Here is a 57,671-nt window from a genome sequence, read left to right on the forward strand (position 1 = left end):
GTCGGGACGTTCAATCAGACCAACCTCGGTCGCGGGCCACCGCTGGAAAACGTGGGGGCCGCCACCCCCCCAAAAGCCGGCATACCGAGGGTTTGCCACGGGTCCGGGATTTGCCCAGTTGGGGGCAAGGTAATTTTTATAAAATTAAAAAAAATAGCTTAGCTACCTAAAATTAGTTTAGGTAAATTTTCATTAAACCATTTATATTTATTAATAATAGCAATATGAGTGCCATTTTTAATCACGATGCATTTTTTAATATTTTTAATAGGAAAAACAGAATCTTTATCACCATGAATATGAATGATATCTGAACGGAAATCTAATTGATTCCAACAAACCATTTCTTTAATAGCCCAACTTAAATATTTACTATCATTAACCGACAAATACTTTTTATAAAGCTCTAAACGCTTAGTAATGGTTGCACCAAAAGCATATTTTTCTAAAACATCTATTTTACTTGCTAGCTGGGTTGGAACTAATGTGTAAGCCTTTGTTGTTTTAGCCAATAGCATCTTTTTTGGCAATTCATTCATCGATTTCACACTAGATACAATTATGAGTTTTCTAACATTAATTTGTTTACTAATTTCTTGTACTAGCACTCCACCAAATGATACACCTAACAATACAATATCTTTGTGTTTTATATTATTAGAAAGCCTATAAGCATAATCACTTAAACCTTCATTACTTAAAGGAATAATCCATTCTAATAAATGAATTTTAAATTGACTTTCTGGTAATTTAATATATTCAAAAATTTTAGGACTCGCAGCCATTCCTGGCATTAAATATACATGTATTATCTCTTGATCCATAAGGCATTAACCTTAGTTTTACTTTATTCTAACAATTATTTTTCGTATTTTTGCACAAAGTTAGAGAAATAGTACTCACTATTTTTAATTTCCTTAGAATTAAAACAAAATAACATGGTTGAAGCTGCAGAATTAATTGACAACGATTTTTTACGTCAATTTGAAATTAAGGTTGAAAATGACTTAGCAATTATTGAATACTCATTACAAGAAAGAAAGATTTTTTTAACCAAACTAATTATTCCAGAAAGTGTTACTGATGAAAATTTCAAGAAAGAATTTTTAGCACTTGTTTTTGAAGAAATTGGCTCTCGTAACTTAAGTGTTATGCCTACTTCTCCAGAAATAGCAAGATTTGTTAGAAGCAATAGAAAGTATAAACGAATGCTTCCAGTTGGTGTAAGAATTTAGTTTTTATATAACTAAAATAAAAAAGCCTAAACTATATAGTTTAGGCTTTTTTATTTTTAAATATTACTTTATTACAATTTATCATAAACTAAAGTCAAATCTTTAGTTTCGATAATTTGAGTTAAATCTTCATTATATATTTTAATTCTATCTTCAAAAATTAAAATTATTTGGCCATTTTTAATCTGGGCCTCACTTTCTCCAATCATTATAATTGAATCATTTAGTGTATATGATGTTGCCAAACTTATAATACCCTCTGTATCGCATGCTACATTAAAACGGTATTCACTTGCCTCTTCATTTAATAAAGTTATATCTAAATCGGGATTGAATGTTGTATTTAAAGAAACAATACCTTTATCATCAAAAAACAAGGTTTCATTTCGAGGGCAATCAATTTCATTTAAAAGATTGGTATTAACTACTCCATCGTTATTAATATCAAATCCTTGATCTACGTTCCAAGCTGTTAATTTCCACACACCTATTATCGCGGTACTGTTTTTGTCTTGTGCATCATCAGAAGAGCAACTAGTAAAAAAAACTAGTATGCATGCAAAGCAAAGGTTTAAAAGTAATTTATTCATATTGGGGCATGATTAATTACTAGTAAAAATAAATATGTAAATCTATTACACACAATAAACAAGTTAAATGACTATAATTATGGTTTATTAGCTATATATCAGAAGAAACTATATTGATAAAACATTTAAAAACTCAATTCTTACTAAGCCATCATCATCAATTTTAGTTAATTCCACTTCATGTATGGTATTTACCAATTCTGGATTCCAAGGTGTTTTTACTTTTACATAATTTTCAGTAAAACCATGTATGTAGCCTTCTTTATTTTCACTTTCAAAAAGTACGAAACGTTTAGATGTAATTTGACTTTCGTAAAATGCACGACGCTTTTTTACAGATAACCCTCTTAACATTTTACTTCGCTTACTTCTTACATTTTTTGATACAACACCATCCATTTTGGCAGCTTCTGTATTATCACGCTCAGAGTAGGTAAATACATGTAAATACGAAATATCTAACTCTGTTAAAAAGTTATAAGTTTCTAAAAAACAATCATCTGTTTCTCCAGGAAAACCTACAATAACATCTACACCAATACATGCATGAGGCATTACTTCTTTTATCTTTGCTACTCTATCTACATACAATTCGCGCATGTAACGACGTTTCATTTTTTTAAGAATCTCGTTACTTCCAGATTGCAAAGGGATATGAAAATGTGGTACAAATGCTCTAGATTTAGATACTAAATCTATTGTATCATTTTTAAGCAAATTAGGTTCAATTGATGAGATTCGCAAACGCTCAATACCTTTAACCTTATCTAGTTCTGAAACCAAATCTAAAAACGTGTGTTCATGCTTTTTATTACCAAACTCCCCTTTGCCATAGTCGCCAATATTAACGCCAGTTAAAACTATTTCTTTAATATTTTGTTCTGAAATAGCTTTAGCATTTTTCAAAACATTTTCCATGGTATCACTTCTGGAAATACCTCGTGCTAAAGGAATTGTGCAATAGGTACATTTATAATCACAACCGTCTTGAACTTTTAAAAAAGCACGGGTTCTATCACCAATGGAATAGCTACCTACATAAAAATCGGCATCTTCAATTTCACATGAATGTACTTCGCCAAAATCATTTTTTGTTAGGTCATTTAAATAATCTGTTATCTTAAACTTCTCAGTTGCTCCTAAGACTAAATCTACACCATTAACATCTGCTAATTCTTGAGGTTTTAATTGTGCATAACAACCAACGGCAGCAACAAAAGCTTCAGGATTTGTTTTTTGTGTTTGTTTTACAATGGTTTTAAAACGCTTATCTGCATTTTCGGTAACCGAGCAGGTATTAATTACGTATATATCTGCCTTTTCAGAAAAATCAACTCTATCAAAACCTTCATCATTAAAATTTCTGGCTATAGTCGATGTTTCTGAAAAATTCAGTTTACAACCTAAAGTATAAAATGCGACTTTTTTATTCATTGTATTTTCATTTCCGTGAAGACAGAAATCTCGTTATATTTACCTTCTTTGATTAAAAGATTGCAAATTTACAACTAATAAGTTACATGATAAAACCAATTTTAAGACAAATAACCACCTACCTGTCAATTAGTTGTATGTTTTTTTTGTTTTTTTCTTGTAAAAAACAATCAATTACAAACAAAGACCATCTTGTTTTTCGTTATAACGAATATGCCAATATAAATACTTTAGACCCAGCTTTTTCAAGAACTTTACAAGACACATGGGTTTGTAATCAGCTTTTTAATGGCTTAGTACAGTTAGATAGCGATTTAAACATTTTACCGTCTATTGCTAAAAATTGGACTATTTCTGAAGATGGAATAAAATATACTTTTAATTTACGAAACGATGTTTACTTCCATAAACATAAATTATTTGGTAAAGACTCTACTAGAACAGTTGTAGCCAATGATTTCACTTATAGTTTAAATCGATTAAAGGATGAAAAGATTGCTGCTCCAGGTAGTTGGGTTTTAAACAAAGTTGACACTTTTAAAGCAATTAATGACACCATTTTCCAGATTACTTTAAAACAGCCATTCCCTGCATTTATAGGCTTATTAAGCATGAAATATTGCTCTGTAGTTCCTAAAGAAATTACTGAACATTATGGTACAGAATTTAGAGCTAACCCAATTGGTACAGGACCATTTAAATTTAAACGCTGGGAAGAAAATATTAAACTTGTTTTTAGAAAAAACAACCAATATTTTGAGAAAGATGAAACTGGAAAATCACTACCTTATTTAGAAGCCGTAGCTATTACATTTTTACCCGATAAACAAAGTGAATTTTTACAATTTGCCCAAGGAAATATAGATTTTTTAAATAGCTTAGATGCCTCATATAAAGATGAGTTATTAACTGCTGATGGCAAATTAAGAGCTAAGTATGCTAATAGTGTTGACATGATTAGGGGCCCATATTTAAATTCTGAATATCTAGGTTTTTATTTAGATTCTAAAACACCAGAAATACAATCTCCATTAATTAGAAAAGCAATTAATTATGGTTTCAACAGAAAGAAAATGATGATTTATTTAAGAAATGGTATTGGCAACCCTGCTAACGGCGGTTTTATTCCAAAAGGACTACCAGGGCACAATCCATCAATTGGATTTAGTTATAAACCAGAAAAAGCTAAACAGCTGGTTGAACAATTTAAAAAAGAAAGTGGTATTAACAATCCTGAAATCACTTTAGTAACATCAAGTAATTATTTAAGTTTTTGTGAATTTATACAACGTGAATTGGAAAAAACGGGGTTAATTATTAATGTTGATGTTATGCCTGAAGCCACATTAAGATCTGCAAGATCTAACGGAAAAGTTGATATGTTTAGAAGCTCTTGGATAGCTGACTATTTAGATGCAGAAAACTACTTATCTATTTTTTACAGCAAAAATTTTGCTCCAGATGGTTCTAATTATTTTCATTTTAAAAACAATACTGTTGATAGTTTATATAACAAATCATTTACTATAACCGATATTGAAAAACGTAAACACCTTTATAAAGCCATAGATTCTTTGGCTATGGAGAACGCCATTATGGTGCCTTTATACTACGATGAAGTGGTTCGATTTACTCAAAAAAATGTAAAAGGTTTAGGAACCAACCCTATTAATTTATTAGATTTAAGATATGTAAGAAAGGATTAAAACTCTTCTGTATTTCTACCTATATCCTCAATTTCGTCTTTTATTACTAGAATTGATTTTTTCCATTTACTTTCAAGAAACATATAAAATCCCCAAACTATTAGTAAACCAACTGGTAAGCCTAATAAATTAACGCCCCAATTATTATCCCAATCTATTCCCCAATCGAATATATAAATATCAAGTAAAGCTATAACAATCCCAAACACAAATCCAGCAGCGTAATATATCACAACACTTAATATAGAATACAACCATTTATTTTGTTGGTATTCTACAGAGAGATCGTAAAACCGTTTTCCAATAAAATAAATTAATAAAATCCCTAACATATATCTTAAATTAATTAATAATCACTTTTTTACGTTTGTTACATGCCGTTTCTTTTAAAACCCCTAATACTATAAAAAGTTGCGATACCCCATAAAACAACATAACAGTAGATTCTTGGTAAGGTATAGCAGCATTACTATAAAAAGAAGACAAGGCCGCTATACTATCAGCAAAAAGAGATAAGAATACCCCTATTAAAACCAAGTAAAAACTCCTATTATTTACTAAGCCTCTTCTTAAAAAGGCAAATATAACAAACATGGTTACTGTAAATAAATACACTAACGTAGGAAAGAAATAATTGTTTAAGTTATCATTAATTAAGTAGAGCATTATGAACATTAATGTAAAGCAAAAAAATACAACTGGTAATAATTTACCTAATTTAAATTCTTTTTGATTTGAAAACTTAAAGACGTAAAATACTTTTCCTAGAGAAAAAAATATAATTCCCAAAATATAATATAACTCTACCTCATACAGAATAAAGAAAATATCCCCTATTAAAAAAAAAGACAAAGCAGTAATCATAAAATATTTTTTGATTTCAAATGCTTCTTTTTGATTGATAATATAAAATGAAATCAATAAAACGGGTAAGGATATTTTGGAAATAAACCTATAAAAACTTACATCTAAAGTATTCTTAACAATAATGTCTATGACAAGAATTATTAAAAAAACTAATGAAAAAACGCCTCTGCTTTTAAAAATATCTGCACGCATTATTGTTGTTAAATGTTTAAAATACCCATGTAGATTTTTTTTAAAAAAAATCACCTACAATATATTTTAATGCCTAAGCACTAATCTCGTCTATATTGTTTAGTTTCTTCAAAAACATGCTCTAAAATGGCTTTATCTTGGTCTGAAAACTCGACTTTACGTCTTGCCATAACCACTTTAGCAACCTCGAAAGCTTTTTTTGTAAGATATGTAGTAAAGCCACTATTACCACCCCAACTAAAACTTGGAATAAAATTACGAGGAAAACCACTACCATAAATGTTAGCGCTTACGCCAACAACAGTACCTGTATTAAACATAGTATTTATACCACATTTACTATGGTCACCCATCATGAGACCACAAAACTGCAAGCCTGTTTTTGCAAAACCTCCCGTTTGATAATCCCACAAGCGTACTTCTGCATAATTATTTTTTAAATTTGAATTATTAGTGTCTGCACCTAAATTACACCATTCTCCTAATACAGAATTACCTAAAAAGCCATCATGCCCTTTGTTAGAATAACCAAAAATAACCGAGTTATTAACCTCTCCACCAACTTTGCTATGAGGACCTACTGTTGTTGGTCCATAGATTTTGGCTCCTAATTTTATACCAGCACCTTCACAAAGCGCTAATGGTCCTCGAATAATAGCGCCTTCCATAATTTCGGCATTCTTTCCTATGTAAATTGGACCACTACTTGCATTAAGCGTCGTGAATTCTAATTTAGCTCCTTCTTCAAGAAAAATATTTTCTGGAGCTATTATATTATTACTTGCTGGAATAGCTTGAGATACTTTCTCTTTTGTTATTACTAAAAAATCTTCTTGAATCGCTTCTCCGTTTTTAGAAAAAATATCCCAAGTGTTTTCTATTTTTATTATATCATCTGCAAACTCAATGGCTTCGTAATCATCAAAATTAATATCATCTTGTGCCTCTAAAGTATAGAATGCTATAACATCATCACCTTTAAAAATAGCTTGATTTTCTTTTAGATTACTTATCATTTCAACCAACTCTAAATTTGGGAGGTAGGATGCGTTTATCATGACGTTTTCATCCATTTCCACCATTGGATATTTATCAGATAAATAATCCTCGGTAACTGTAGTTGTTGTGGTTTTTAAATAGGTTTCCCACTTTTCTCTTATGGTTAATATACCAACTCGAATATCGGCAACTGGTCTTGTAAAAGTAAAGGGTAACAAATTGTTACGAGAAGGTCCATCAAAAAGAATGTAATTCATAAGAAAGCTTGAATTTAGCAGCTTTAAGTTTAAAGTACTATTACTTTAATCTTGAAACTCAATATTTAATAAAATTGATTCTTGTAAAAATAAAAAAGCCTTTCTATAGTAGAAAGGCTTTTTATAAATATATTTTGGCTAAAATTATTTTTTAAATTTAGCGTATTTGTTTTTGAACTTGTCAATACGTCCGGCAGTATCTACTAATTTAGATTTACCTGTGTAAAATGGATGAGATGTTCTAGAAATCTCCATTTTTATTAATGGATATTCAACACCATCAACTTCAAGAGTTTCGTTAGTATCTGCTGCAGACTTAGTTAAAAATACATCGTCGTTAGACATATCTTTAAATGCTACAATTCTATAATTTTCTGGATGTATACCTTTTCTCATCGCTAAATGCTTTTTATTACTTTCAATTTTGGAAGTGCAAATTTAAGTATTTTTTATAAATGCACAATACTTTTTATAATTTTTTATTTACAAACTTCTATTTTAATTAATTAACCAATAACCTTACCTTATTATTTATTGTAAAATCTTAATTTAAAAACTTTTAATTAACTACAAATGTAACGTTTTGTTATCTTTGAATACTAACTAGACAACTAACAACTTAATTAAAATATCATGGAAAAATCTTTAAAATCTATTGCCACTAACTATGGCCTTTATTTAGGTATTACTTTAGCTTTAATAACTGTTTTTGCCTATGCTGTAAATCTAGATTTATATACAAAAATATGGTTTGGACTATGCTTATTGGCACTAATAATCATTTTTGGTATTATATCAGTTGTCAATTCAAAAAAAGCGAATAATGGTTTTTTAAGTTTTAAAAACGCATTTACGTCCTATTTTATAACAGTTTTAATTGGCATAGTAATTAGTACTTTAATTAGCATTATAATTTTTAATTTTATAGATCCTGAAGCTGCTGCAGAACTTCAAGAAAAAGTAATTAACTCTCAAATAGAAAGATTAGAAGCTTATAATGTGCCATCTGAAGTTATTGATGAAACTATGGAAAAAATGGAAGCTCAAGGAAATATGTTTGCCATAGGAAATGTAATTCAGTCTTTAATTTTTCAATTAATAGGATTTAGTGTAGTTGGGTTAATTGTAGCTGCAGTAATGAAAAAAAATAACCCAGAAGAAGCATAATTTCAGTATTTTTGAATATTATCATGAAATTATTATAAATGCATATATCTGTAGTTATACCACTACTCAACGAAGAAGAATCTTTAACCGAATTACATGATTGGATTGCAAAAGTGATGCAAACCAATCATTTCTCTTATGAAATCATTTTTATTGATGATGGTAGTACAGATAATTCATGGGGTATTATATCAAAACTATCAAACTATAATGAATTTGTAAAAGGCATTCGTTTTTTACGGAATTTTGGCAAATCCCAAGCCTTACATGCTGGTTTTGAAAAAGCCCAAGGTGATGTAGTTATTACAATGGATGCCGATTTACAAGATAGTCCTGATGAAATCCCTCAACTTTATAATATGATTATAAAAGATGGTTACGATTTAATATCTGGTTGGAAGAAGAAACGATACGATTCAGTTATTAGTAAAAACCTACCTTCAAAGTTATTTAATTGGGCTGCAAGAAAAACTTCTGGTGTTAAACTTCATGATTTTAACTGCGGACTTAAAGCCTATAAATTAAGTGTGGTAAAAAACATTGATGTAAATGGAGAAATGCACCGATATATACCTGTTTTATCAAAAAATGCTGGCTTTACTAAAATAGGCGAAAAAATAGTAAAACACCAAGCTAGAAAATATGGCGAAACTAAGTTTGGTATGAATAGGTTTATTCACGGTTTTTTAGATTTAATCACTATTTGGTTTTTATCGCACTTTGGCAAACGCCCCATGCACTTATTTGGAGCTTTAGGGTTTATTATGTTTGCGATTGGATTTGCATTTGCTGTATATTTAGGTATTGATAAACTGTTTTTAAACCCTTCTGGCAGACTCATTACTCAAAGACCACAATTTTACATTGCACTTTCAACAATGATAATAGGAACACAATTTTTTGTTGCTGGATTTTTAGGAGAACTTATATCAAGAAATAGAACAGATAAAAAAAGATATACTATTAAAGAAGAATTAAATTTGAAACACGCACCCATAAAAATAACCTAAATACAATCTTTAACAAGTAATGAATTTCTTATTTTTGTTTATTTAAAACTAACTATATGATACACATAGAACCAAAAATTTTAGACAGAATAAATGCATGGTTAACTCCGGCTTTTGATGAAGATACGCAAACAACTATAAAAAACAGTATAGCCAATAACCCCAAAGATATTCAAGAAAGTTTTTATAAAGACTTAGAATTTGGAACAGGTGGAATGAGAGGTATCATGGGCGTTGGAACCAATCGTATAAACAAATATACATTAGGAAAAAGCACACAAGGTTTAAGTGATTATTTACATAAACAATTCCCTAATGAAACTCCTAAAGCTGTAATTGCTTTTGATTGTAGACATAATAGTAAATCGCTTGCTAAAGTAGTTGCAGATGTATTTTCTGCAAACGGTATTGAAGTGTATTTATTTGAAGATTTGCGTGCAACTCCAGAATTATCATTTGCCGTAAAACATTTAAATTGTCATTGTGGTATTGTATTAACAGCATCTCATAATCCACCAGAATATAATGGTTATAAAGTCTATTGGAAAGATGGTGGACAATTAGTACCACCACATGATGCAGCAGTAATTAACCTAATAAACAACATTGATTACGCAAAAATAAAATTTGAAGCAAACAACAATCTAATTCATTACATTGGAAAAGATGTCGATGATGTATTTATAAATGCTTCTGTAGAAAATGGTAGTGTTGGCGCTACTCAACAAGCAAAAGACAACTTAAAAATAGTTTTTACTTCGCTTCACGGAACATCTATAACGGCAGTACCTGAAACATTAAAACGTGCTGGTTACAAAAACGTATCGATTGTAAAAGAACAAGAAGTTCCAGATGGTGGTTTTCCAACGGTTAAATCGCCAAACCCAGAAGAGCCAGCTGCTTTAAAAATGGCATTAGAACTTGCAGAAAAAGAAGGTGCTGATATTGTTATTGGTACAGACCCTGATTGTGATAGATTAGGTGTTGCAGTTCGTAATTCTGATGGTAACTTACAACTACTTAACGGTAACCAAACCATGGTTATGATGGTAGATTTCTTATTAAAAAAATGGAATTCCGAAGGAAAGATAAAAGGCAAAGAGTTTATTGCAACAACAATTGTATCTACTCCAATGCTAACCGAGCTTGCTAAATCATATAGCGTTGAGAATAAAATTGTTTTAACTGGCTTTAAATGGATTGCAAAACTTATTGTAGATTTTCCTGAATTAAATTTTATTGGTGGTGGTGAAGAAAGTTTCGGATTTATGGTAGGCGATTTTGTAAGAGATAAAGATGCGGTAACCTCTACCCTGTTAGCTTGTGAAATTGCAGCCATAGCTAAATCAAACGGCAGTTCATTTTTTGACGAACTTGTAAAACTATATGTTGAACATGGTTTCTATAAAGAAAAATTAGTATCATTAACTAAAAAAGGGATTGAAGGTGCTGAAGAAATTAAACAAATGATGGTTGATGCCCGAGAAAACCCTCTGAAAGTCGTAAACGGATCTAAAGTTTTAAAAATTGAAGATTACGATTTATCAATTTCAAAAAACATGATTACTAGCGAGGAAACAAAAATTGATGTTCCAAAATCAAATGTTATAATTTATTATACCGAAGATGGAAGTCAAGTAGCTTTAAGACCTAGTGGTACTGAACCAAAAATAAAATTTTATGTTAGTGTTAACGCACCACTAAACTCTGTAAGTAATTTTAAAGAAACAGAGTCTATGCTTGATGCTAAGGCTGATGCCATTTTAAAAGACATGAATTTAATTTAGAACATGTATCTTTGTAAAACATTCACATGCTTTTATGGTAACATAAAAGCATGTTTTATAAACAGACCTATTTTATTTAATGAGTCATTTTACTAATATATTAAGGTATGCTAAACCTTATAAAAAATATGCTATCGGACACATTATTTCAAATGTGTTTTATGCTTTATTTAGCACGCTTTCTTTTATAGCATTAATGCCTATGCTCGATGTTATATTTGACAATGCTAAACAACCTCCTAAATCTATTCCAGAATTTACAGGCCTAAATAATATCAAGGGGTTTGCAGAAGACTTTCTATCCTTCAAAATGAATGAATTTACAGGAGGAGATAAAGCTAAATCTCTCATTTTTGTAATTATCTTAATAGTTGTCATGTTTTTACTTAAAAACATTGCTGGATATTTAGCAAATTACTTTATGGTCTTCTTACGTAATGGCGTTATTAGAGATATAAGAAATAAGGTTTACAAAAAAACTGTTGAGTTACCACTTTCATTCTTTTCAGAACAAAAAAAAGGAGACATTATAGCCAGAGTAACTGGCGATGTTAATGATTTACAATACTCTTTCCTGCCTGTCTTAGAACTTATTATTAGAGAGCCATTAACAATATTATTCACCCTAGCTACAATGCTTTTAATAAGTCCGCAACTAACTTTATTTGTTTTTATTTTTATACCAATAATGAGTTTTGTTATTTCAAGAATTGGAAAAAGTTTAAAACGTAAATCAGGTCGGGTACAAAAAGAACAGGGTGTGTTTTTATCAACTTTAGAAGAAACTTTAACAGGTTTACGAATAATAAAAGGTTTCAATGCTGAAGGTCTTTTTAATTCTAGGTTTCAAGAATCGACTAATAGATTTTATAATTTTTCAAATAAACTTTTAAACCGCCAGAACTTAGCATCACCTACTAGTGAAATTCTAGGTATTATTATGGTCTCAGGAATTCTTTGGTATGGTGGTAACTTAGTACTTAGTGGCAACCCAGGTACCGCTCTAGATGGGAGTGCTTTTTTAGTTTACATGACACTTTCTTATCAAATACTAACACCAGCAAAAGCAATTACTCGTGGCATTTACAATATTAAAAAAGGAGGAGCTGCAGCAGAACGTATTCAAGAGATTATAGACTCGCCAAACCCTATAAAAGATAAACCAAATGCTATTGAATTAAAAGGCTTTAATAGCGAAATAGAATTTAAAAACATTTCTTTTAAATATCAAGACGAATATGTTTTAAAAGACTTTACCTTAAAAATTCCTAAAGGACAAACAGTTGCATTAGTTGGGCAGTCTGGAAGTGGAAAATCAACAATTGCAAATCTAATAACAAGATTTTATCATGTTAATAAAGGTGATATTTTAATTGATAATTTCAATATTAACGACTTAACTACCAGATCTTTAAGAAAACAATTAGGTATAGTAACTCAAGACGCTATTTTATTTAACGATAGTATATCTAATAATTTAAAATTAGGCAAACTAGACGCTACAGATAATGATGTTATAGAGGCCTTAAAAATTGCCAATGCTTGGGAGTTTGTAAAGAATTTACCAGAAGGCATACATACTAACATTGGAGATGCTGGGGGCAAACTTTCTGGTGGACAAAAACAACGACTAAGTATAGCTAGAGCAGTTCTTAAAAGCCCTCCAATAATGATCTTAGATGAAGCAACCTCAGCACTAGATACCGAAAGTGAACGCGTTGTTCAAGTTGCTTTAGAGAATATGATGAAAAACAGAACATCTATAGTTATTGCTCACAGACTTTCCACTATTCAAAATGCAGATAATATTGTAGTTTTAAATAAAGGAGAAATTGTAGAACAAGGAAAACATGATGAACTTATAACCAAAAAAGGTGTTTACAAGAAATTAGTAGATATGCAAAGCTTTGAATAAAGAAGCAAAAAAACGTTTATAAATATAAAAAAGGATAGAGATTTGGGGGCTTCTATCCTTTTTTCGTTTTTGTTAGACTTGGGGACGACTAACAACATAAGTAGGTTTCTGGTACAAACATAAAACATAAATCCTTATCCTACAAGAAAAAATACACTTTATCGTTGTTAACATACACTTTATCGATATTTATTTCTATATGTAACTGATTATCAATCACCTAAGTTTTTTAAGTAATTTAAAAAAAATTTCTTTTAAACTTTTACTATATTTATTAGTCTAAAGTGTAAACAATTGTTTGTGATTGACGAAACACAACTATTACAACAGCTAAAATCTAGAAACCATAAAAACCAAGCTTTTAAAGCGCTATTAGAGCTTTATAAGGAACGTTTGTATTGGCACATACGTAATATCGTAAAATCTCATGATGATACAGATGATGTATTACAAAACACATTTATAAAGGTTTTTAAAAACATAGATAACTTTAAAGGAGATAGTAAATTATTTTCTTGGATGTACCGAATAGCCACTAATGAATCAATAACATTCATTAATAAAAAAGCAAAACAATTACAAGTAAGTAATGAAGAAGTAAAAGAACTTGCAATTAATAATTTAACATCCGATGTTTATTTTGAAGGTGATACTATTCAATTAAAATTACAAAAAGCTATAGCAACACTACCAGAAAAACAACAATTAGTTTTTAATATGAAATATTTTGAAGATTTAAAATATAAAGACATGTCTGAAATATTAAAAACAAGTGAAGGCGCATTAAAAGCATCATATCATATTGCAGTAAAAAAAATTGAAGCCTATTTAACTAATAATTAAACCTTTCCATTTATTTTTAGTCAAATAAGTAGTAAAAAGAAAAATGAAGAATAAAAAATTACATAACATTAATTCATCTGGTTTTAAAGTACCTAATGATTATTTTGAGTCTTTTGATGAAAAAATTTTAAGTCAATTAAATACCAATAGTCAATTAGATTCAATTAAAGGAACTGGATTTAAGGTGCCTGACAATTATTTTGAATCTTTAAACAATACAATTCTAAATAATAATATAGCTACAAAAGAAACAAAAGTAATTCCGCTATTTAACAAAAGAAATTTAGTTTACATATCTAGTATAGCAGCTGTAATACTTTTATTATTCAATCTTTCTCTTTTTGAAAATAAACCAACTTTTGATAATTTAGATATTGATATAGTTGAAGGTTTTATAGAATATGAAGATATAAACACTTATGAAATTGCAGCATTATTTACAAATGAGCAAATTGTAGAAAATATAACAATAGATTATACTGTTAATGATGAACACATTGAAGAATACCTTTTAAATAATGCTGATTTAGAAGACTTAATGTTAGAATAAAAAAAATTAAAATGAAAAAAATAATTCCAATAATCCTACTGTTATTTTCTTTAAACATAACAGCTCAACATAAAAACAGAGAACATTTTAAAGCGCTTAAAGTATCTTTTATTACTGAAAAACTGGATTTATCTGAAAAAGAAGCCCAAAAATTTTGGCCTATTTATAATGCTTTTGAAAAAGAAACCTCTGAAATTAAATTTAATGAGTTTAAAGCCATAAAGAAAGAAATAAAAGATAATTTAGACTCATTAACCGATGAAAAAGCTAATGAACTATTAAAAAGATTAAATAACGCAGAAGTTAAAATGCACAAAGCTAAAATTGACTTTATTAAAAACCTTTCTGGTATTTTACCACCTAAAAAAATAATACTTATCAAAATAGCTGAAGATGATTTTAAGAAGAAAATGTTTGAGGAATACAAGAAAAGAAAAAGAGAGAAAAATTAATTCTCTCTCTTTTTACTCAAAATAATTCTTAATAATTACTCTTTAATTATTTTTTTGGTGATTGATGCACCATTATCTAGTAAAATATTTACAATATAAATACCTTTTGATAAAGATGCTACATTTAATGTTTTATTTGTTGTTGATATAACTTTACTCCCTAAGGTATTATACACTTCTACATTTTTAATAATACCAGAAGTATCAATTGTTACAAAATCACTTGAAGGAATAGGGTAAATTTTAAGTTTAATTTGGTTATTTAAAACCTCATCATCTACACTTAGTGATATACTATTATTATAGTTGTAGGTTAACCTAAAAGTACCATCAGCAGAATTTAAAGAAGTTATTTTGTTTACATATGGGTTATCTTGATATATATACTGTAATCCATTATAATCTTCAAAGGGGTTTGCATAACTACTCATCATTGCCGTCATGTCATAACTATAATTAATAATTTCTGTTCCGCCTGTATAAACTTCTGTTTGAGATGTTCGGTTACCATTACCATCAATGGTATAGGTTACTAAATTATCTTGAACCCATGAAGTAGCATCCCAATCATAATAAGTAGCTGTATTTATTTTTTTATTACTGTAATAAGTAAACACCGTTTTTTCATCTAACACCCAAACATCAGGATCTGCATCGGTATCCCACTCTTCATCAATAATTTCAGAAATTGTTCCATCTGTGTTATATGATATAGTTGTTTTAAAAGAGTTTACCCATTCGGTTCCTATATACTCTTCAGAAAAACCACCTGTAATAACTGTACCAGAATAATTAATGGTCGATCTAGACTCATTAACCCACTGCGTGGAATCCCATTCAAAATCATCAATATTAGTAACATTTCCATTGGAATCATAGGTATATATACTCTTATAATCATTTTCCAACATATTTGTTATATAACTATAATATTTCTCAACTTCTTCTTCTACCTTATTATTAGTATTATAAGAATAAATTGTCATTTCTGATTCGTTCCATGAACTACCATTCCAGAATAAAACCGATTTAGTTTTTAAGTTATTATTACTATCGTATTCATAATTATAACCTAGACTATTTTGCCAAGTAGTCCCATCAAAAGTTTCAACTATTCCAGATAGTAATTGTGATTGACCATAAGTAATAATTGTAAATAGCAAAAAAGATAAGTGTGTAATTTTTTTCATGAGGGTAAAATTTAAATTCAACGATTAACTGAATTATAAATATAAGAAAAACGCATCACAAAACACCTTAAATAGTTTATTATTAGATACTTAAAAATATATATTTACTCTTTAAAAATTAATTTAGAAACTCTACCAGCACCAGCTGCATACGCAACAGAATCATTTAAAAAACGAATAGTATAGAACCCCTCATCACTTAAATGTCTCCAAGTATTACCAGAATCATTACTATAATCAATTCCTTTAAAACCTACAGCAACAAGTTCTTTTCCTTTTTTATTTGGAATGTATTGAACACAACTTCTATACCCAGGATTTAGGTTTTGAGCAACTAATTGCCAAGTTTTACCTCCATCTTGAGTTCGTATCTTATTAGATGCATTATTATCTGGATTAGTATAATCACCTCCAATACCAAAACCGTTTAAGGCATCATAAAAATTGATAGAATATATACCTTCTGTATCTTTATCTTTAATTATAGGTGTATCAAACACTACCCAGCTATTTCCTTTATTAGAAGAATAATAAATACGCCCAGAAGTTGTAGCAACCCAAGTATTATCTCCAACAATAGCAATATTAGTATCACTAGCTGCAAAAGCACCTTCATTTTCAGTTCCTTTTGGCAAATCGTTACAAGAAATTTTATTCCAAGTATTTCCTCCATCTCTGGTGATTATTATACTTAAACATCCATCTGTAGAATCACCAATAGCAATCCCTTCACTATCATTCCAAAATTCCATCGAATCATAGAATACTTTGGGGTGGTTTTCTTGGTAAACAATTACTTTTTCATCATTCTTAATTTTATACAATCTAGCAGGATTACCAATTGAAAGTCCAAATCCATTTTTATTTGTTGCAGCAAAAGATCTAAAATTATTTTTTACACTATCATGCGCCATTGGAATTGGATACAAAACCTTTGTTGCTTTATCATACTCGCTATAAAAAACGCTACCTCCATTACCATTAGATGTTAGAAAAAAAACATTGTTGTTATTTACAATTTCTAAAGCTCGAATACTCATTGTTGAGTCCAATACGTGCGTAATAACTTCTAATTTTTTAAAATTATTGGATTTTAATGTTTCCTTTTGTTTTCCGCAGGAAACTAAAAAAACTAATATTAAGAATACTGGATTATATGGCCTCATAAATTTCAATTTTTTATAAAAGTAAAAAAGCTTCGCGAATATATCACGAAGCCTTCCCTCAAAAAACTATCAATCAAATAGTCAACTCTCTTCTTTCAATGCATTTACATCAATAATCAATTGATTAATAGATGCTCTATTCAATCCATTATAAATCCCTCTTATGTGTTTATTCTTATCTATAAGCAAGAAATTTTCGGTATGCAAAAAATCGTTTATGCTTTTGATTTCTCCTAAATCATTTTCTACAAAATAATAATCTCGCCCAAGGTCATAAATTTCTTTTTTATCTCCAGTTACCAAATGCCATTTACCATTTATAACATTATAATTTTTAGCGTATGCGTTTAAAACTGAAACAGAATCTGTTGCTGGCATTACAGAGTGAGATAACAACAATATCTCGTCATCATTAATAAACTCTTCTTGTATTTTTAACATATTACCCGTCATTTTAGGACAAATCCCTGGGCAGGTAGTAAAAAAGAAATCTGTGATATATATTTTATTTTCAAACGTGTTTTGAGAAATAGTCTCTCCTAATTGATTTAAAAAATTAAAATCAGGAATTTTATGAAACACTTTTTCTTCTTTACTTCCCGGCACTAACCAATGTGGAGTAAAAGAGTCATCATTATAATATGGCAAATAATCTACTCGGCTTGTTTCAAGAACTTTAATGTTTTCCTTTTTAATTGAATCTTTACACCCAACAAAAGTCAACAATATAAGAAATAAACTACTTTTGTATATTTTATTTTGTAATAACAACTTCATCTTCTAATTTATAACATGAATTAGCACGTCTCATTCCAAAAATTCTCCCATTTTTAGCTTCGTAGTTTACGTATATTTTACCGTTTTTAAGCCAAGCTTGCTGTAACCCCTTTTCCATACCGTTATCTAAATTTCTTAGTTTTGCTAACTCTCCACTTTTGTACCACTTTTTCTCGATACCTTGCAATTTTCCATCCTCATATGTAGCTTTTGATGCTATGGAGCCATTATCCCACCATGCCTTGTAACTTCCTACTAACTTGTTTTTATTATAATGCGATTCAATTTTAAGAACTCCGTTTGAAAACCAAACTTTTGCTACACCTTGTTTCTTTCCATTATAAAACCCAACCTTTTGCATAAAAGTTCCGTTTTCATGATATTTTACTGCATATCCATTAAATAAAGAATCATTTAAATACCAATTACCTTCATTACCATTAAGTTTTAATTTGCTTTTTAATACATCTTTATTAGCAATTGTAAATTCAACTACAATAGCATCAATATTCTTATTAGTCAAATTTTTACAACTTAAAATTCCAATAGAAAAAATTAGCAAAAATAATTTTACACCTTTCATTTTAATAACCTTGGTATGGCCCAGCAAAAGCAATATAAGACCCCGTTGTTGAATATAATTCGTTAATAATATGATAATGATATTCTTCTACACCATTAGTATATTGAGTATTTGTGGTATGTCCGCCAGAAGTATCTAAATCTGTTGGATACGTTCCTATAGCGTTACATTTTCTTCCGTAAAGAAATACTCCATCTAACAATACACCAACTAATTTATCATCATCATCTGTGAATGCTTTTGGCTCTAAATGATAATGGTAAACACCAGGGCCAATATGAGCACCTGTCCAATCAAGACTTGCCGCAGCTTGATCTAGAGCGCCATTCCCTTCTTGATCATTGAATATTGAAGCTCCACTTACCGCTATTCCAATTGTATTTAATTGAGTTTGCACAGTACTTCCCGTTAAATCTGGTGTAGCATCAACAGTAATCGTTACTTGATTGTTATTACTTGACATAATTGAAGGTGTGGTAGCAACACCTGGCTCATCTATATATAACGAATTTCCTTCTCCCCAATAAACTGTTTCATGATTTGGTAAACCCGTACTTTCAATTGTAACAGTTGCCCCTCCATTAGACAAATAAATATCTGTTTCTTCAGTATCAAAAGCCGCATATGCTGCATGTAACTCTGTCAAGACTTCTTCTTCCTCATCAGAAGAATCAGTACTATCGCTTGAGCAAGCCATAAAACCAGTAATTAAAACAAGAGAGAATAATGTTACTTTGAATACCTTTATCATGTTATTTATTTTTTATTGTTTAAATTTTAGATGAGTTTTCTAAAAAAAACTTGCGTTTAATTTTAATAATATATTTTTTCTAGTTTTTTGTTTATTAAATATAGCTCTTTTCTCTAATTTAACTAGCCCAAAAAGACTAGATAAAAACTCTAATATAAACTGAATTACTAAAAAGGATTAGCTTTAATTTTAACTTATTTTAAAAAAAAAGCTCTGATAAGTCACTATCGGAGCTTTTTAAAAAATAAAACTAACTAAAACTCATTTTTTATATTAATTGTTTAAATAATTGCTTACCGCAGAGTTGCGACTTGAAACATGTGCGTTAAGTGTTGATATAGCAGAATAAAAATCGCTACTACTATTTAAAAAAGTATATCCTGAAACTTCTGAAATAGCATATTGTTCTACTAATGATGAATAAGAAGTATATAAAGCCTGCATAGTACTTGTATTAAAAGCCCCATCTATTACTTCTTGGAGATAGGCATCATATTTAGCCTTATACACCTCATCTTGATACATATAACCTATTAGTGGCCATTGTGAAGCATTTAAATTTGAAAAATCTAAGGCCAAAGCCCCTCCTCTTTTACCATTTTGCAATGCTTCATTATTATCCCAAGGAATCCATGTTAATTTACTTGTCTCTGGATTATTGTATAAGAAATAATTATGTGTCATAATACCATAAGTATCCCAATTTTGAATAACTGTATTCACAGCTAAATATTTTAAAAACACATCGGTATCAAAAACAGTTTCTAGATTTGCTCTCCAAGTTGCTGCATCGGTAGTTCTTGTACCATCATTTATTGCTGATAATAAACCTTGAACATCACTAAAATCAGCTTCATCTTCATTTGTTTTCTTTACATATTCATCTTCATCAAAAGTTCCATTTGCAAAACTTGCTGCATCACCATCTGGTTTGTATAAATTCCCATCATCATCAGAGAATTGTTCATCAATAACTGTATCATCAACTTCTTCAACTAATGTGTAAAGTCCAAAATATTTAGGACCATCGCCATAATCTACATATAAAGTATAAAAAGCAGTATGAGAACCTACTAAACCTGCGTTTCTAAAAACATCTCCTGCTACTTTTTCACGCAACATAGATTGATCATCATAGTTGTTTTTAAGACTTAACTTTTTAAACCCATAAAAACGTTGGTTGTCAATTTGCGGATAATCGTCTTCAAATTCATCAAAATCTAATTTAAATGATAATTTTAAAATCCCGTTTTGCCAGCTAGTTTGTAAACTTGAATTACCTTTAAAACGAACTCCTACACGATACCATTCTTTATCTTGATAAAAAACTTCTGCAGGTACAAAAATTGGATCTTCATCTGAATCTAGGAGTCCTCCTCTACCACCAGAACCAAAAGTTCCATAGATTTCTGTCATATTATCCAACATACTCTGCCAACGTGATTCTGTAATTACAATATCTAATCGTTTTACTGTATCGTCTTGAAAAACTTCATCAAAATTTGGGTCGGCACTTTTACTATGTGTTGCGTCTGTCCAATCTACAGCTTCAAAATCTGTATCATCTATAACAACTTCAATCACTTCTTCGTCTTGCTCAATTTCATTTTCTGAAGTATCATTACTACTACAAGCTATTAAGCACATTATTCCTAATAAAAAGAATGTTATTATTGAATATTTCTTCATTTTAATTTTTATTTAATTATTATTCAGTTTTATTTATTTAATCGTGTAAGTATATTTTAAACCTATAATTCTTTTAATTTCAGGCAAGTCAACATTTAACTGTTTTTCAAAATGATAGAAAAGCCCTATTTCCCCAAAATTCTTTATAGTATAATCTGTACTAAATGTTAAACGATATTTATTAAAACCATTATTATCATTATCTTCTTGAAAACGGTTAAAAATTTCTGCTGAAACCTTTGGGTCTAACTTCCAATCTCTTAAATTATATTTAAAAGAAGTTTTTAAACGTATATTTTGATTTGCATAATCGCCTTCATCATGAGAAATTCCTATTTCGTTTTTGTTTTGATAGCGTAATCTGTATGCTAAAGAAAATTTATCTATATTATGCTTATAAATAGCATCAAATTGAAAACGAAAATGATTCTCATAACCTTGAATATTACCTTGATTATCATTTTCTCTTAAATAACGCAATCCACCAACAAGTGCAAAATTTTTAAAGATTTTATACTTGGCTTCAAACTGTGTAAAATATTCATCAATTTCTGAAATATCTTCTTTTAAACGCAAATGCTGCTCTAAACTAAAAGCCCATTTTTTGTTCAATTTATATTTTAAACCAATGGAGTTCCAGCTATATAAATCATTTAAATCTTCTGTTTGAGAATAACCATTAGTACCCTTAGCTAAAAACACACAAACAACTAATAAGTATAAAGATCTGTTTATCTTAAATTTCATAAAAATTTGTTTAAGAATTGAAGTAAAAGATAGTCACTTTGGCTGTATCTCTCAAAAAATCAACTTCACCTATAGTTACTTTATTAATATTTAAACCTGTTCTTTCTTCTAAATCACTTTTTAATGTTTCGTAATTTTCTGGTTTAATATTATTTATGTTTTCATATACTATTGCTTTAGATTCTTCTTGTTTTAAAGCCCAATGCCTTTCTATAGATACTAATACAAGAATTATTAGAGCGTTTGCTCCTAAAATCTCTGCATAACTCATTTTTTTATTTGCCAAGGAGTTAATTACAGATACTCCAATAACCACAAATAAATATGTCATTTCCTTGATATCTATAGGATCGGTTCGATAACGAATAATACCGAATATGGCAAACAAGCCTAGCGCCATACCAATATCTAATTCATACTTTTTTAAAGTAAAACATAAGAAAAAAACGATTACGCTTATAAGGTAATATGTGAAAACATAGTTTTTACGCTTTGAATAAGGATAGTATATAAAACGAATTATTATTGTTAAAAATGTAATGTTGATTATAAATCGAAACATCATTTTATAAAAATCGTCATCAAAAAGTGGGATATCTAAAAATTCCATAAATTAAGAAGCTATTATTTTATTTATTTTAATTAGTTTTTTCTTGAAAACATTATACTTCAATTCATTATAAAGGCTTATCATTCCTAAACAATACTTACTAATACTATACGGATTTTGCTGTAACGATTTTAAGGCTTTAACAATTTCTGAACTTCTGTTAAAACGTTCTTGTTTAACCTCAATAACCACTAAATTGTCATAGCTTTTTTGTGTATCCTTTATTTTATAAGTAAGGTTTAAATCGATAGTAACCCGTTCTTTATTTTTAATGTTCACCAAAGTAACACGGTTAAATGCATTCCATAAACTAGGTGATAAATCGTATTTTTTAGTGGTTGTTTGTGAAACAAATGCATTGGAATCTTTGGATAAATTTAACTCAAAATCACTAACAGGAATTCTTTTTTTATTGGTTTCTCCTTTACCGTTTTTTTGTTTAACCTCAAGAAAACAAAGATTAGATTCTATGTATTTACGCTGTCTAACCTTGGTTCTATTATTTTTTCCGTTATGGTGATCATTATAAAATTTTTTATCTGGTGTGTCAAAATAAAGTGAAGAATAACTCATAACCCTTTCATTCTCTATTTCTAAAACTTTATAATGATTATCTAAAATCTTTAATACCGACACCAATTGTGTTGTGTTAATAACAAACTTAACATCTGTACGCTTCATCAATGCAACACTATTCATTTCATCTAATGAGATGGAAGAAAACTTACTTATAATATGTTTTATATCGTATTGCATATTAAAATGAATATTATTTATTTGGTTTATTATCTTCTTTTTGGTTTTGGTGCTTTCTCTAACTCTTCTTTAGAGATAAAACCATCTTCGTCTGTATCTACCTTTTCAAAATTTTCTTTTAATCGTCCTTTTACTTCTTCCATACTTAGTTTTCCATCCTCATTTTCATCCATCCTCTTAATTAACTCATCGGTATTAGGTTGCCCTTTTTGCGAATCTCCTTTTAGCTTTCCTTGAGCTTCTCCCTGTTGTTTTTGCCTACGTTTTCCACTAAGTTTTGGTGCATTACCCAACTCTTCCTTGTTTAAAAACCCATCTTCATCTGTATCAATTTTTGAAAAAAGGTTTTTTAAAGGTCCTTTAACTTCTTTTTTAGATAATTTTCCATCCTCATTAGCATCCATCATATTTAATAATTCCGCAGTTGTTGGTGGTTGCCTATTCAGACTTCTATTAGATGACTGAGCATTAACATTAATAGAAAATAAGCTAGCAATTGCTATTGATAAGATGCCAACTTTTATAGTATTAAGTTTCATAATTTTTATTTGTATGTGTTATGGTTTTTTAGATGCTTTATCTTTTTTAAACTTGTGGTTCATATTGTTAAAAAAATCACAAAAAAAAAGACCTTCATTATTTTGAAGGTCTTAAAGTTTCTTAATTATTAGTTCATTGGAGGAGGTCTATTACCATCTCTTTCTCCTGGTGGCGGAGGTCTATTACCCTCTCTACCTCCAGGAGGTAGTTGTCTATCTCCCTCTTGTCTCCCATTTGGAGGCGGAGGCCCTTGATTTCTGTTTGCACCTCTTAGTGCGTCATCAATTATTTTACTAAATATTTCTTTTTGCTTTTCATTACATAACTCCTGTACATTATTAAAATAATGATAGACTTCTAAATCTTTGGCAGCTTCCTTTCTTCCTATTAATAATGCAATAGAATCTATATTAACATCTTTTAAAGAAGTATCAGATAAACTCTTAAAAAACTCATCTTTTAAACCTCTTAAATCTTCTGAAATAATACGCATATTTAGATGATGGTTCTTTTCTAAACTATTAAACTGCTCTTGCTGAGACTTATCAAAACCAAGTTCTTCTATCAAAAAAGCACCAGCTTTTTCTGGTCTATTTTGTTCTTTATTCCCCCCTTGTCCTAAATAATTAAAGAGAAAAAAAGCATTAACAATTATTAAAAAGAAAAGTAATATATATAGAAGTAAATTTTTTTTCATGTTAATTAATTTAATAATGAATCATCATAATTTGTAGATAAACCATAAGACTCTGCAAACTCACTAATGTTTTCATCGTAAGAAGAATTATCCACTAATTTTGTAAATGCAATTACGTTTAAAACTACCACACAAATTAAAGTTGCCAATTGTAGTTTTGGCGTAAACCATAACCATGAAGATTGCTTTTCTTCTTTTTCTGAAAATAAAGCATTCATTGTTTTTTCCTTAAAAAAAGGAGAAACATTTACGGGCTCAATAGCGTCAATAACATCAAAAGTGTTATTAATTTTATGCTGTATATTATTATTTGTTTCCATTAAACTCTATTATAAATATTTAGATGCAATAACTTATAAAAACTTGCGTTACAAATCATTCTTATAAAAATTTTCTAAAAGATTTTGTAAATTCTTCTTTGCTCGAAACATCAAAGACTCTACAGACGATAAGCTTTTATCAATAATATCACTAATCTCTTGGTAACTCTTACCATCTACTTTATGCAATGTAAACACAACCCTTTGTGCTTCAGGCAACTGGTTTATAGCAAGAAACAAAGTTTCACTTTTCTCCTTGTTTTCTAGAATAATCCCTGGGTGATTCATCTCTGTAAAATAACTCGTCTTATCCAATGGGATATCATTTCCTGTAATAGTTTGTAAAAAAGCAAATCGTTTTTTTGTATTGCGTTTCCTAATAAATTGTAAACATTTATTAGTAGTAATTTTATAAATCCATGTCGATAATTTAGATTCCATTTTAAATTTTCCAATAGAATTAAACACCTCAACAAAAACCTCTTGTGCTATATCCTCAGCATCCTCTTTATTGGGCACAAACGAAATACATGTAGCAAACACTTTTTGTTGAAAATCATCCAACAGCTTTCCATATGCATTCGCATTATGGTTTCTTAATCCCTCTATAAATTCGTTTTCAGTCAAAAAATAAATTAAACTTATTCAAGTTTAGATGCTTAAAAAATTAAAAACTTGCGCACAAATACTTATTTTCAAAAAAACTAGGTCCTTTGCTAAGTAATTTCTATTGTGTAAAATTCTGCAGAATAAGTTCATTAAAACCTAAACAATATGGCCATTAGACACACATAAGCAATTTAAAAAATTAAATTGGAAAAAATCAAAAATCAATCTCCCTAATTCCAAAAGTTTAGATATCATTAATTTATAGAAATAATGAACAAAATCAATTAAACAATTTAGCATTTTAAGCGTACCTTTGCACCCTCAATAAAATACCATGCGATTACACAGAAACCTCTGCTTTGCAGTTATAGATGGCTTAACCTTAATTTTTAATGAAGGTAAGTACGCCGACAAAGTGATACAACAACTACTAAAACGCGATAAACGCTGGGGCTCGCGCGATCGTGGTTTTGTTGCAGAAACCACATATGATATAGTTAGATGGAAACGCCTGTATGCTGAAATAGCAGAAGTTAAAGAACCTTTTGACCGTGACAATTTATGGCGTATGTTCGCTGTTTGGGCTACTTTAAAAGGCATAAAGCTACCAGACTGGAAATATTTTGAAAACACACCTATAAGAAGAATTAAAGGTCGTTTTGACGAGCTATCTCAAGTTAGAAAACTTAGAGAATCTATTCCTGACTGGATGGATGAAGTTGGTTTAGCTGAGTTAGGTGAAGCCAATTGGTCTAAAGAAATAGCAATGCAAAACGCACAAGCAGATGTTATTTTAAGAACAAATACGCTTAAAACAACAAAAGAAAACTTACAGAATATTTTAGCAGATGCTGGAATAGAAACAGAATTTATAAAAGGTTATGACTCTGCATTAAAACTTACAGAACGAGCAAATGTATTTGTTACAGATGCATTTCAAAATGGTTTTTTTGAGGTACAAGACGCTTCATCACAATTGGTGGCCGATTTTCTAGATGTAGCACCTGGCATGAAAGTAGTAGATACTTGCGCTGGAGCTGGCGGAAAAACTTTGCATATTGCTTCTCTCATGGAAAACAAAGGACAAATTGTAGCCATGGATATCTATGAAAGTAAACTTAAAAAATTAAAAGTAAGAGCTAGACGTAATGGTGTACATAATGTAGATTTAAAAGTTATTGATTCTACAAAACCAATTAAAAAATTATATAATAAAGCAGATCGTGTGCTTATTGATGCGCCTTGTTCTGGTTTGGGTGTTTTACGTAGAAACCCAGATGCTAAATGGAAACTAGAACCTGAGTTTTTAGATAGAATTAGAGTTACTCAACAAGAAGTTTTACAACAATATTCTAAAATGGTAAAAGATGGTGGCAAATTGGTTTATGCCACTTGTTCGGTTTTACCATCAGAAAATCAAAATCAAGTAGAAGCCTTTTTAAAGTCTGAAGGAGGCGCAGATTTCACTTTAATAAAAGACAAAAAAATATTTGCACATATCTCTGGCTTTGATGGGTTTTATATGGCATTATTAGAAAAGAAAAAATAAAAAAAAAGAATTCATTTTTAAAAAGCGACTATATATGGTCGCTTTTTTTATGTTTAAAACTCGTGTATAACTCAAAATTTTCAATCCCTAATTTAGATGAAATTACACTTAAAAAAAGTAAATTTGCACTTTCTTTAAACACACACAAATCAAGACCTAATGATTCATTTCTTTGGAAACACAACCAGTAAAGTATTTGCTGTTCAAACAACAAAAGAATTATCGACTGAAACTATTTCGAAATTAACATGGCTTTTTGGCAACCAACCTAAAATAGAACAAGCATCTTTAGATGCTTTTTTTGTTGGACCTCGAGCTGCAATGATTACACCTTGGAGTACCAATGCTGTTGAGATTACTCAAAACATGGGAATTTCTGATATTATTAGAATTGAAGAATTCCAAGCAGTTGAAGAAAATTTCAATGAGTTTGATCCAATGATTTCTGAAAAATTTAGCAGTTTAAATCAACACTCTTTTACTATAGATATTCAGCCAGAACCTATTCTAAACATTGAAGATATTGCCGCTTATAACCAACAAGAAGGTTTATCGCTTAGTGATGAAGAAGTAAAGTATCTAGATGGGGTTGCTAAAAAAATTGGTCGCCCTTTAACCGATTCAGAAGTATTTGGGTTTTCACAAGTAAATTCTGAACATTGTCGACATAAAATTTTTAATGGCACATTTGTAATAGATGGAGAAGAAAAACCAACCTCTCTTTTTAAATTAATTAAAGAAACATCTAAACAACATCCAAACGATATTGTTTCGGCATATAAAGATAATGTGGCTTTTATAAAAGGCCCAAAAGTGGAACAATTCGCTCCTGAACGTGCTGATATTCCAGACTATTATACTACTAAAGATTTTGATTCTGTAATTTCACTAAAAGCAGAAACGCATAACTTCCCTACAACGGTTGAGCCCTTTAATGGAGCTGCAACTGGTGCTGGGGGTGAAATTAGAGATAGACTTGCAGGAGGAAAAGGATCTTTACCATTAGCCGGAACTGCAGTTTATATGACTTCGTATTCTAGACTAGAGGAAAACAGACCTTGGGAACAAAAGTTTGAAGCCAGAAAGTGGCTATACCAAACACCAATGGATATTTTAATAAAAGCATCAAACGGTGCTTCAGATTTTGGAAACAAATTTGGCCAACCATTAATTGTGGGTTCTGTTTTAACTTTTGAGCATAATGAAAATGCCTCTTCAAGTGATGCTAATGCAAGACGATTAGGATTCGATAAAGTAATTATGCAAGCTGGAGGTATTGGATACGGAAAAGCAGAACAAGCCTTAAAAGACACTCCTAAAGAAGGCGATAAAATCGTTATTCTTGGTGGCGAAAATTATAGAATTGGAATGGGTGGTGCTGCGGTATCATCAGCAGATACTGGTGCTTTTGCTTCGGGTATCGAATTAAATGCGGTACAACGTTCTAATCCAGAAATGCAAAAGCGTGCTGCGAATGCAGTACGTGGTATGGTAGAAAGCGATGAAAATTTTATTGTTTCTATTCATGATCATGGTGCTGGTGGACATTTAAACTGCCTATCGGAATTAGTTGAAGATACCGGCGGAAAAATAGATTTAGATGCTTTGCCTGTTGGCGACCCTACCCTATCGGATAAAGAAATTATCGGCAATGAATCTCAAGAGCGTATGGGCTTAGTGATTTCAGAAAAACATATAGAAACTTTAAACAAAATAGCAGAGCGTGAGCGTTCGCCAATGTATACCGTTGGTGATGTTACAGGCGATAACCGTTTTACCTTTCAATCTAAAACCAAAGGCAACAAACCTATGGATTTAGCTATGGAAGATATGTTTGGAAGTTCTCCTAAAACCATTATGACCGATAAAACGGTTTCTAGAAATTATAAAAACCCACGATATAAAACTAAAAATTTACAAATCTATCTTGAGCAAGTATTACAGCTCGAAGCTGTAGCCTGTAAAGATTGGTTAACAAACAAAGTAGACCGTTGTGTTGGTGGTAAAGTTGCCAAACAACAATGTGTTGGTCCTTTACAAATTCCTTTAAATAACGTAGGGGTTATGGCTCTAGATTTTAAAGGTAAAGAAGGTGTTGCAACCTCTATTGGCCACTCGCCTATTTCAGGATTAATTAATCCGGTTGCAGGAAGTAGAAATTCAATAACCGAAGCTTTAACAAACATAGTTTGGGCGCCATTAAAAGATGGTTTAAAATCGGTTTCATTATCTGCAAACTGGATGTGGCCTTGTAAAAACGAAGGTGAAGATGCTCGTTTATACGAAGCTGTAAAAGCTGTTTCAGAGTTTTCTATAGATTTAGGAATTAATGTTCCAACAGGTAAAGATTCGCTTTCAATGAAGCAAAAATATCCTGATGGCGATGTTATTTCTCCAGGTACCGTTATTATTTCGGCTGGTGCTAACTGTCATGATATTACCAAAGTTGTAGAGCCTGTTTTTAAACTAAACGGCGGAAATGTATATTATATTAATATTTCTCAAGATAATTTTAAATTAGGTGGTAGTTCATTTAACCAAGTACTAAATACTATTGGTAACGATGCGCCAAATGTAAAAGATGCGGCTTATGTTAAAACTGTATTTAACACAGTACAATCATTAATTGTTAGCGATAAAATTGCAGCAGGACACGATGTTGCTTCTGGTGGATTAATTACAACGTTATTAGAACTTTGTTTTGCAGATGTTAATTTAGGAGCAGATTTAGACCTTACTAAATTAAATGAAGAAGATTCTATAAAAGTATTATTTGCTGAAAACTCCGGACTTGTTTTACAAGCTGATGCTTCAGTTGAAAGTATACTTACAGATAACAACATTGAGTTTTTCAACCTAGGACATGTAAATAATTCTGGTACGTTAAGCATTAAAAATAACGACGATAATTTCAGTTTCGATATCACTCATAACAGAGATGTTTGGTACAAAACGTCTTTCTTATTAGACCAGAAACAAACCGCTAACGGTTTAGCTCAGGATCGTTATGATAATTATAAAAAACAACCGCTACAATATACATTCCCAGAACATTTTACTGGAAAGTTACCAGTAATTGGCAAATCAAGACCAAAAGCAGCAATTTTACGTGAAAAAGGATCAAACTCTGAACGTGAAATGGCAAACGCTATGTATTTAGCAGGTTTTGATGTTAAAGATGTACACATGACCGATTTAATTTCTGGTCGCGAAACCCTAGAGGATATTCAGTTTTTAGGAGCTGTAGGAGGTTTTAGTAATTCTGATGTTTTAGGTTCTGCTAAAGGTTGGGCTGGCGCCATTAAATACAATGAAAAAGCAAATAAAGCTATTCAAAATTTCTTTAACAGAGAAGATACACTATCCGTTGGGATTTGTAATGGGTGTCAATTATTTATGGAATTAGAAGAAATAAATCCTGACCATGAAGTTCATGGTAAAATGGGTCATAACGATTCTCATAAACATGAAAGTTCTTTTACTTCAGTTAAAATACAAGAGAATAATTCTGTAATGCTATCAACGCTTGCAGGAACTACTTTAGGCGTTTGGATTTCACATGGTGAGGGAAAATTTAATTTACCTTACACCGAAGACAAATATCAAATTGTAGCAAAATATGGTTATGAAGGATATCCGCATAATCCTAATGGCTCAGATTTTAATACTGCTATGATGAGTGATAAAACGGGTCGCCATTTAGTAACAATGCCTCATATTGAACGCTCAACATTCCAATGGAATTGGGCAAATTATCCTAACGGACGTAAAGACGAGGTTTCTCCTTGGCTTGAAGCCTTTGTGAATGCTAGACTTTGGATTGAAAAGAACTAATAATCCAAATTAATAAATTAAAAGCCTCGAAACATTAAATGTTTCGAGGCTTTTTTAGTTTACAATTAATTATAAAACTGCTTTTATAGCCGCCTGAGCAGTTACTAATCTTGCAATTGGCACACGATAAGGAGAACAACTTACATAATCCATACCTACATTGTAACAAAATTCAACTGAGCTTGGTTCACCTCCATGCTCACCACAAATACCCACTTTTAAATTAGGTTTTGTACTTCTACCACGTTGCGTACCAATTTTAATTAATTGCCCAACGCCTTCTTGATCTAACACTTCAAAAGGGTCCACTTTTAAAATACCTTTCTCAATATAAATTGGTAAAAACTTACCAGCATCATCACGCGAATAACCAAAAGTCATTTGCGTTAAATCGTTTGTTCCAAAAGAGAAAAAATCTGCTTTTTCGGCAATTTTATCTGCCATTAAAGCTGCTCTAGGAATTTCTATCATAGTTCCAACTAAATATTCAACTTTATCATTTCTTTCTTTAAAAATGATATTAGCAGTAGTTCTAATAATTTCTTCCTGAGCTTCAAACTCTTTTACTGTACCAATTAATGGCACCATAATTTCTGGTTTACAAATAATACCTCTTTCTTTTAAATTTAAAGCAGCCTCAATAATAGCTCGTGTTTGCATTTCTGTAATTTCAGGATAGGTGTTACCCAATCTACAACCTCTATGGCCTAACATTGGATTAAACTCCTCTAGTTCGGCTACTTTATTTTTTACGGCTTGTAAAGAAATATGCATTTCTTCTGCAAGGTCTTTTTGTGTTGCTAATTGATGAGGCACAAACTCATGCAAAGGTGGATCTAACAAACGAATGGTAACAGCTAATCCTTCCATAGCTTCAAAAATGCCTTCAAAATCTGCACGTTGCATTGGTAATAAATCTGTAAGTGCGGCTTTCCTACCTTTAATAGTATCTGCAAGAATCATTTCACGCATGGCTTTAATTCTATCTAACTCAAAGAACATATGTTCTGTTCGTGTGAGTCCTATACCTTGTGCTCCAAAACTACGTGCTATTCTAGCATCTTTAGGGCTATCTGCATTAGTACGCACTTTCATTTGTGCATATTTATCAGATAGTTTCATAATTTCAGCAAACTCGCCACTTAATTCTGGCTCAATAGTAGCTACTTTCCCTTCGATAATATTTCCTGTAGAACCATTTAGTGAAATCCAGTCACCTTCATGATATTTATGGTCACCAACTGTTAATGTTCTACTCTTATAATTAATTTTTAATGCACCAGCACCAGAAATACAACATTTACCCATACCACGAGCTACAACAGCCGCATGCGAAGTCATACCTCCTCGTGCTGTTAAAATACCTTTAGCAATATTCATCCCTTCCAAATCTTCGGGAGAAGTTTCTATACGAACAAGAATACTGTTTTTAAACTTATTAGCTTCATCTGCAAAAAATACAATCTTACCTGTTGCAGCACCAGGAGACGCAGGTAATCCTTGTGCAATTACATCAGCTTCTTTTAGAGCTTTGGGATCAAAAACTGGATGCAATAACTCATCTAATTTATTAGGCTCTACAAGCAACAAAGCCTCTTGTTCATTAATCATGCCTTCTTTTAATAAGTCCATAGCAATTTTAACCATGGCAGCACCTGTACGTTTTCCATTTCGGGTTTGCAAAATCCACAATTTCCCATCTTGAATAGTAAATTCCATATCCTGCATATCTCGATAATGCTTTTCAAGCTTATCTTGATAATCATTTAGCTCGTTAAAAATAGTGGGCATTAATTCTTCTAAAGAAGGATAATTTTCTAATCTATCTTGCTCATCAATTTTTGCTAATTCCGCCCAACGTTGAGAACCTAATTTAGTGATTTGCTGAGGTGTTCTTACCCCTGCAACAACATCTTCACCTTGTGCATTAATTAAATATTCTCCGTTAAAAACATTCTCACCGGTGCCTGCATCTCGTGTAAAACAAACACCTGTTCCAGAATTTTCACCCATATTACCATAAACCATTGCCTGTACGTTTACAGCTGTTCCCCAATCTGAAGGATAACCGTGCATGTTTCGATAATAAATGGCTCTATCACCATTCCAACTATTAAATACAGCTATTACAGCACCCCATAATTGATCCCAAGGGTTTGTTGGAAAATCATGACCTGTTCTCTTTTTTACTGCATCTTTAAAATCATAAACCAAATCTTTTAAATCTTGAACCGTAAACTCTGTATCTAGCTTAATACCTCTTTTTTCTTTAAGATGCTCCATGATTTCTTCAAAAGGATCAATATCTTCTTTAGAAGCTGGTTTCATTCCTAAAACTACACCTCCATACATTTGGATAAAACGACGGTAAGAATCCCACGCGAATATCTCATTATTAGTTTTTTTTGCTAAACCGATTACCACATGATCATTCATACCTAAATTAAGAACAGTATCCATCATACCTGGCATAGAAACTCTTGCTCCAGAACGAACTGATATTAGCAATGGATTTTCTTTATCGCCAAAAGTTGTACCCATTTGAGCCTCAATATTTGCTATTGATGCTTCAACCTCTTCTTTTATCATTGCTACTATTGCATCTTTCCCTAAAAGATTGTATTCTGTACAAACCTCAGTAGTTATTGTAAACCCTGGAGGAACTGGTATTCCTATTGAGCTCATTTCTGCTAAATTTGCTCCTTTACCTCCTAAAAGGTTTTTCATTTTACTGTTGCCATCTGCTGTTTTGTTTCCAAATCTGAAAACTCGAGCTTTTACATTTTCAAGTATTTCCATAATATTTGTGTTTTAATTTTCCTTTATAAAAGTCTATTAAATTAAGAATTTACAAGAAAAACTATAATGATAAATATCATATTTAGAGATATTTACAACAAAAAAACACCTCCAAAATTGGAGGTGTTTTAACTACTAAATTAAAGTTTATGAAAACTTAAAAAATTTGACTATTTTTAAATTACAAGTAAGGTAGTATTCCATAACTTGATTCTAGCATTCCTACAGCTAGCATTGCTACAATACAAATAATTAATATACTTAAAGGAATTACCCACCTATCTATAAGCGAGAGACTTTTAGGTCTATCTTTATCTCCTATTAATCCATTATTATCTAAAAACATTGCTAAAGCCCAAGCTAATACCGGATTTGTAACCATCGCTGTGAAAATACAGATACCTGCAGCTTGAGAACAAGAACTTTTTTTAACCATTTGTATACCAGCTTCAATCATAGGTAAAAATACTCCAACTAATAAAGCAATAGCTCTTACAGGAGGCCAAACTGCGACATCCATAGGAGTTCCTAAAATAGCTACTGCCATAACCATTATACCCAAAAGAATAGCACCACCTGGTATGGGTCTTTTTGCAATAGCTGCTGGAATCATATATGTACCCCAAGATGATGTAATGTTACCACCACCAACAGCTGTACCAACCATTTGTCTTATTGAACACATAGTCATTGTATCATCAACATCCATCAATACTTTTTCTGATTTTTTAGGATAATTTAATTCTTGAAAAATACGATGTCCTAAAAAATCTGGAGACCACATGGCAACTGCCAAAATAGCAAATGGCAAAGAGGCTATAAAATGTTGTGAATTAGGCAAACCTAGCATCCAACCTTCCTCGGTACTTCCCCACCAATATGCTGGATTAAGATTTGGTAACCCCATTTGTGTTGTAAACTGAAGATCGAAACTTGCACCACCAATTAAAGCTATTGCTAATGCTGTAATGGCACAGGCAGGAATTGCTAACCAACGTTTTTCAATTCTAGCCAAATAGCTATATAGAATAACTGTAGCACCTAAAATAACTAGCCCAAGATACCCCATAGAGCCCGCTTCAACTGCTGTTGATTCAAGACCCATACTCCATGACTGAATAGTCTTAATTTGAACCAATGCCCCAGAAAACCCTAAGAAAATCAATAACCCTCCAGCAACACCTTTACTGGTTAAATTTACCAATCGAGACCCTCCTTTAAAAAAACTAAGAAGAAGCCCAAATACACCAATTAAAATAGCTAAAGCTAATGGATGGGCTCCTGCTAAAGCAATACTAGCAATAAGAGGAATCATTGGTCCATGATTTCCAGCTAAATTTGCTCTAGGATTAAAAAATCCAGAAGCTAAAATAACAAATAAAAATGCCGGTATTAACATTTCAACTCGAGACACTTCTATGGCAAATTCTTTACCAAGTGTAATATGATCCCAAGCCTCTGTTAATCCTTCTGCCCATGCCATCATTACTGATGAATACATGGCAATAATACCTAGTGTTCCAGCAAGTGCTGGCACCAAGTCTTCCCATTCAAATTTAAAATCCCTACCTGGCAAGTTTAGTTTATACCTTTTAGGTTTCATGATTTGTAATTCATGATCTAAATATTCGGAACGAGTAGCAAACTCTGATGCCGGTTTATGTAGTTCTTTATAAGTATCTTTCATGCTGTAATATTTATCTGGCCTGAAATTATTTTTTTAAAATTTTTTAATTAATCTTAAGTTTTAATTAATCTATTATTCAATTTTATTAAAATTAAACTTAAGATTAAAACATAGTTATAAGTAGGTAAAACAATAATTTAAATTATTGATAACCTATTAAAAACTAATAAGGTGTTTTGAAAAATATAAATATGAACTTTCAAAGTGTTAAGAGTAATATTAATTAATCTTAACTTCTTTAAAATATTTACTTAAAATATTAGATGCTTCGTCCAACTCTTCTTTTGTGTTTTCGCGAGCATCTTTTAATTGATACTCCCAACCTAAGGCTTCCCATTTATGAATTCCTAATTTATGATATGGTTGAATTTCAATTTTCTCAATAGTTTTGTAATCCTTAAAAAACGCGCCCATTTGATGAAGCAATTCTGGTTTACTAGTAATTTCAGGAATTAACACATAACGCAGCCACATTTTTTTTCCTGAGGCTTCTCTATAGTTCGCAAAAGTAAATGTGGTTTCTTTATTACGCTTACCTGTTAATGCCTCATAACCTTCTTCTGTCATGTGCTTAATATCAAGCATTACTAAATCGGCATAATCATCTAATAATGTTTTAGTAAAATGATTAAGTACACGCCCATTGGTATCAATATTTGTGTTTATACCTTCTTCTTTTAATCTTTTAAAAAAAGGTACTAGTTCTTTTGATTGTAATAAAGGTTCACCTCCTGAAACAGTAACGCCTCCTCTTTTGCCAAAGTATGACTTTTGTTTTAAAGCCATTTGTACTAACTCTTCAATGTGGTATTCTTTACCTCCATGAGTATCAATAGTATCAGGATTATGGCAATACAGGCATTTTAATTTACAGCCTTGCAAAAAAATAACCATTCTTATTCCTGGTCCATCGTGTGTTCCGAAAGATTCAATAGAATGAACTCTTAATATGTTTTCTTTTGATTGGATAACTTAGTGTTTTAAAAATTAACATCTGAAAAAGAAGCTTTTTACACTTCATTTTTCAGATGCATTCAAAAATAAATATAAATAAAGTTTAGATGGATTCGTGGAAAGAGCGTGTTATAACTTCCATTTGTTGCTCTCTAGTTAATCTAACAAAATTCACAGCATAACCTGAAACTCTAATTGTTAATTGTGGGTATTCTTCTGGGTGTTCCATCGCATCAAGTAAAGTGTCTTTATCTAAAACATTTACATTTAAGTGATGTGCGTTTCTAGAAAAATAACCATCTAAAATAGTTCCTAAATTTTCAACTCTTTCTTCTTCATTAGAACCTAAAGATTTAGGTACTATTGAGAAAGTATTAGAAATACCATCTTGAGAATCTTTATAATCAATTTTAGCTACAGAGTTTAATGATGCAATAGCTCCTTGAGAATCTCTACCATGCATTGGATTAGCTCCTGGTGCAAATGGCACTCCTTTTGCTCTACCATCTGGAGTTGCTCCTGTTTTCTTACCGTATACTACATTTGATGTAATTGTTAATACAGACATTGTTGGTTCTGCATTTTTATAAACTGCTAATTTTTTTAATTCATCATTAAAATCAGCTACTGCTTTAGCAGCTAGTACATCAACACGATCATCATCATTACCATAGCAAGGGAATTCACCTTCAATTTTAAAATCTACTGTTAAACCTTCTTCATTTCTAATTGGTTTTACTTTAGCATATTTAATAGCTGATAATGAATCGGCTACAATTGATAAACCTGCAATACCATAAGCGATATTAATACTAGGGTTTGTGTCAATTAAAGCCATTTGAGCTTTTTCGTAGTAGTATTTATCGTGCATGTAGTGAATAATATTCATTGAATCGTTATACACTCTAGCTACTTCTTTCATGGCAATTTTAAAATTACTCATTACTTTATCGAAATCTAAATACTCCATATCTAATGGTTCAATACCATCAACCATTTGAGTTCCTGTAATTTCACATTTACCACCATTAATAGCTAATAATAATGTTTTAGCTAGGTTTGTACGTGCACCAAAGAACTGGATAGATTTTCCTAATGCTTGGTAAGATACACAACATGCAATACCATAATCATCAGAACCTCTATTAGTTCTCATCATTTCATCATTTTCAAACTGAATTGAAGATGTATCAATAGCTACTTTTGCACAGTAATCTTTAAAGTTTTGTGGTAATTTTTCAGACCAAAGAATTGTCATATTTGGCTCTGGTGATGGGCCTAAGTTGTAAAGAGTGTTTAAGAAACGGAAAGACGTTTTAGTTACTTTAGTTCTTCCATCGTCAAACATACCTCCAATTGCTTCAGTTACCCAAGTTGGATCTCCAGCAAATATTTCATCATAAGCACTCATTCTTAAATGACGTACCATTCTTAATTTCATTACAAATTGATCGATAAATTCTTGAGCTTCTTCCTCATTAATTAATCCTTCTTGTAAATCATTTTCAATAAATATATCTAAAAATGTAGACACATTACCAAGAGACATTGCTGCACCATCTTGCTCTTTTACAGCTGCTAAATAAGCCATATAAGTCCATTGTACAGCTTCTTTTGCATTTTCTGCAGGACGTGTAAGATCTAAACCATATTTAGCTCCTAACTCTATCATTTCTTTTAATGCAGAAATTTGATCTGATACTTCTTCGCGTAAACGAATTACAGCATCTGTCATTGGGCCAACTATTTTAGCTTTGTCTTCTTTTTTACATTGAATTAAATAATCAATACCATATAATGCAATACGACGATAATCTCCAATTACACGACCTCTTGCATAATTATCAGGTAATCCTGTTAAAAATCCTAATGAACGGAATTTTTTAATTTCAGCATTATATGCAGAAAAAACACCATCATTATGAGTCTTTACATATTTTGAAAATAATTCTGTTAAATTATCATTAGGTTTTACGCCTTGCTCAGATAAAGCTTTTTGAACCACTTTAAAACCTCCAAAAGGTTTCATAGTTCTTTTTAATAACTCATCTGTTTGTAAACCTACAATTACTTCATTTTCTTTATCGATATAACCAGCTTCAAAAGCACTTACCGTAGAAATAGTATCAGTATCTAATGAACGAACGCCATTATTTTTTCTTTCTTCTTGTGTCGCTTGCTTACAGATTTCCCATAATTTTTCAGTTTTTGCACTTGGGCCAACTAAAAACTCATGAGTTCCATAATAAGGTGTAATGTTTTGGATAACAAAATCTCTAACATCAATCTTATCAATCCAGGTTCCATTTTTAAACTGTTTTACTTCCATCTCTATCTTTATTTAATATTTCTAAAATTTATATATATTTTGATACTCCAAAGATAGATGCTGACTTAAAATAAAAAGATGACAATTGTCAGTAAACTATTGAAAAACAATGAAATCAAAAATTCGTAAAATTTATACAACAAAATTAAGCATTTTATAAAACTAGTAAGGGTTTATTCATTTTTTAATTAATTTTAACATACAATTTTACAAATACTAAATTGCTTATAGTCAAGTTTTTCGGTCTTGATGCCAAAAATTCAATGGATAGTCATGCAGAACTGTATTTGAAAATCCTTTAAATTTTCATACTTTGCATCGTTGGACTTTAAAGATTCCCTATGAAAGAGATTACAAGACTTTTTGATTTTCCATATTATCAATTAGAAAATAAACCTAATGACGCCGCTTTAGTAACTAAGTATAATGGCGAATGGGTAAAAACATCTACACAAGAATATATAGACAAAGCAAACGCAATTAGTAGAGCTTTATTAAAACTTGGTGTAAAAAAAGATGATAGAATTGCTCTAATATCTACAACAAATAGAACAGAATGGAATATTATGGATATTGGAATACTGCAAATTGGTGCACAAAACATTCCTATATATCCAACTATTTGTGCAGAAGATTATGAATATGTTTTAAATCATAGCGAATCAACTTATTGTTTTGTATCTGATGAAGAGGTTCTTGAAAAAGTTAATAAGGTTAAAAAAAATACAGGATTAAAAGAAGTTTATTCTTTCGATCATATTGAAGGTTGCAAACACTTTTCTGAATTATTAGAATTAGGTAAAGACCCTTCAAACCAAATGGAAGTAGAAACCAGAAAAGACAATGTTAAGCCTTCAGATTTAGCAACTATAATATATACATCTGGTACTACAGGTAAGCCAAAAGGAGTCATGCTATCTCATTGGAATATTACTAGTAACACCTTAGACAGCGCTCCAAGAGTGCCTTTAAAAGAAGGCCCAAATAGAGTATTGAGTTTTTTACCTATATGCCATGTTTTCGAGCGTGTACTTATTTATGTTTATCAACATGCTGGTGCCTCTATATATTTTGCTGAGGCAATAGATAAAATAGGTGACAATGCTAAAGAGATTAATCCCAACATGATGAGTGTTGTACCTAGGCTTCTTGAAAAAGTGTATGATAAAATAATGGCAAAAGCAGAAGAGCTTTCTGGAATAAAAAAAACGTTATTTTATTGGGCTGTTTCTTTAGCAGAGGTTTGGGAACCATACAAAAAAAAAGGTGCTTGGTACGAATTTAAATTAAGTATTGCCAACAAACTAATTTTTAGTAAGTGGCGCGAAGCCCTTGGTGGTGAATTACATACCATGGTATCTGGTAGTGCTGCACTTCAACCACGTTTAACAAGAATATTTTCGGCTGCTGGAATGCAGATAATGGAAGGTTATGGGTTAACAGAAACCTCTCCTGTAGTATCTGTTGGCAAATATAAAAACAACATGTTTAAAGTAGGTTGTGTAGGAATACCTATAGATAATGTTGAAGTTAAAATAGCCGAAGATGGTGAAATTTTAATTAAAGGCCCTAACGTTATGATGGGGTATTATAAAGACCCAGAAAAAACAGCTAGTGTGATGACTGGTGACTATTTTCATACAGGTGACAAAGGAGAAATTGACTCTGATGGATTCTTAAAAATTACAGGACGTAAAAAAGAAATGTTTAAAACATCTGGAGGTAAATACATTATCCCAACATTACTTGAAAACGAGCTTAAACAATCTCGTTTTATAGAACAAATAATGGTGATTGGCGAGGGGGAAAAAATGCCAGCCGCCTTAATTCAACCTAATTTCGAGTTTATTAACGAATGGATTGAACGTAAAAATCATCCTGTTGGAAATTCCTTTGAAGATATTGCTAATTCTGAAATCATTCAAAAAAGAATTCAAAGGGAGGTTGACAAATGCAATCAAAAATTCGGAAAGTGGGAACAAATTAAACGTTTTGAATTAACTCCTGATGTTTGGTCTATTGATGATGGACATCTTACACCAACCATGAAAATGAAAAGAGATTTTATTAAAAACATGTATAAAAATTTAATTGAAAAAATTTATAGACCTTAATAATTAAAGATCCTATTTCAATTAAGGAATATATTTTATTATTAAAAGAAAAAAACCGTTATAACTCAAACCATTTCAGCTAAATAATTAATAATCAATTATAATTTTACAAAAAATACTATGCATGCATAGTATTTTTTTTTATATTTGAACGCATTAACAAATAAACATGAAGGAAAAAACCATTGATTATGTACTAAGAACAACATGGCTTACAGTTCAAAAAATGTACAATGAAGAAGCCGCAAAATTTGAAAGCACAATGGCAACTGGTTTTACATTGCTAAGTATTGATCCTGAGAAAGGAACTCCTTCAACAGCCTTAGGCCCTAAAATGGGAATGGAAGCAACAAGTTTATCTAGGATTTTAAAAACCATGGAAAATAGAGGATTAATAACAAGAAAACCAAACCCTAATGACGGACGCGGTGTTATTATTAATCTAACCGATTTTGGTATTGAAAAAAGAGAATATTCAAAAGAAAAAGTATTGTTATTTAACGAAGCTATAAAAAATAATATTTCAGAAGAAAAACTAATACATTTCTTTGAAGTAGCCGATGTTATTAATGACATGGTTTGTAACAAAAAAATATACAATCAATCTGATAGTTAAAAAAACAATGAGCAAACGAAGAATTAAAAAAATAGCCATTATTGGCTCTGGAATTATGGGAAGTGGCATTGCATGTCATTTCGCTAATATTGGTGTAGAAGTCCTTTTATTAGATATAGTTCCAAGAGAACTTAACGACAAAGAAAAAGCTAAAGGCTTAACTTTAGAAGATAAGGTAGTTAGAAATAGATTGGTTAATGATGCGCTTACTGCATCGTTAAAATCTAAACCATCTCCAATTTATCATCAAGATTTCGCTAGTAGAATTACTACCGGTAATTTAGAAGACGACATAGCTAAAGTGGGCGATGTAGATTGGATTATGGAAGTTGTAGTCGAAAGACTAGACATCAAGAAAATGGTGTTCGAAAACTTAGAAAAATATCGTAAACCAGGAACCTTAATTACGTCTAACACCTCTGGTATTCCTATAAAGTTTATGAGCGAAGGTCGTAGTGAAGACTTCCAGAAACATTTCTGCGGTACTCACTTCTTTAACCCAGCGCGTTACTTAAAATTATTCGAAATTATTCCAGGACCAAAAACAGATGCTTCTGTATTAGAGTTTTTGAATGGTTATGGCGAGCAATTTCTTGGAAAAACATCGGTAGTAGCTAAAGACACTCCTGCATTTATTGGTAACAGAATTGGTATTTTCAGCATTCAGAGTTTATTCCATGCTGTTAAGGATTTAGATTTAACTATCGAAGAAGTCGATAAATTATCTGGACCAGTAATTGGTCGTCCTAAATCAGCAACCTTCCGTACTGTAGATGTTGTTGGGTTAGATACTTTGGTTCACGTAGCAAATGGTATTGCAGAAAACTGCCCTAACGACGAACGATTAGAGCTGTTTAAACTACCAGGTTTCATCAAAACAATGATGAAAAACAAATGGTTAGGAAGTAAAACAGGTCAAGGTTTTTACAAAAAACAAGTATCTCCAGATGGGAAAAAAGAAATTTTATCACTTGACTTAAACACACTAGAATATCGTTCTGCTAAACGTGCAAAATTTGCAACTTTAGAACTTACGAAAACGATTGATAAGGTTGTTGACCGATTTAAGGTATTAGTAAAAGGAAAAGATAAAGCTGGTCAATTCTACAGAAAAAGCTTTGCAGCCTTATTTGCTTATGTTTCAAATAGAATTCCTGAAATAACAGACGATTTATATAAAATTGATGATGCTATGAAAGCGGGGTTTGGATGGGAACATGGTCCTTTCCAAATTTGGGATGCTATAGGCGTTGAAAAAGGTATTGAAATTATGAAAGCTGAAGGTTTAGAGCCTGCTGCTTGGGTAAACGAAATGTTAGCTTCTGGAAATTCTTCTTTTTACACCGTAAAAGAAGGCGCGAGTTATGCTTACGATATTCCTAAGAAATCACAAGAAAAAATTCCAGGACAAAACAGTTTCATTATTTTAGATAACATTAGAAAATCTAACGAAGTATTTAAGAATTCTGGAGTTGTTATTGAAGATTTAGGAGATGGCATCTTAAACTGCGAGTTCCAATCTAAAATGAATACTATTGGTGGCGATGTTCTTGCAGGATTAAATAAGGCTATTGATTTAGCCGAAAAAGATTTTGCTGGTTTAGTTGTTGGTAATCAAGCTGCAAACTTCTCTGTTGGTGCCAACATTGGAATGATTTTCATGATGGCTGCAGAGCAAGAGTACGACGAGCTTAACATGGCTATTAAATATTTCCAAGACACCATGATGCGTATGCGTTATTCTTCAATCCCAACTATTTCTGCACCTCACGGTATGGCTTTAGGTGGTGGTTGTGAATTATCATTACACGCCGATAAAGTAGTTGCTGCAGCAGAAACCTACATGGGACTCGTAGAGTTTGGTGTTGGTGTGATCCCTGGTGGTGGAGGTTCTAAAGAAATGGCCTTAAGAGCATCAGATACATTTAGAAAAGGAGATGTGCAATTAAACACACTTCAAGAGTACTTTTTAACTATTGGTATGGCTAAAGTATCAACTTCGGCTTACGAGGCTTTTGATATGGGCGTATTACAAAAAGGAAAAGATGTTGTGGTTGTTAATAAAGACCGACAAATTGCAGTTGCAAAACAACATGCTATGTTAATGGCTAATACTGGTTATACACAACCTGTAAAACGTAAAGATGTAAAAGTACTTGGTAAACAAGCTTTAGGTATGTTTTTAGTAGGAACAGATTCTATGAAAGACTCCAACTACATTTCTGAACACGACATGAAAATTGCTAATAAACTAGCCTACGTTATGGCTGGTGGAGATTTATCTGAGCCAACTTTAGTTAGCGAGCAATATTTATTGGATTTAGAGCGTGAAGCCTTCCTAAGTTTATGTACAGAGCGTAAAACTTTAGAACGTATTCAGCATATGTTAACCAAAGGTAAACCTTTAAGAAACTAAAAAAATGAAAACAGCATATATAGTAAAAGCATATAGAACAGCAGTTGGTAAAGCACCAAAAGGCGTGTTCCGTTTTAAAAGAACAGATGAATTGGCAGCAGAAACCATCAAATATATGATGAAAGAATTGCCAGGATTAGACCCAAAGCGTATCGACGATGTTATTGTTGGTAACGCTATGCCAGAAGGTTCTCAAGGATTAAATATGGCGCGTTTAATCTCGCTTATGGGATTAGAAGTTATTGATGTTCCAGGTGTCACCGTAAACCGCTTTTGTTCTTCAGGAGTTGAAACTATTGGTATGGCTACAGCAAAAATTCAAGCTGGAATGGCCGATTGTATTATAGCCGGTGGTGCAGAAAGCATGAGTAGCGTGCCTATGACAGGTTTTAAACCAGAACTGAATTATGATGCGATTGTAAAAGCAGGTCATGAAGATTATTATTGGGGCATGGGTAATACTGCCGAAGCTGTTGCAAAACAGTTTAATGTATCTCGTGAAGACCAAGATGAGTTCGCATTTAATTCGCACATGAAAGCATTAAGAGCGCAAGCTGAAAATCGTTTTCAAGATCAAATAGTACCTATTGAAGTAGAGCAAACTTACATTGATGCAAACGGAAAGAAAGCAACAAAAACGTATACCGTAACTAAAGATGAAGGACCTCGTGCAGGAACTAGTAAAGAAGCCTTAGCAAAACTAAGAGCTGTATTTGCTGCTGGAGGAAGTGTTACAGCTGGTAATTCATCGCAAATGAGTGATGGCGCTGCTTTTGTAATGGTTATGAGTGAAGACATGGTTAAAGAACTAGGTTTAGAGCCAATTGCAAGAATGGTAAACTATGCTGCTGCAGGTGTTGAGCCGCGTATTATGGGTATCGGACCAGTAAAAGCTATTCCTAAAGCATTAAAACAAGCAGGATTAAAACAAGACGATTTAGCTCTTATTGAATTGAATGAAGCCTTTGCTTCTCAATCGTTAGCAGTAATTAGAGAGTTAAACCTTAACCCAGATATTATTAACGTAAATGGCGGTGCTATTGCGTTGGGGCATCCACTAGGATGTACTGGAGCGAAATTATCAGTACAGCTTTTTGACGAAATGCGTAAGCAAGACATGAAAGGTAAATATGGAGCAGTTACCATGTGTGTAGGAACAGGTCAAGGGGCTTGTGGAATATTCGAATTTTTAAACTAATAAAGAACTAAATACAAAAATATAAAATGGAAGCAAATGAAAAAGACATCTTAAGAGGTGGTCAATTCTTAGTAAAAGAAACAAATTGTGAAGATGTGTTTACTCCTGAAGACTTTTCAGAAGAGCAAACAATGATGAAGGAATCCGTAATGGAATTTAATGATCGTGAAATTATTCCTCACAAAGCACGTTTCGAAGCTAAAGATTATGCATTAACAGAAGACGTTATGCGTAAAGCTGGAGATATGGGCTTTTTAAGTGTTGCTGTTCCTGAAGCTTATGGTGGTATGGGAATGGGCTTTGTTTCTACCGTATTAACTTGCGATTATATTTCGTCTGGTACAGGTTCTTTTAGTACTGCTTTTGGTGCGCATACAGGAATTGGTACCATGCCAATTACCTTATACGGAACAGAGGAACAAAAACAAAAATATGTACCAAAATTAGCATCTGGCGAGTGGTTTGGAGCTTACTGTTTAACAGAGCCTGGAGCTGGATCTGATGCAAACTCTGGTAAAACAACTGCCGAACTTTCTGCAGATGGAAAATCATATAAAATTAACGGTCAAAAAATGTGGATCTCAAATGCAGGTTTTTGTAGTTTGATGATTGTTTTTGCCCGTATTGAAGACGATAAAAACATTACTGGGTTTATTGTAGAATATGATAGCGCAAACCCAAATGGCATTGTCTTAGGCGAAGAAGAGCATAAATTAGGTATTCGTGCATCTTCTACACGTCAAGTATTTTTTAACGATACAGTTGTACCTGCAGAAAATATGTTAGCAGGTCGTGGTGAAGGTTTTAAAATTGCAATGAACGCCCTTAACGTGGGTCGTATTAAATTAGCTGCTGCTTGTTTAGATTCGCAAAGACGCATCTTATCAACTGCTGTAAATTATGCTAATGAGCGCAAACAATTTAAAACACCAATAGCAAATTTTGGTGCCATTAAAACTAAACTGGCTGAAATGGCTGCTAGTGCCTATGCAGGTGAATCTGCAACGTATAGAGCTGCTAAAAACATTGAAGATAGAATTGCTCTTCGCGAAGCTGCTGGAAACTCGCATCAAGAAGCAGAGCTTAAAGGTGTAGAGGAATATGCTATTGAGTGTTCTATTTTAAAAGTTGCGGTATCTGAAGATGTACAAAACGCTGCGGATGAAGGTATCCAGATTTTTGGTGGTATGGGATTCTCTGAAGAAACTCCAATGGAATCTGCTTGGAGAGATGCTCGTATTGCTCGTATTTACGAAGGAACTAACGAAATTAATAGAATGTTAGCCGTTGGTATGTTAGTTAAAAAGGCTATGAAAGGACATGTTGATTTATTAGGTCCTGCGCAAGCCGTTCAAGAAGAACTAATGGGTATACCATCTTTTGATACTCCAGATTATTCTGAATTATTTTCTGAAGAAAAAGAAATGATTAAGAAGCTTAAAAAGACGTTCTTAATGGTTGCTGGTGGTGCGGTTCAAAAGTTTGGTCCAAAATTAGAAGACCACCAACAGTTATTAATTGCAGCTGCCGATATTTTAATTGAAATCTACATGGCAGAATCTGCAATTTTAAGAACAGAGAAAAACGTTAAACGTACTAGCGAAGCTGAACAAGCTGCCCAAATCGCGATGGCTAAACTATATTTATATCATGCCGTAGATATCGTTGAAGAAAAAGGAAAAGAAAGTATTATTTCTTTTGCTGAAGGCGACGAACAACGTATGATGTTAATGGGTCTTAAGCGATTTACTAAATACGCAAACTACCCAGATATTGTAGATTTACGTATCGAGATAGCAGAAAAAGTTAAAGCAGAAAACAAATACTGTTTCTAACCATAGTAACTATAGAGTGACTAACTCAATTTTTAAAAAACGCTTCGAAATTTATTTCGAGGCGTTTTTTTATTAATTTAGTTGAAAATCAAAAAAAATGAAATCAATTTTTATTGTTTGTTTATGCTTCTTCTCCTCTACTATTCTTGCACAAGGCGATAAAATCCTAGAACCCAAACTAGAAAATATTGCGTGGATTGCAGGACATTGGAAAGGCGAAGCTTTTGGCGGTAAAACCGAAGAAATATGGAGCGAACCATCGGGTGGTTCTATGATGGCTACCTTCAAGTTAATTAACGATGGTAGTGTTTCATTCTATGAAATTGAAATAATCAGAGAAATTGAAAACTCGTTAATACTTCAGCTAAAACATTTTAATAATGATTTAAAAGGTTGGGAAACTAAAGATGAAACCATCGATTTTCCATTACAAAAAATCACCGCTTCTAAAGTTGTATTTGATGGCATGACTTTTGAAAAAGTAAACACTAACGAAATGAATGTTTATGTAGACATTCACCAAAAAGATGGATCTATTGAAACGGTAAAATTCAATTACACCAAGTAGAAAAATTAACAAACACTTAATAACCTTTTTATTTAAATTGCCAAAAACTAAAAATTGATGAAAAATACCTACTATATACTAATTGCCTTTTTACTTTCACCTTTATTATATTTAAATGCTCAAGGATTACTTTCAGAAAACACAAATTTCACAAAACAAGATAGCTTAAGAGGCTCCATTACTCCGCAGCGCGAATGGTGGGATTTAACCTATTATCATCTAGACATAAAAGTAGACCCAGAAAACAAATTCATTTCTGGAAAAAACACCATTTCCTATAAAGTTTTAAAAAGCGATTCTATAATGCAAATTGATTTGCAATCGCCAATGAAGTTTTTAAAAGCGGTTCAAAACGGTAAAGAATTAAAAGTACGCCATGAAGGTAATGCGCATTTTATTTCATTAGTTGACAATCAAAACATCAATGACATTAACTCGGTCGAGGTCTATTATGAAGGTCATCCAAGGGAAGCTGTAAATGCACCATGGGACGGCGGGATTTCTTGGAAAAAAGATAAAAACGGTAAGGATTTTATTGCCTCGTCATGCCAAGGACTAGGCGCAAGTGTTTGGTGGCCTTGTAAAGACCACATGTATGATGAAGTAGAAGGCATGAAAATAAGTGTAAACGTACCTAGCCATTTAACCAATGTATCGAATGGAAGGCTAATACTTGTAGAACGTATTGGCGACACTAAAACATTCCATTGGGAAGTAAAAAGTCCAATAAATAACTACGGCGTAAATATTAATATTGGCGATTACGCTAATTTTTCTGAAGTTTATGATGGCCAAGGCGGAAATTTAGACCTTGATTATTATGTGCTTAGCTACAACCTAGAAAAAGCCAAAGAACAATTTAAACAAGTACCTATGATGCTTAAAGCATTCGAGCATTGGTTTGGTCAATACCCATTTTACAGAGATAGTTTTAAGCTTGTTGAAGCACCGTATTTAGGCATGGAGCACCAAAGTTCGGTAACCTATGGTAATGGCTACCAAAACGGCTATTTGGGTAACGATTTGTCGAGAACAGGTTGGGGTTTAAAGTTCGACTTTATAATTATACATGAATCCGGGCACGAGTGGTTTGCCAATAATATTACCAATAAAGACATAGCCGATATGTGGATACATGAAAGCTTTACCGCATATTCCGAAAGCTTGTATTTAGATTATCATTTTGGAAAAGAGGCCGGAGCAGAATATGTTATTGGCACCCGAGCTAATATTCAAAATGACAGCCCTTTGATTGGGCAGTATAATGTTAATAATGAAGGCTCTGGCGACATGTATTACAAAGGAGCAAATATGCTGCATACGCTAAGACAACTTATAAAAGATGACGAAGTTTGGAGAAAAATTTTGCGTAAAATGAATGTGAAATTTTATCATCAAACGGTAACAACACAACAGATAGAAAACTTTTTATCGTATGAAACAACTATAGATTTATCTGCTTTTTTTAATCAATATTTAAGAACCACAAAAATTCCGGTTTTAGAATATTCAATAAATAAGAAAGTTTTAAAATACCGATGGACTAATTGCGTTGAAGGTTTCGAAATGCCTATTGAAGTAAAAATTAATGATGAAGACCAATGGATTTCGCCTAAAGCTGAATGGAATACTTTAACCTTAGATTCTAAAATAGATAATGTAGAAGTGGATATTGATTTTTATGTTGAAAGCAAAAAGATATAATCCTTTTGGAAACACCAGAACTCTATTTTAAAACTGATACCGAATGGCGCACATGGCTTCATAAAAACCATGATTGCTCCAATGGTGTTTACCTCATATTTTATAAAGTTGAAAACAATAAACCTTCAATGCGCTGGGAAGAAGCCGTAAGAGTGGCTTTGTGTTTTGGTTGGATAGATTCTACCGTTAAAAGTTTGGGTAATGGAAAGCGCAGGCAATACTTTTGTAAACGGAATCCTAAAAGCGTTTGGAGCGCATTAAATAAAACATACATAAAAGAGCTTACCGCTCATGGTTTAATGCATGAAGCTGGCCGTGAAATTATAAAAATTGGAAAGCAAAATGGGAGTTGGACGGCTTTAGATGCTGTTGAAAAAGGCATTATTCCGCAGATTTTAAAAGATGCATTTAATGAAAATCCTAGTGCTTATAAGAACTTTAAAAACTTTGCCCCGTCTTACAGAAAAAGTTATTTGTATTGGTTAAATCAAGCCAAACGCGAAGAGACTAAAAAAAAGCGCATCACTCAAATAATCGAGTTATGCGCTAATAATATTAAAAGTCGAGATACACGATAATATTTTACAAATTTAAAAATGCATCAATCATAGGTTTTGAAATTTTAGGATTAGCCCCTTCACTCTGTGCTACCAAAGCCCCAACTGCACAAGCATAATCTATGGCTTCTTGAGGATTAATTTTATTAAGTAATTGGCTAACTAATGTACCCAAAAAAGAATCTCCAGCTCCTACGGTATCCACCACTTTTATGCGATAACCACTATTATAATAAAGTAAACCATCATACAACAAAACAGCACCATGCGCGCCTTTAGTAACACAAATCCGTTTAGTATTTGTTGTTTTTGCAATGTAATGTACGTTTTGCTCTAAGGAATTAGATTTTGAACCTAAAAACGCACTCACTTCATATAACTCATCATCGTTAAGCTTAATAAAATTCGCCTTTTCCATTAAAAAAACCAAAGTCTCTTTGGTATAGTGAGGTGGTCTTAAATTAAGATCGAAAATTTTATAGTTAGCATATTCTAGAAGCTCAAATAAGGTCTGTTTTGAGGTATCATCGCGTGTTATTAAACTTCCAAATACCATAGCATCGGAAGCTTTTACTGTTTCTACCAAAGCATTATTAAGTTCTATTTTATCCCAAGCGCAAGGGTAGTCAATGGTGTAAGATGCCGAACCTTTTTTATCTAAAAACACCTTAACTTCACCTGTTTTATACTGCTCTAAAACTTGAATGCATTCTGTGTTAATTTCATGTTCTTTTAAATAGCTTAATAAAGCTTTACCAAGATTATCATTACCAATAGCACTAATCATAGTAACGTCATTATTAAATGATTTTGCCCTGAGTGCTACATTTAATGGTGCACCTCCTATTTTCTTGTGAGTTGGAAATACATCCCAAAGAATTTCTCCAAAACAAACTATTTTAGACATGTGTTGGTGGTGTTAATAAATATTAGATTCCATAGTTCGCTGATTAATGGAGCTTCTAAATACCTCCAACATACGTTTAGCAATACCAGTCCAACCAAAATTACGACGTGCAAAACGAGCACCTTCAACCGATAATTCATTTCTTAATTTAGGATATAAAAGCGGCATAGCCATCATTGCACCAAATTCTTTAGGGCGATGCGGGTCTGCAAATAGTCCTTGGTTTCCAAAATCTATTAAATCGCATAAACCACCATGAACAGTTATTATACTTGGGGTTCCACAGGCCATAGCTTCAATAGCAACCATTCCAAAAGGCTCGTATCTAGAAGGCATAACAAAAATATTAGCCGATCTATATACGTTTGCTAAATCTTCGTCGGCAATGTAGTTTTTCCATGATATTTTATCGGCAATACCTAACTCTTCTGCTAACTTTTTGAGTTTTTCAATACCTTGATTATCTTGATCGGATTGATCGCCACCAATAGCTGCTACTAAACGCGCCTCGGGACACAACTCGAACACCGTTGGTAGTGCATGAAACAGCAAATCGTAACCTTTATTATGTGCCATTCTACCTAATGCCAAAATATCTGTAGGTTGAATATCGTACTTGGCTCGTATTCTATCGTTTTCTTTAGATGGTACTGGAAAAAAGCGATTCTCATCAATTCCAGGAGGAATCATGCCACAATTTTTTGGCAGAACATCGTATTGTTTAGTTAATAAATCGACTTGAGGAAGCGTTGTAGCAATAACATAATTACACATTTGATACACAAAGTATTCCTTTCTAATACGCTCTTTAAAACGGTACGTTTTCTCCATTTCCTTTTCTTCCATATCACTACCCATACTATGTTGTTTCCACCAACCCAATGAGTGTGGCGTATGCACATGGGAAATACCCAACTCTTCGGCTATTTTTTGGCCTGCCCAACCTGCATCCCAGTAATGCGAATACACAACATCGTACTTTTTACGTTCCTTTTTAATGGCTGCTAAGGCATTGGTGACAAACTTTTTAAGGTGGTCGTGCATATCTTCTTTCCGAATAAACTTTTTACCACCAAAAGGAATTCGCCATACGCTATAATTTTCGTCTACATGGTCGTATTCTGGCTGATCTTCAAATTGTCGAGTCATTAAATCGACTCTTTTTCCTAGTCTACTAAAACGCTCAGCAAGTTCTAAAACATATACTACTTGTCCGCCTGTATCTGGTTTTCCTAATTCTGCATGTGCTCCAACATACCCGTGTAAAGAGATCATCAATATCGATTTCATAGTGTTTTGTTTTAGTTGTTATATTAATTATTATATTATTTTTAAATCATGACAAGCAGAAATGTATTGCGCTGCAGACCACGCTTGGTAAGCTTTCCCCATGGGTTTCCCGGTGGTTCCATGTGCCCACTCTGTAAACTCCCACTCTACATTTATACCTTCTTTATTTATTAAAGCGAGTTTATGTAATTCGGCTATTGCGATATCTCTAAACCCTAACTTGTTTACAAACTTTACCCAAAAACCACCCACAAAAGGCCAAATACCACCATTATGGTAATGGTTTGGTAGGTTTAATAAATTAACGGTGTAATATGGTCTCCAATCGGGATCGCCGGGGCTTACAACAGGATATACATTGGCTACAGGAAAAGGATCGTTAACCCCAACACCCCACATAAATTTAAAGGTTTGATGTGCTTTTTCGGCATCGATAGTACCATGTAAAAAGGCTAAAATATTTCCTAAAGTATCGCAGCGCCAACTAAAATCGAAAGGTGTTGTTTGCGCGATTAAATATGAGGTATCTCCTAATGTAAATTGCTTTTCGGCAAAAGAAACCGATTGAAATAATTGTTGCTTTGTAGACGGCCAGAAGTTTTGTAATATTTCCTTTTTAATAACCTGCGACCATCTTATATGCTCACCTGCTTCTTCATGATCGCCTAACATTTCCATCATACGACCAAAACAAACATTAGCACGGTACCATAAAATTTCATCGTAAAGAATATTATAACTTCTACCAAATAAATCGGTCCAGTCGCCTGCTTCAGGAATTTCTAGTAAAGCATCATTATTACTATCGTGCGCTCCTAACCAACGCATCGTTTCCTTTATATCGGATATATGTGTTCTTAAAAATTCAATATCTTTAGTTTCGTTTACATATTCGTAAAAAGCAATAACCACCCAAATACCACTATCAATAGAGCAGATACCGCCAACCCCAGAATAATCTGGGATATTATCTTTAATACGCACATTTGAAGGTATTTGACCGTTACGTGAAATATGCTCAAACAAAGTTAAAAGTGTTTGTCTTGCACATTTGTGAATGTCTTCGTGTTTATGGATTAAAGGTAAGGCTCCAATTACCGTTATGGCACCATCTCTTGCCCAAACGCTATAATAATTCTCGTCTGTACCATGAGCCACATTATCTTTTATAGAACAGGCGGAAAAACCTAAAGGTGTAATATTCTTTTTTAAGGCTAAAACAGCTTTTTCATAACCTTCGCGAATTAAAGCTACTTTCTCATCGGCATCCTCGGCGGCTAAACTTTCTGATTCTTGTTTTATAAAGAAATCGTCTTTATGGTCGATATTAGTGTCATCAATTGCTACATTTGGTAAAATACCATAGTATACCAATCCTTCTATTATTCCATCACTTTTTTCTTTTTCGGTATGATAAACCTGTCTGTGTTTTGTGTATTGATATAATTCATCATGTGCATTGGCAACTACGACTCCTTTTACATTTGGCATATCAAACATGGCAGAATCGTTTCCACTATCTCCAGCTACCAAAACTGCTTCTGTTTTAATATTAAGTTGTTTCGTTAACCATTGTAAAGCATTTCCTTTATTAGCAAATTTTGGAAGAATGTCTAAAAATTTGTCGCCAGAATACACTACATTAATATTCATGTTGGCTTTTTCAAAATCTTGTTCTACACTAGAAATTAGTTCTGCAGTAGCATTGTGAAAAAAATAACTTCTTTTATAGGCATGTTGAAATTTAGTAGGCTGATAACTAATTGGGTGATCAATGTTTTTAATTAAATCCTCTACAGCCTTTAAATCCCAACCTTCGTCAAGAATATTATTAAACTCTTTTACAACACTTTTATCCTTAAAGTTATATATATGAGTACCAACACCAGAAATAATGTAATCTGGCTCAGGCAAAACACCTTTATTAATTAAATTAAGAACATCATCAATTAATCGCCCAGTATTATAAGATAGAAAAACATCTTTTGGTTTGTATTTTTTCCAAATTTTTCGAAAATTACTTTTATGTGTATGAAAGTCAATTAATGTATTATCAATATCGAATGAAAGAAAGCTTATTTTAGGCTGATTTTGATCTTGAATTTTGTCCATATATAAAATCTAAATATTTTTAATTTTTAGTGTTTTTAACTCCATTTTGGAAGAAATTAGCAGTTTTTTGAGTCAAAAACAAGAAAAACAAGCTAATTTCACTAAATATTCTAATTGTGATAATTAGTAAGCCTAAGAATAAGAAATCTGAAAAATAGCACTTTGCATTTTGCGTATTTGATAATCATTAAAAACAAAAAAATCCGTAAGAAAATATATATTTTCTTACGGATTTTTAAAATTTTACTTTTTATTTTATATACTACAAACCACTTATAAAACTACCATACGGATCTTTAAATTGAATACCTTCAGTAAACCTATGTTTACTTAATTGTTTATATTCTACTAAAGCCCAAAGCACAAATTCTTTCACAAAATAACTATCTAGAGTTAATAAATTAGGCTGATACTCTGCTAACAAGTCATCAAGAGGTGTAATAGCATTTAGTAAGCTTTTATATTCTTTATCTCTTAAATCATCTAATAATTCAAAACCCTCTTTTTGGTTAAAAAACCATGATACTATATCATCATATGGGCTTTCTTCGTCTTGCTTTTGGAGCTTCCCAATCTTTGGAAAAAACTCTACAAAAAGGGTTTTTACAGCTTCTCCTATTAAATTATAAGCTACAACAGCTGCACCTTCCTGTTCGCCTTCATACACTAACTCTACTTTACCGGTAATTGCTGGTATAATTCCAACAAAATCTGACAACCTTAAAGTTGTTTGCCCATCGCCATTAATTAATGCGCGCCGTTCTGCTGTACTTAATAGATTTTCTAGAGCTGTAATACTTAAACGAGCACTTACTCCACTTTTAGCATCAATAAAATCACTTTCTCGGGCTTCAAAAACTATTTGTTCTAACAAATCTCTTGCTAAATCTGGCACTATTACTGAGGCATTTTGGTCTTCAACCAATTTTGCTTCTTGCTCTGTTATTTTTCTGGCCGTTTCAATATCTGTTGGATAATGTGTTAATATTTGAGAGCCAATTCTATCTTTTAAAGGGGTAACAATACTGCCTCTATTAGTGTAATCTTCTGGATTTGCGGTAAATAAAAACTGTATATCTAAAGGCAACCTCAACTTGAAACCTCTAATTTGAATATCACCTTCTTGAAGTATATTAAATAATGCTACTTGTATTCTTGCTTGTAAATCTGGTAATTCGTTAATTACAAATATGCATCGATTTGCTCTAGGAATCATTCCGTAATGTATCACTCTATCATCAGCATAACTTAATTTTAAATTGGCTGCTTTTATAGGATCAACATCGCCAATAATATCTGCTACAGTAACATCTGGTGTTGCTAGTTTTTCAGCAAAACGATCATTTCTATGCAGCCAAGAAATTGGAGTATTATCGCCTTTTGCGTTTATGAGTTCTATGGCAAATCGGGAAATAGGTTTAAAAGGGTCGTCGTTAATTTCTGAACCTTCAACATACGGTATATATTCATCCAATAAATTAAGCATTAACCTTGCTAAACGCGTTTTAGCTTGCCCACGCAATCCTAATAAATTAATATTATGCCTAGACAAAATAGCGCGCTCTAACTCAGGTATTACTGTGTTTTCATAACCATGAACACCTTTAAACGCTGTGTCTCCATTTTTTATTTTCTTAATTAGATTATCTCTCAATTCATCTTTTATAGATTTTGATTGATATCCTGATGCTTTTAATTTACCTAGTGTTGTTATATTTTCTATTTTCATTTTATAGCTTTTGGCCATTTGCTTTTAGCTATTAGCAAACCTCTTGCAAAAAGGTTAAAGGCTAATATCCAATAGCTAACAGCTAATTAATTATCCTTTTATTCTTTTTTTTCTGTTTGTTTCGTAATCTTCAAAAATCATTTCTCCTAAACCTTTAAGTCCTGTATAAAAGGCTTTCCCTTGGTTGGCATAGGTAAACTCTCTTACAAATTGCATTAAATAGCTATCTTGAGCTATCATAAAGGTTGTAATAGGAATATGTAATTTTCTGGCTTGTTGTGCCATCATGTAGCACTTATTTACAATATGAGAATCTAAACCATTGCTGTTTTTATAATATTGGCCATCTGGTAAACGTAAACAACTTGGTTTCCCATCTGTAATCATAAAAATTTGTTTATTGGTATTTCGTTTCCTGCGCAATAAATCCATTGCTAATTGCAAACCAGCAACCGTATTTGTGTGATAAGGCCCAACTTTTAAATAGGGCAAATCCTTGATTTCAATTTGCCATGCATCATTACCAAACACTAAAATATCTAAAGTATCTTTTGGGTAACGTGTGGTAATTAATTCTGCTAATGCCATGGCCACACGTTTTGCTGGTGTAATTCTATCTTCGCCATATAAAATCATACTATGGCTAATATCAATCATCAAAACGGTACTCATTTGTGATTTATGAAGTGTTTCTTCAACAACTAAATCGTCTTCAGATAGGGTAAAATCTCCAATACCATGATTAATTTGGGCGTTTTTTAAACTTTCGGTCATGGACACTTTATCTAGAGCATCACCAAATTGATAGTTTCTAAAATCTCCGGTATGCTCATCGCCTATTCCAGGGCTTTTACTTTTATGATTACCTTGTCCGCTGCGTTTAATTTTTCCAAAAATATGATCTAAAGCTTGCTGCCTAATAGCACGTTCGGTTTTGGCTGTAATAGCTAACGTTCCATCACCATTTGGATCAATTTCTTCACGCAAATAGCCTTTTTGTTTTAAGTCTTCAATAAAATCGTCAATAGAGTATTCTGGAGTTGTAAGTTTGTATTCCTTATCCAATTCTCTTAACCAATCAATCGCTTCATCAAAATCACCTGATGTGTGCGTAATTAGCTCTTTAAATATATCGAATAACTTATCAAAAGGAGATTGAAAAGGGGGTTTGTAATTATTAAATACAAAACCTTTTCTGGGTGTTTTATTTTTTTTCATAGCACTATAAAAATACTATATTTTTATAGAAACTCTAAACCTATAATTGGATTTATATTTACTTTAACAAGAATTATTAAAATAGATTATTCTACGCGCTTTAATCCATTAATGTTTTCAATCTTAATAAATTTTCCAACTGTAGAAATCAAACCTTCTTTTTTAAATTGAGAAAGTACACGAATTGCTGATTCTGTTGCTGTACCAACAATATTTGCATAATCTTCTCGAGACAACAGCACACTTAATGTGCCATCTGGATTTACACCAAAACTTTCGTATATATAAATTAAAGTTTCTGCTAATCGCTGTTTAACAGATTTTTGAGCCATGTTTACTATAATGTCATCGGCTTCTTTTAAATCATTAGCCATGTCTTGTAACACATCAAATGAGAATTTTGGGTTTTTTTGAAGATCGGCAATAATTTCACTTTTAGGAATAAAACAAACTTCCATATCGTTAAGTGCTACTGCTTGTAAATTTGAACTCTCACCACTTATTAAAGAACGTTGCCCTAATAATTGTCCTTTAACAACCATTTTAACAATTTGGTCTTTACCGTTTTCACTTAATTTAGAGAGCTTACATATACCATCTTTAATACAATATACGCCATTTACAGCTTCACCTTCATCAAAAATTACTTCGCCTTTTTTAATAAATCTTGACGTTTTACAAGAAGATATACGAACTAGTTCATTCTTAGTTAAAGACTTTAAAGAATTAAATTGTTTGATAATACATTGTTCGCACTTACTCATAACCTATATTTAAAAGTTTTGTAAAAATAACGAAATCATGACAAATATCATA

General features: G+C 31.9%; 49 protein-coding genes. 19 read left to right on the top strand and 30 right to left on the bottom strand.

Annotated features, from left to right (window positions below):
- Positions 1 to 158 precede the first annotated feature (158 nt).
- Entirely contained in the window at positions 159 to 824 is a 666-nt protein-coding gene (locus Q0842_RS08265) for an alpha/beta hydrolase (RefSeq protein WP_298496687.1), read from the bottom strand.
- A gap of 114 nt (positions 825 to 938) precedes the next feature.
- On the opposite strand from Q0842_RS08265, the gene Q0842_RS08270 reads away from it, so the two are divergent.
- Complete coding sequence (locus tag Q0842_RS08270; RefSeq protein ID WP_298496690.1) at positions 939 to 1,235, top strand: N-acetyltransferase; 297 nt, start codon at positions 939 to 941, stop codon at positions 1,233 to 1,235.
- Positions 1,236 to 1,306: 71 nt separating this feature from the next.
- Here Q0842_RS08270 and Q0842_RS08275 read toward each other — a convergent pair whose 3' ends face one another.
- Positions 1,307 to 1,825 (bottom strand): hypothetical protein, encoded by a 519-nt coding sequence (locus tag Q0842_RS08275; protein WP_298496693.1) that lies wholly within the window; start codon positions 1,823 to 1,825, stop codon positions 1,307 to 1,309.
- A gap of 108 nt (positions 1,826 to 1,933) precedes the next feature.
- Entirely contained in the window at positions 1,934 to 3,259 is a 1,326-nt protein-coding gene (gene mtaB, locus Q0842_RS08280; RefSeq protein ID WP_298496697.1) for a tRNA (N(6)-L-threonylcarbamoyladenosine(37)-C(2))-methylthiotransferase MtaB, read from the bottom strand.
- A gap of 86 nt (positions 3,260 to 3,345) precedes the next feature.
- Between mtaB and Q0842_RS08285 the strand changes: the two genes are divergently transcribed.
- Positions 3,346 to 4,965, top strand: coding sequence for an ABC transporter substrate-binding protein (locus tag Q0842_RS08285; RefSeq protein ID WP_298496700.1), 1,620 nt, complete (start codon positions 3,346 to 3,348; stop codon positions 4,963 to 4,965).
- On the opposite strand, the gene Q0842_RS08290 is transcribed toward Q0842_RS08285, so the two are convergent.
- The 4 genes from Q0842_RS08290 to Q0842_RS08305 form a co-directional block, all read right to left on the bottom strand.
- Entirely contained in the window at positions 4,962 to 5,297 is a 336-nt protein-coding gene (locus tag Q0842_RS08290) for a hypothetical protein (RefSeq protein WP_298496703.1), read from the bottom strand. The genes Q0842_RS08285 and Q0842_RS08290 overlap by 4 nt on opposite strands.
- Before the next feature lie 10 nt (positions 5,298 to 5,307).
- The gene (locus Q0842_RS08295; protein ID WP_298497055.1) at positions 5,308 to 6,024 is read right to left on the bottom strand and encodes a lysoplasmalogenase family protein; all 717 of its coding nucleotides are present in this window, start codon (positions 6,022 to 6,024) and stop codon (positions 5,308 to 5,310) included.
- An 80-nt stretch (positions 6,025 to 6,104) separates the two neighbouring features.
- Positions 6,105 to 7,280: a GlmU family protein gene (locus Q0842_RS08300; protein ID WP_298496706.1), complete on the bottom strand. Its 1,176-nt coding sequence runs from the start codon at positions 7,278 to 7,280 to the stop codon at positions 6,105 to 6,107.
- Positions 7,281 to 7,424: 144 nt separating this feature from the next.
- Positions 7,425 to 7,676, bottom strand: coding sequence for a type B 50S ribosomal protein L31 (locus tag Q0842_RS08305; RefSeq protein WP_298496709.1), 252 nt, complete (start codon positions 7,674 to 7,676; stop codon positions 7,425 to 7,427).
- Positions 7,677 to 7,913: 237 nt separating this feature from the next.
- On the opposite strand from Q0842_RS08305, the gene Q0842_RS08310 reads away from it, so the two are divergent.
- From Q0842_RS08310 to Q0842_RS08340, 7 genes are all read left to right on the top strand, one after another.
- Positions 7,914 to 8,447, top strand: coding sequence for a DUF4199 domain-containing protein (locus Q0842_RS08310; protein ID WP_298496714.1), 534 nt, complete (start codon positions 7,914 to 7,916; stop codon positions 8,445 to 8,447).
- A gap of 38 nt (positions 8,448 to 8,485) precedes the next feature.
- A complete protein-coding gene (locus Q0842_RS08315) occupies positions 8,486 to 9,457 on the top strand; it encodes a glycosyltransferase family 2 protein (protein ID WP_298496716.1) in 972 nt (323 codons plus the stop codon).
- 56 nt (positions 9,458 to 9,513) lie between these two features.
- Entirely contained in the window at positions 9,514 to 11,244 is a 1,731-nt protein-coding gene (locus tag Q0842_RS08320) for a phospho-sugar mutase (RefSeq protein ID WP_298496719.1), read from the top strand.
- A 79-nt stretch (positions 11,245 to 11,323) separates the two neighbouring features.
- The gene (locus tag Q0842_RS08325; RefSeq protein ID WP_298496721.1) at positions 11,324 to 13,159 is read left to right on the top strand and encodes an ABC transporter ATP-binding protein; all 1,836 of its coding nucleotides are present in this window, start codon (positions 11,324 to 11,326) and stop codon (positions 13,157 to 13,159) included.
- 300 nt (positions 13,160 to 13,459) lie between these two features.
- The gene (locus Q0842_RS08330) at positions 13,460 to 14,002 is read left to right on the top strand and encodes an RNA polymerase sigma factor (RefSeq protein ID WP_298496725.1); all 543 of its coding nucleotides are present in this window, start codon (positions 13,460 to 13,462) and stop codon (positions 14,000 to 14,002) included.
- 43 nt (positions 14,003 to 14,045) lie between these two features.
- The gene (locus Q0842_RS08335) at positions 14,046 to 14,552 is read left to right on the top strand and encodes a hypothetical protein (protein ID WP_298496728.1); all 507 of its coding nucleotides are present in this window, start codon (positions 14,046 to 14,048) and stop codon (positions 14,550 to 14,552) included.
- An 11-nt stretch (positions 14,553 to 14,563) separates the two neighbouring features.
- Positions 14,564 to 15,004 carry a hypothetical protein gene (locus Q0842_RS08340; protein ID WP_298496730.1) on the top strand — a complete coding sequence of 147 codons (441 nt, stop codon included), beginning with the start codon at positions 14,564 to 14,566 and terminating at the stop codon, positions 15,002 to 15,004.
- Between the two features lie 35 nt (positions 15,005 to 15,039).
- Here the strand turns inward: Q0842_RS08340 and Q0842_RS08345 are convergent, their stop codons facing one another.
- The 13 genes from Q0842_RS08345 to Q0842_RS08405 form a co-directional block, all read right to left on the bottom strand.
- Positions 15,040 to 16,194: a T9SS type A sorting domain-containing protein gene (locus Q0842_RS08345; RefSeq protein ID WP_298496733.1), complete on the bottom strand. Its 1,155-nt coding sequence runs from the start codon at positions 16,192 to 16,194 to the stop codon at positions 15,040 to 15,042.
- A gap of 104 nt (positions 16,195 to 16,298) precedes the next feature.
- Positions 16,299 to 17,360, bottom strand: a complete 1,062-nt coding sequence (locus tag Q0842_RS08350; RefSeq protein ID WP_298496735.1) for an oxidoreductase — start codon at positions 17,358 to 17,360, stop codon at positions 16,299 to 16,301.
- Positions 17,361 to 17,441: 81 nt separating this feature from the next.
- The gene (locus tag Q0842_RS08355; RefSeq protein ID WP_298496737.1) at positions 17,442 to 18,137 is read right to left on the bottom strand and encodes an SCO family protein; all 696 of its coding nucleotides are present in this window, start codon (positions 18,135 to 18,137) and stop codon (positions 17,442 to 17,444) included.
- On the bottom strand, positions 18,115 to 18,660 hold the full coding sequence (locus Q0842_RS08360; RefSeq protein ID WP_298496740.1) for a hypothetical protein: 546 nt from the start codon (positions 18,658 to 18,660) through the stop codon (positions 18,115 to 18,117). The genes Q0842_RS08355 and Q0842_RS08360 overlap by 23 nt, the downstream gene beginning before the upstream one ends.
- A 61-nt stretch (positions 18,661 to 18,721) precedes the next feature.
- Positions 18,722 to 19,471 (bottom strand): YHYH protein, encoded by a 750-nt coding sequence (locus Q0842_RS08365; RefSeq protein ID WP_298496742.1) that lies wholly within the window; start codon positions 19,469 to 19,471, stop codon positions 18,722 to 18,724.
- A gap of 273 nt (positions 19,472 to 19,744) precedes the next feature.
- On the bottom strand, positions 19,745 to 21,160 hold the full coding sequence (locus tag Q0842_RS08370) for a CotH kinase family protein (RefSeq protein WP_298496747.1): 1,416 nt from the start codon (positions 21,158 to 21,160) through the stop codon (positions 19,745 to 19,747).
- A 33-nt stretch (positions 21,161 to 21,193) separates the two neighbouring features.
- The gene (locus Q0842_RS08375) at positions 21,194 to 21,907 is read right to left on the bottom strand and encodes a DUF2490 domain-containing protein (RefSeq protein WP_298496749.1); all 714 of its coding nucleotides are present in this window, start codon (positions 21,905 to 21,907) and stop codon (positions 21,194 to 21,196) included.
- Positions 21,908 to 21,917: 10 nt separating this feature from the next.
- Entirely contained in the window at positions 21,918 to 22,517 is a 600-nt protein-coding gene (locus Q0842_RS08380) for a DUF4956 domain-containing protein (protein ID WP_298496753.1), read from the bottom strand.
- 3 nt (positions 22,518 to 22,520) lie between these two features.
- The gene (locus Q0842_RS08385) at positions 22,521 to 23,273 is read right to left on the bottom strand and encodes a polyphosphate polymerase domain-containing protein (RefSeq protein ID WP_298496755.1); all 753 of its coding nucleotides are present in this window, start codon (positions 23,271 to 23,273) and stop codon (positions 22,521 to 22,523) included.
- Positions 23,274 to 23,302: 29 nt separating this feature from the next.
- A complete protein-coding gene (locus Q0842_RS08390) occupies positions 23,303 to 23,812 on the bottom strand; it encodes an EF-hand domain-containing protein (protein ID WP_298496757.1) in 510 nt (169 codons plus the stop codon).
- A gap of 128 nt (positions 23,813 to 23,940) precedes the next feature.
- Positions 23,941 to 24,510 carry a proline-rich domain-containing protein gene (locus Q0842_RS08395; protein ID WP_298496760.1) on the bottom strand — a complete coding sequence of 190 codons (570 nt, stop codon included), beginning with the start codon at positions 24,508 to 24,510 and terminating at the stop codon, positions 23,941 to 23,943.
- Positions 24,511 to 24,515: 5 nt separating this feature from the next.
- Positions 24,516 to 24,830, bottom strand: a complete 315-nt coding sequence (locus Q0842_RS08400; protein WP_298496763.1) for a hypothetical protein — start codon at positions 24,828 to 24,830, stop codon at positions 24,516 to 24,518.
- 48 nt (positions 24,831 to 24,878) lie between these two features.
- Positions 24,879 to 25,457 carry an RNA polymerase sigma factor gene (locus Q0842_RS08405; protein ID WP_298496765.1) on the bottom strand — a complete coding sequence of 193 codons (579 nt, stop codon included), beginning with the start codon at positions 25,455 to 25,457 and terminating at the stop codon, positions 24,879 to 24,881.
- Positions 25,458 to 25,773: 316 nt separating this feature from the next.
- On the opposite strand from Q0842_RS08405, the gene Q0842_RS08410 reads away from it, so the two are divergent.
- Positions 25,774 to 26,988 (top strand): RsmB/NOP family class I SAM-dependent RNA methyltransferase, encoded by a 1,215-nt coding sequence (locus Q0842_RS08410; RefSeq protein WP_298496768.1) that lies wholly within the window; start codon positions 25,774 to 25,776, stop codon positions 26,986 to 26,988.
- A 159-nt stretch (positions 26,989 to 27,147) separates the two neighbouring features.
- Positions 27,148 to 30,822 carry a phosphoribosylformylglycinamidine synthase gene (gene purL / locus Q0842_RS08415; protein ID WP_298496769.1) on the top strand — a complete coding sequence of 1,225 codons (3,675 nt, stop codon included), beginning with the start codon at positions 27,148 to 27,150 and terminating at the stop codon, positions 30,820 to 30,822.
- Between the two features lie 69 nt (positions 30,823 to 30,891).
- On the opposite strand, the gene ppdK is transcribed toward purL, so the two are convergent.
- The 4 genes from ppdK to pflB all read right to left on the bottom strand — a co-directional run bounded on the left by ppdK (position 30,892) and on the right by pflB (position 38,591).
- Positions 30,892 to 33,621, bottom strand: a complete 2,730-nt coding sequence (gene ppdK, locus Q0842_RS08420) for a pyruvate, phosphate dikinase (RefSeq protein WP_298496771.1) — start codon at positions 33,619 to 33,621, stop codon at positions 30,892 to 30,894.
- Between the two features lie 181 nt (positions 33,622 to 33,802).
- Entirely contained in the window at positions 33,803 to 35,308 is a 1,506-nt protein-coding gene (locus tag Q0842_RS08425; RefSeq protein WP_298496773.1) for a DUF3360 family protein, read from the bottom strand.
- A 219-nt stretch (positions 35,309 to 35,527) separates the two neighbouring features.
- Entirely contained in the window at positions 35,528 to 36,277 is a 750-nt protein-coding gene (gene pflA, locus Q0842_RS08430) for a pyruvate formate-lyase-activating protein (protein ID WP_298497058.1), read from the bottom strand.
- Positions 36,278 to 36,365: 88 nt separating this feature from the next.
- On the bottom strand, positions 36,366 to 38,591 hold the full coding sequence (gene pflB / locus Q0842_RS08435) for a formate C-acetyltransferase (protein ID WP_298496776.1): 2,226 nt from the start codon (positions 38,589 to 38,591) through the stop codon (positions 36,366 to 36,368).
- A gap of 341 nt (positions 38,592 to 38,932) precedes the next feature.
- Here pflB and Q0842_RS08440 point away from each other — a divergent pair, with 341 nt between their 5' ends.
- The 8 genes from Q0842_RS08440 to Q0842_RS08475 all read left to right on the top strand — a co-directional run bounded on the left by Q0842_RS08440 (position 38,933) and on the right by Q0842_RS08475 (position 49,620).
- On the top strand, positions 38,933 to 40,705 hold the full coding sequence (locus Q0842_RS08440) for a long-chain fatty acid--CoA ligase (RefSeq protein ID WP_298496779.1): 1,773 nt from the start codon (positions 38,933 to 38,935) through the stop codon (positions 40,703 to 40,705).
- A gap of 169 nt (positions 40,706 to 40,874) precedes the next feature.
- Positions 40,875 to 41,321 (top strand): MarR family transcriptional regulator, encoded by a 447-nt coding sequence (locus Q0842_RS08445; RefSeq protein WP_298496782.1) that lies wholly within the window; start codon positions 40,875 to 40,877, stop codon positions 41,319 to 41,321.
- Between the two features lie 7 nt (positions 41,322 to 41,328).
- Positions 41,329 to 43,737, top strand: a complete 2,409-nt coding sequence (locus tag Q0842_RS08450) for a 3-hydroxyacyl-CoA dehydrogenase/enoyl-CoA hydratase family protein (protein WP_298496807.1) — start codon at positions 41,329 to 41,331, stop codon at positions 43,735 to 43,737.
- A 4-nt stretch (positions 43,738 to 43,741) separates the two neighbouring features.
- Entirely contained in the window at positions 43,742 to 44,935 is a 1,194-nt protein-coding gene (locus tag Q0842_RS08455) for an acetyl-CoA C-acyltransferase (RefSeq protein WP_298496811.1), read from the top strand.
- 26 nt (positions 44,936 to 44,961) lie between these two features.
- On the top strand, positions 44,962 to 46,770 hold the full coding sequence (locus Q0842_RS08460) for an acyl-CoA dehydrogenase family protein (RefSeq protein ID WP_298496814.1): 1,809 nt from the start codon (positions 44,962 to 44,964) through the stop codon (positions 46,768 to 46,770).
- Positions 46,771 to 46,867: 97 nt separating this feature from the next.
- Positions 46,868 to 47,338 carry a DUF6265 family protein gene (locus Q0842_RS08465; protein WP_298496817.1) on the top strand — a complete coding sequence of 157 codons (471 nt, stop codon included), beginning with the start codon at positions 46,868 to 46,870 and terminating at the stop codon, positions 47,336 to 47,338.
- A 57-nt stretch (positions 47,339 to 47,395) separates the two neighbouring features.
- Positions 47,396 to 49,042: a M1 family metallopeptidase gene (locus Q0842_RS08470; protein ID WP_298496820.1), complete on the top strand. Its 1,647-nt coding sequence runs from the start codon at positions 47,396 to 47,398 to the stop codon at positions 49,040 to 49,042.
- A 5-nt stretch (positions 49,043 to 49,047) separates the two neighbouring features.
- A complete protein-coding gene (locus Q0842_RS08475) occupies positions 49,048 to 49,620 on the top strand; it encodes a YdeI family protein (protein ID WP_298496823.1) in 573 nt (190 codons plus the stop codon).
- 4 nt (positions 49,621 to 49,624) lie between these two features.
- Here Q0842_RS08475 and Q0842_RS08480 read toward each other — a convergent pair whose 3' ends face one another.
- From Q0842_RS08480 to Q0842_RS08505, 6 genes are all read right to left on the bottom strand, one after another.
- Positions 49,625 to 50,506 (bottom strand): carbohydrate kinase, encoded by an 882-nt coding sequence (locus Q0842_RS08480; protein WP_298496826.1) that lies wholly within the window; start codon positions 50,504 to 50,506, stop codon positions 49,625 to 49,627.
- 12 nt (positions 50,507 to 50,518) lie between these two features.
- Positions 50,519 to 51,796 (bottom strand): glycosyltransferase, encoded by a 1,278-nt coding sequence (locus tag Q0842_RS08485; RefSeq protein WP_092851944.1) that lies wholly within the window; start codon positions 51,794 to 51,796, stop codon positions 50,519 to 50,521.
- Between the two features lie 30 nt (positions 51,797 to 51,826).
- The gene (locus Q0842_RS08490; protein ID WP_298496835.1) at positions 51,827 to 53,908 is read right to left on the bottom strand and encodes an HAD-IIB family hydrolase; all 2,082 of its coding nucleotides are present in this window, start codon (positions 53,906 to 53,908) and stop codon (positions 51,827 to 51,829) included.
- Between the two features lie 262 nt (positions 53,909 to 54,170).
- The gene (locus Q0842_RS08495) at positions 54,171 to 55,637 is read right to left on the bottom strand and encodes a magnesium chelatase (protein WP_298496838.1); all 1,467 of its coding nucleotides are present in this window, start codon (positions 55,635 to 55,637) and stop codon (positions 54,171 to 54,173) included.
- 90 nt (positions 55,638 to 55,727) lie between these two features.
- A complete protein-coding gene (locus Q0842_RS08500; protein WP_298496841.1) occupies positions 55,728 to 56,855 on the bottom strand; it encodes a VWA domain-containing protein in 1,128 nt (375 codons plus the stop codon).
- Between the two features lie 86 nt (positions 56,856 to 56,941).
- Complete coding sequence (locus Q0842_RS08505; protein ID WP_298496845.1) at positions 56,942 to 57,619, bottom strand: Crp/Fnr family transcriptional regulator; 678 nt, start codon at positions 57,617 to 57,619, stop codon at positions 56,942 to 56,944.
- Positions 57,620 to 57,671 lie beyond the last annotated feature (52 nt).

Origin of the sequence: uncultured Algibacter sp. (assembly GCF_947495675.1) — a bacterium.
Lineage (GTDB): Bacteria > Bacteroidota > Bacteroidia > Flavobacteriales > Flavobacteriaceae > Algibacter_B.

Coding starts and splice junctions, on each gene's coding strand:
- Q0842_RS08265 (WP_298496687.1), bottom strand. CDS start 824: ATGGATCAAGAGATAATACATGTATATTTAATGCCAGGAATGGCTGCG.
- Q0842_RS08270 (WP_298496690.1), top strand. CDS start 939: ATGGTTGAAGCTGCAGAATTAATTGACAACGATTTTTTACGTCAATTT.
- Q0842_RS08275 (WP_298496693.1), bottom strand. CDS start 1,825: ATGAATAAATTACTTTTAAACCTTTGCTTTGCATGCATACTAGTTTTT.
- mtaB (WP_298496697.1), bottom strand. CDS start 3,259: ATGAATAAAAAAGTCGCATTTTATACTTTAGGTTGTAAACTGAATTTT.
- Q0842_RS08285 (WP_298496700.1), top strand. CDS start 3,346: ATGATAAAACCAATTTTAAGACAAATAACCACCTACCTGTCAATTAGT.
- Q0842_RS08290 (WP_298496703.1), bottom strand. CDS start 5,297: ATGTTAGGGATTTTATTAATTTATTTTATTGGAAAACGGTTTTACGAT.
- Q0842_RS08295 (WP_298497055.1), bottom strand. CDS start 6,024: ATGCGTGCAGATATTTTTAAAAGCAGAGGCGTTTTTTCATTAGTTTTT.
- Q0842_RS08300 (WP_298496706.1), bottom strand. CDS start 7,280: ATGAATTACATTCTTTTTGATGGACCTTCTCGTAACAATTTGTTACCC.
- Q0842_RS08305 (WP_298496709.1), bottom strand. CDS start 7,676: ATGAGAAAAGGTATACATCCAGAAAATTATAGAATTGTAGCATTTAAA.
- Q0842_RS08310 (WP_298496714.1), top strand. CDS start 7,914: ATGGAAAAATCTTTAAAATCTATTGCCACTAACTATGGCCTTTATTTA.
- Q0842_RS08315 (WP_298496716.1), top strand. CDS start 8,486: ATGCATATATCTGTAGTTATACCACTACTCAACGAAGAAGAATCTTTA.
- Q0842_RS08320 (WP_298496719.1), top strand. CDS start 9,514: ATGATACACATAGAACCAAAAATTTTAGACAGAATAAATGCATGGTTA.
- Q0842_RS08325 (WP_298496721.1), top strand. CDS start 11,324: ATGAGTCATTTTACTAATATATTAAGGTATGCTAAACCTTATAAAAAA.
- Q0842_RS08335 (WP_298496728.1), top strand. CDS start 14,046: ATGAAGAATAAAAAATTACATAACATTAATTCATCTGGTTTTAAAGTA.
- Q0842_RS08340 (WP_298496730.1), top strand. CDS start 14,564: ATGAAAAAAATAATTCCAATAATCCTACTGTTATTTTCTTTAAACATA.
- Q0842_RS08345 (WP_298496733.1), bottom strand. CDS start 16,194: ATGAAAAAAATTACACACTTATCTTTTTTGCTATTTACAATTATTACT.
- Q0842_RS08350 (WP_298496735.1), bottom strand. CDS start 17,360: ATGAGGCCATATAATCCAGTATTCTTAATATTAGTTTTTTTAGTTTCC.
- Q0842_RS08355 (WP_298496737.1), bottom strand. CDS start 18,137: ATGAAGTTGTTATTACAAAATAAAATATACAAAAGTAGTTTATTTCTT.
- Q0842_RS08365 (WP_298496742.1), bottom strand. CDS start 19,471: ATGATAAAGGTATTCAAAGTAACATTATTCTCTCTTGTTTTAATTACT.
- Q0842_RS08370 (WP_298496747.1), bottom strand. CDS start 21,160: ATGAAGAAATATTCAATAATAACATTCTTTTTATTAGGAATAATGTGC.
- Q0842_RS08375 (WP_298496749.1), bottom strand. CDS start 21,907: ATGAAATTTAAGATAAACAGATCTTTATACTTATTAGTTGTTTGTGTG.
- Q0842_RS08380 (WP_298496753.1), bottom strand. CDS start 22,517: ATGGAATTTTTAGATATCCCACTTTTTGATGACGATTTTTATAAAATG.
- Q0842_RS08385 (WP_298496755.1), bottom strand. CDS start 23,273: ATGCAATACGATATAAAACATATTATAAGTAAGTTTTCTTCCATCTCA.
- Q0842_RS08390 (WP_298496757.1), bottom strand. CDS start 23,812: ATGAAACTTAATACTATAAAAGTTGGCATCTTATCAATAGCAATTGCT.
- Q0842_RS08395 (WP_298496760.1), bottom strand. CDS start 24,510: ATGAAAAAAAATTTACTTCTATATATATTACTTTTCTTTTTAATAATT.
- Q0842_RS08400 (WP_298496763.1), bottom strand. CDS start 24,830: ATGGAAACAAATAATAATATACAGCATAAAATTAATAACACTTTTGAT.
- Q0842_RS08410 (WP_298496768.1), top strand. CDS start 25,774: ATGCGATTACACAGAAACCTCTGCTTTGCAGTTATAGATGGCTTAACC.
- purL (WP_298496769.1), top strand. CDS start 27,148: ATGATTCATTTCTTTGGAAACACAACCAGTAAAGTATTTGCTGTTCAA.
- ppdK (WP_298496771.1), bottom strand. CDS start 33,621: ATGGAAATACTTGAAAATGTAAAAGCTCGAGTTTTCAGATTTGGAAAC.
- Q0842_RS08425 (WP_298496773.1), bottom strand. CDS start 35,308: ATGAAAGATACTTATAAAGAACTACATAAACCGGCATCAGAGTTTGCT.
- pflB (WP_298496776.1), bottom strand. CDS start 38,591: ATGGAAGTAAAACAGTTTAAAAATGGAACCTGGATTGATAAGATTGAT.
- Q0842_RS08440 (WP_298496779.1), top strand. CDS start 38,933: ATGAAAGAGATTACAAGACTTTTTGATTTTCCATATTATCAATTAGAA.
- Q0842_RS08445 (WP_298496782.1), top strand. CDS start 40,875: ATGAAGGAAAAAACCATTGATTATGTACTAAGAACAACATGGCTTACA.
- Q0842_RS08450 (WP_298496807.1), top strand. CDS start 41,329: ATGAGCAAACGAAGAATTAAAAAAATAGCCATTATTGGCTCTGGAATT.
- Q0842_RS08455 (WP_298496811.1), top strand. CDS start 43,742: ATGAAAACAGCATATATAGTAAAAGCATATAGAACAGCAGTTGGTAAA.
- Q0842_RS08460 (WP_298496814.1), top strand. CDS start 44,962: ATGGAAGCAAATGAAAAAGACATCTTAAGAGGTGGTCAATTCTTAGTA.
- Q0842_RS08465 (WP_298496817.1), top strand. CDS start 46,868: ATGAAATCAATTTTTATTGTTTGTTTATGCTTCTTCTCCTCTACTATT.
- Q0842_RS08470 (WP_298496820.1), top strand. CDS start 47,396: ATGAAAAATACCTACTATATACTAATTGCCTTTTTACTTTCACCTTTA.
- Q0842_RS08480 (WP_298496826.1), bottom strand. CDS start 50,506: ATGTCTAAAATAGTTTGTTTTGGAGAAATTCTTTGGGATGTATTTCCA.
- Q0842_RS08485 (WP_092851944.1), bottom strand. CDS start 51,796: ATGAAATCGATATTGATGATCTCTTTACACGGGTATGTTGGAGCACAT.
- Q0842_RS08490 (WP_298496835.1), bottom strand. CDS start 53,908: ATGGACAAAATTCAAGATCAAAATCAGCCTAAAATAAGCTTTCTTTCA.
- Q0842_RS08495 (WP_298496838.1), bottom strand. CDS start 55,637: ATGAAAATAGAAAATATAACAACACTAGGTAAATTAAAAGCATCAGGA.
- Q0842_RS08500 (WP_298496841.1), bottom strand. CDS start 56,855: ATGAAAAAAAATAAAACACCCAGAAAAGGTTTTGTATTTAATAATTAC.
- Q0842_RS08505 (WP_298496845.1), bottom strand. CDS start 57,619: ATGAGTAAGTGCGAACAATGTATTATCAAACAATTTAATTCTTTAAAG.